The organism is Paenibacillus sp. JCM 10914, assembly GCF_001315105.1.
GTDB lineage: Bacteria > Bacillota > Bacilli > Paenibacillales > Paenibacillaceae > Paenibacillus_AQ.
In genome coordinates this window covers 1-57,671 of sequence record NZ_BAZR01000020.1, presented here as the reverse complement: position 1 = coordinate 57,671, position 57,671 = coordinate 1, and the positions used below count along the sequence as shown (strand labels likewise).

The 57,671-nt window shown below is 50.0% G+C and carries 48 protein-coding genes and 4 pseudogenes; 9 read left to right on the top strand and 43 right to left on the bottom strand.

The features are described 5' to 3' along the window. Positions 1 to 64: 64 nt before the first annotated feature. The 10 genes and pseudogenes from JCM10914_RS19445 to JCM10914_RS19400 form a co-directional block, all read right to left on the bottom strand. On the bottom strand, positions 65 to 1,384 hold the full coding sequence (locus tag JCM10914_RS19445; protein WP_023963831.1) for a response regulator: 1,320 nt from the start codon (positions 1,382 to 1,384) through the stop codon (positions 65 to 67). Beyond that, positions 1,384 to 3,219 (bottom strand): sensor histidine kinase, encoded by a 1,836-nt coding sequence (locus JCM10914_RS19440; RefSeq protein WP_023963829.1) that lies wholly within the window; start codon positions 3,217 to 3,219, stop codon positions 1,384 to 1,386. Before JCM10914_RS19440 ends, JCM10914_RS19445 begins: the two co-directional genes overlap by 1 nt. A gap of 604 nt (positions 3,220 to 3,823) precedes the next feature. Beyond that, on the bottom strand, positions 3,824 to 5,689 hold the full coding sequence (locus JCM10914_RS19435; RefSeq protein ID WP_023963827.1) for an SLC13 family permease: 1,866 nt from the start codon (positions 5,687 to 5,689) through the stop codon (positions 3,824 to 3,826). A 169-nt stretch (positions 5,690 to 5,858) separates the two neighbouring features. After that, complete coding sequence (locus JCM10914_RS19430; RefSeq protein WP_023963825.1) at positions 5,859 to 7,127, bottom strand: stalk domain-containing protein; 1,269 nt, start codon at positions 7,125 to 7,127, stop codon at positions 5,859 to 5,861. Between the two features lie 179 nt (positions 7,128 to 7,306). Further along, positions 7,307 to 7,567, bottom strand: coding sequence for a hypothetical protein (locus tag JCM10914_RS19425; protein WP_023963823.1), 261 nt, complete (start codon positions 7,565 to 7,567; stop codon positions 7,307 to 7,309). Between the two features lie 45 nt (positions 7,568 to 7,612). Beyond that, complete coding sequence (locus JCM10914_RS19420) at positions 7,613 to 8,473, bottom strand: inositol monophosphatase family protein (RefSeq protein ID WP_036719107.1); 861 nt, start codon at positions 8,471 to 8,473, stop codon at positions 7,613 to 7,615. 304 nt (positions 8,474 to 8,777) lie between these two features. Then, complete coding sequence (gene uvsE, locus JCM10914_RS19415; protein ID WP_036719104.1) at positions 8,778 to 9,779, bottom strand: UV DNA damage repair endonuclease UvsE; 1,002 nt, start codon at positions 9,777 to 9,779, stop codon at positions 8,778 to 8,780. Beyond that, a pseudogene (locus JCM10914_RS19410) lies at positions 9,776 to 10,092 on the bottom strand (hypothetical protein). The gene uvsE and the pseudogene JCM10914_RS19410 overlap by 4 nt, the downstream one beginning before the upstream one ends. Before the next feature lie 104 nt (positions 10,093 to 10,196). Continuing rightward, the gene (locus tag JCM10914_RS19405; RefSeq protein WP_036719100.1) at positions 10,197 to 11,291 is read right to left on the bottom strand and encodes a D-alanine--D-alanine ligase; all 1,095 of its coding nucleotides are present in this window, start codon (positions 11,289 to 11,291) and stop codon (positions 10,197 to 10,199) included. 45 nt (positions 11,292 to 11,336) lie between these two features. Continuing rightward, on the bottom strand, positions 11,337 to 12,359 hold the full coding sequence (locus JCM10914_RS19400) for an amidase domain-containing protein (protein ID WP_023963813.1): 1,023 nt from the start codon (positions 12,357 to 12,359) through the stop codon (positions 11,337 to 11,339). A gap of 295 nt (positions 12,360 to 12,654) precedes the next feature. Here JCM10914_RS19400 and acnA point away from each other — a divergent pair, with 295 nt between their 5' ends. Together acnA and JCM10914_RS29345 are read left to right on the top strand one after the other, a co-directional pair. Beyond that, positions 12,655 to 15,372, top strand: coding sequence for an aconitate hydratase AcnA (gene acnA / locus JCM10914_RS19395; RefSeq protein ID WP_023963811.1), 2,718 nt, complete (start codon positions 12,655 to 12,657; stop codon positions 15,370 to 15,372). A gap of 182 nt (positions 15,373 to 15,554) precedes the next feature. Next, positions 15,555 to 15,710, top strand: a complete 156-nt coding sequence (locus tag JCM10914_RS29345) for a hypothetical protein (RefSeq protein WP_023963809.1) — start codon at positions 15,555 to 15,557, stop codon at positions 15,708 to 15,710. A 135-nt stretch (positions 15,711 to 15,845) separates the two neighbouring features. Here the strand turns inward: JCM10914_RS29345 and JCM10914_RS19385 are convergent, their stop codons facing one another. After that, the gene (locus JCM10914_RS19385; RefSeq protein ID WP_023963807.1) at positions 15,846 to 16,586 is read right to left on the bottom strand and encodes an IclR family transcriptional regulator; all 741 of its coding nucleotides are present in this window, start codon (positions 16,584 to 16,586) and stop codon (positions 15,846 to 15,848) included. Between the two features lie 214 nt (positions 16,587 to 16,800). On the opposite strand from JCM10914_RS19385, the gene JCM10914_RS19380 reads away from it, so the two are divergent. From JCM10914_RS19380 to JCM10914_RS19360, 5 genes are all read left to right on the top strand, one after another. Continuing rightward, positions 16,801 to 17,799, top strand: coding sequence for an alpha/beta hydrolase (locus JCM10914_RS19380; RefSeq protein ID WP_023963805.1), 999 nt, complete (start codon positions 16,801 to 16,803; stop codon positions 17,797 to 17,799). 133 nt (positions 17,800 to 17,932) lie between these two features. Then, positions 17,933 to 19,081: a Fe-Mn family superoxide dismutase gene (locus JCM10914_RS19375; RefSeq protein WP_023963803.1), complete on the top strand. Its 1,149-nt coding sequence runs from the start codon at positions 17,933 to 17,935 to the stop codon at positions 19,079 to 19,081. A gap of 338 nt (positions 19,082 to 19,419) precedes the next feature. Further along, positions 19,420 to 19,701, top strand: a complete 282-nt coding sequence (locus JCM10914_RS19370; protein WP_023963801.1) for a hypothetical protein — start codon at positions 19,420 to 19,422, stop codon at positions 19,699 to 19,701. 99 nt (positions 19,702 to 19,800) lie between these two features. Further along, positions 19,801 to 21,039, top strand: a complete 1,239-nt coding sequence (locus tag JCM10914_RS19365) for a hypothetical protein (RefSeq protein ID WP_370570266.1) — start codon at positions 19,801 to 19,803, stop codon at positions 21,037 to 21,039. A 33-nt stretch (positions 21,040 to 21,072) separates the two neighbouring features. Beyond that, positions 21,073 to 21,345 carry a hypothetical protein gene (locus JCM10914_RS19360; protein WP_023963797.1) on the top strand — a complete coding sequence of 91 codons (273 nt, stop codon included), beginning with the start codon at positions 21,073 to 21,075 and terminating at the stop codon, positions 21,343 to 21,345. Between the two features lie 90 nt (positions 21,346 to 21,435). On the opposite strand, the gene folE is transcribed toward JCM10914_RS19360, so the two are convergent. From folE to JCM10914_RS30670, 11 genes are all read right to left on the bottom strand, one after another. Further along, positions 21,436 to 22,029, bottom strand: coding sequence for a GTP cyclohydrolase I FolE (folE, locus tag JCM10914_RS19355; protein WP_023963795.1), 594 nt, complete (start codon positions 22,027 to 22,029; stop codon positions 21,436 to 21,438). A gap of 64 nt (positions 22,030 to 22,093) precedes the next feature. After that, positions 22,094 to 22,330 (bottom strand): YneF family protein, encoded by a 237-nt coding sequence (locus tag JCM10914_RS19350; RefSeq protein WP_036719128.1) that lies wholly within the window; start codon positions 22,328 to 22,330, stop codon positions 22,094 to 22,096. Positions 22,331 to 22,488: 158 nt separating this feature from the next. Then, on the bottom strand, positions 22,489 to 24,291 hold the full coding sequence (queG, locus tag JCM10914_RS19345) for a tRNA epoxyqueuosine(34) reductase QueG (protein WP_023963791.1): 1,803 nt from the start codon (positions 24,289 to 24,291) through the stop codon (positions 22,489 to 22,491). 43 nt (positions 24,292 to 24,334) lie between these two features. After that, complete coding sequence (gene lepB, locus JCM10914_RS19340) at positions 24,335 to 24,934, bottom strand: signal peptidase I (RefSeq protein WP_023963789.1); 600 nt, start codon at positions 24,932 to 24,934, stop codon at positions 24,335 to 24,337. 202 nt (positions 24,935 to 25,136) lie between these two features. After that, positions 25,137 to 25,559, bottom strand: a complete 423-nt coding sequence (locus JCM10914_RS19335) for a GNAT family N-acetyltransferase (RefSeq protein WP_023963787.1) — start codon at positions 25,557 to 25,559, stop codon at positions 25,137 to 25,139. 388 nt (positions 25,560 to 25,947) lie between these two features. Then, positions 25,948 to 27,003 (bottom strand): efflux RND transporter periplasmic adaptor subunit, encoded by a 1,056-nt coding sequence (locus tag JCM10914_RS19330; RefSeq protein ID WP_023963785.1) that lies wholly within the window; start codon positions 27,001 to 27,003, stop codon positions 25,948 to 25,950. A 36-nt stretch (positions 27,004 to 27,039) separates the two neighbouring features. Next, a complete protein-coding gene (locus tag JCM10914_RS19325; protein ID WP_231638710.1) occupies positions 27,040 to 28,386 on the bottom strand; it encodes an ABC transporter permease in 1,347 nt (448 codons plus the stop codon). Continuing rightward, positions 28,383 to 29,129 carry an ABC transporter ATP-binding protein gene (locus JCM10914_RS19320; RefSeq protein WP_023963781.1) on the bottom strand — a complete coding sequence of 249 codons (747 nt, stop codon included), beginning with the start codon at positions 29,127 to 29,129 and terminating at the stop codon, positions 28,383 to 28,385. Before JCM10914_RS19320 ends, JCM10914_RS19325 begins: the two co-directional genes overlap by 4 nt. Positions 29,130 to 29,157: 28 nt before the next feature. Then, positions 29,158 to 30,177 (bottom strand): hypothetical protein, encoded by a 1,020-nt coding sequence (locus tag JCM10914_RS30680; RefSeq protein WP_231638709.1) that lies wholly within the window; start codon positions 30,175 to 30,177, stop codon positions 29,158 to 29,160. Positions 30,178 to 30,197: 20 nt separating this feature from the next. Continuing rightward, positions 30,198 to 30,983 carry a hypothetical protein gene (locus tag JCM10914_RS30675; protein WP_023963779.1) on the bottom strand — a complete coding sequence of 262 codons (786 nt, stop codon included), beginning with the start codon at positions 30,981 to 30,983 and terminating at the stop codon, positions 30,198 to 30,200. After that, the gene (locus tag JCM10914_RS30670; protein ID WP_023963778.1) at positions 30,953 to 31,720 is read right to left on the bottom strand and encodes a hypothetical protein; all 768 of its coding nucleotides are present in this window, start codon (positions 31,718 to 31,720) and stop codon (positions 30,953 to 30,955) included. Before JCM10914_RS30670 ends, JCM10914_RS30675 begins: the two co-directional genes overlap by 31 nt. Positions 31,721 to 31,979: 259 nt before the next feature. On the opposite strand from JCM10914_RS30670, the gene JCM10914_RS19310 reads away from it, so the two are divergent. Further along, the gene (locus JCM10914_RS19310) at positions 31,980 to 32,588 is read left to right on the top strand and encodes a superoxide dismutase (protein WP_023963777.1); all 609 of its coding nucleotides are present in this window, start codon (positions 31,980 to 31,982) and stop codon (positions 32,586 to 32,588) included. Positions 32,589 to 32,679: 91 nt separating this feature from the next. On the opposite strand, the gene JCM10914_RS19305 is transcribed toward JCM10914_RS19310, so the two are convergent. The 8 genes and pseudogenes from JCM10914_RS19305 to JCM10914_RS30655 all read right to left on the bottom strand — a co-directional run bounded on the left by JCM10914_RS19305 (position 32,680) and on the right by JCM10914_RS30655 (position 39,137). Next, positions 32,680 to 33,906 carry an MFS transporter gene (locus tag JCM10914_RS19305; protein ID WP_023963776.1) on the bottom strand — a complete coding sequence of 409 codons (1,227 nt, stop codon included), beginning with the start codon at positions 33,904 to 33,906 and terminating at the stop codon, positions 32,680 to 32,682. A 49-nt stretch (positions 33,907 to 33,955) separates the two neighbouring features. Further along, a complete protein-coding gene (gene mutY / locus JCM10914_RS19300; RefSeq protein ID WP_023963775.1) occupies positions 33,956 to 35,101 on the bottom strand; it encodes an A/G-specific adenine glycosylase in 1,146 nt (381 codons plus the stop codon). A gap of 25 nt (positions 35,102 to 35,126) precedes the next feature. Next, positions 35,127 to 35,519, bottom strand: coding sequence for a holo-ACP synthase (gene acpS / locus JCM10914_RS19295; protein ID WP_023963774.1), 393 nt, complete (start codon positions 35,517 to 35,519; stop codon positions 35,127 to 35,129). Between the two features lie 218 nt (positions 35,520 to 35,737). Further along, positions 35,738 to 36,546, bottom strand: a pseudogene (gene nadE, locus JCM10914_RS19290) (ammonia-dependent NAD(+) synthetase). 109 nt (positions 36,547 to 36,655) lie between these two features. Further along, a complete protein-coding gene (locus JCM10914_RS19285) occupies positions 36,656 to 37,090 on the bottom strand; it encodes a BrxA/BrxB family bacilliredoxin (RefSeq protein ID WP_023963772.1) in 435 nt (144 codons plus the stop codon). Positions 37,091 to 37,414: 324 nt separating this feature from the next. Next, positions 37,415 to 37,852: an ATP-binding protein gene (locus JCM10914_RS30665; RefSeq protein ID WP_231638708.1), complete on the bottom strand. Its 438-nt coding sequence runs from the start codon at positions 37,850 to 37,852 to the stop codon at positions 37,415 to 37,417. Then, positions 37,825 to 38,685 carry a histidine kinase dimerization/phospho-acceptor domain-containing protein gene (locus JCM10914_RS30660; RefSeq protein ID WP_023963770.1) on the bottom strand — a complete coding sequence of 287 codons (861 nt, stop codon included), beginning with the start codon at positions 38,683 to 38,685 and terminating at the stop codon, positions 37,825 to 37,827. Before JCM10914_RS30660 ends, JCM10914_RS30665 begins: the two co-directional genes overlap by 28 nt. A gap of 8 nt (positions 38,686 to 38,693) precedes the next feature. Next, positions 38,694 to 39,137, bottom strand: a complete 444-nt coding sequence (locus JCM10914_RS30655; protein WP_023963769.1) for a hypothetical protein — start codon at positions 39,135 to 39,137, stop codon at positions 38,694 to 38,696. A 211-nt stretch (positions 39,138 to 39,348) separates the two neighbouring features. On the opposite strand from JCM10914_RS30655, the gene JCM10914_RS19275 reads away from it, so the two are divergent. Next, the gene (locus JCM10914_RS19275) at positions 39,349 to 40,635 is read left to right on the top strand and encodes an NAD(P)/FAD-dependent oxidoreductase (protein WP_023963768.1); all 1,287 of its coding nucleotides are present in this window, start codon (positions 39,349 to 39,351) and stop codon (positions 40,633 to 40,635) included. Between the two features lie 93 nt (positions 40,636 to 40,728). Here the strand turns inward: JCM10914_RS19275 and JCM10914_RS19270 are convergent, their stop codons facing one another. From JCM10914_RS19270 to JCM10914_RS19215, 13 genes and pseudogenes are all read right to left on the bottom strand, one after another. Further along, positions 40,729 to 41,994 (bottom strand): ABC transporter permease, encoded by a 1,266-nt coding sequence (locus JCM10914_RS19270; RefSeq protein ID WP_023963767.1) that lies wholly within the window; start codon positions 41,992 to 41,994, stop codon positions 40,729 to 40,731. 12 nt (positions 41,995 to 42,006) lie between these two features. Next, the gene (locus JCM10914_RS19265; protein WP_231638711.1) at positions 42,007 to 42,759 is read right to left on the bottom strand and encodes an ABC transporter ATP-binding protein; all 753 of its coding nucleotides are present in this window, start codon (positions 42,757 to 42,759) and stop codon (positions 42,007 to 42,009) included. A gap of 90 nt (positions 42,760 to 42,849) precedes the next feature. Further along, entirely contained in the window at positions 42,850 to 43,686 is an 837-nt protein-coding gene (locus tag JCM10914_RS31460; protein WP_023963765.1) for an MFS transporter, read from the bottom strand. A gap of 11 nt (positions 43,687 to 43,697) precedes the next feature. Continuing rightward, positions 43,698 to 44,192, bottom strand: coding sequence for an MFS transporter (locus tag JCM10914_RS31455; RefSeq protein WP_023963764.1), 495 nt, complete (start codon positions 44,190 to 44,192; stop codon positions 43,698 to 43,700). Positions 44,193 to 44,358: 166 nt separating this feature from the next. Beyond that, positions 44,359 to 45,381: a glycosyl hydrolase 53 family protein gene (locus tag JCM10914_RS19255; protein WP_036719117.1), complete on the bottom strand. Its 1,023-nt coding sequence runs from the start codon at positions 45,379 to 45,381 to the stop codon at positions 44,359 to 44,361. Positions 45,382 to 45,535: 154 nt separating this feature from the next. Continuing rightward, positions 45,536 to 47,617, bottom strand: coding sequence for a beta-galactosidase (locus tag JCM10914_RS19250; protein ID WP_023963762.1), 2,082 nt, complete (start codon positions 47,615 to 47,617; stop codon positions 45,536 to 45,538). Positions 47,618 to 47,657: 40 nt separating this feature from the next. Further along, positions 47,658 to 48,536 carry a carbohydrate ABC transporter permease gene (locus JCM10914_RS19245; protein ID WP_023963761.1) on the bottom strand — a complete coding sequence of 293 codons (879 nt, stop codon included), beginning with the start codon at positions 48,534 to 48,536 and terminating at the stop codon, positions 47,658 to 47,660. A 17-nt stretch (positions 48,537 to 48,553) separates the two neighbouring features. Further along, positions 48,554 to 49,443, bottom strand: a pseudogene (locus JCM10914_RS19240) (ABC transporter permease). A 171-nt stretch (positions 49,444 to 49,614) separates the two neighbouring features. Next, a pseudogene (locus JCM10914_RS19235) lies at positions 49,615 to 51,299 on the bottom strand (sugar ABC transporter). 93 nt (positions 51,300 to 51,392) lie between these two features. Continuing rightward, positions 51,393 to 53,030, bottom strand: coding sequence for a response regulator (locus JCM10914_RS19230; protein WP_023963757.1), 1,638 nt, complete (start codon positions 53,028 to 53,030; stop codon positions 51,393 to 51,395). Continuing rightward, positions 53,027 to 54,799: a sensor histidine kinase gene (locus tag JCM10914_RS19225; RefSeq protein ID WP_023963756.1), complete on the bottom strand. Its 1,773-nt coding sequence runs from the start codon at positions 54,797 to 54,799 to the stop codon at positions 53,027 to 53,029. The genes JCM10914_RS19230 and JCM10914_RS19225 overlap by 4 nt, the downstream gene beginning before the upstream one ends. Before the next feature lie 498 nt (positions 54,800 to 55,297). Then, the gene (locus JCM10914_RS19220) at positions 55,298 to 56,812 is read right to left on the bottom strand and encodes an MDR family MFS transporter (RefSeq protein ID WP_023963755.1); all 1,515 of its coding nucleotides are present in this window, start codon (positions 56,810 to 56,812) and stop codon (positions 55,298 to 55,300) included. A 147-nt stretch (positions 56,813 to 56,959) separates the two neighbouring features. After that, positions 56,960 to 57,671 (bottom strand): ABC transporter ATP-binding protein (locus JCM10914_RS19215; protein WP_036719088.1); only part of this gene is annotated, 712 nt, incomplete at its 5' end.

Below are 57,671 nucleotides of genomic sequence, written 5' to 3'. Positions count from 1 at the left end.
CTTCTATATTAAAAAGTTGGGGAGCCTTCGAACATGTCTAAAACTATGTGAAGTATAACCGTTCTTACTTCTTTAACTCGCTGGGACTTACGCCAAAGTATTTTTTGAATATTTTGCTGAAATGCTCCGGGGATTCATATCCAACCTGCTCGGCAATCTCATATCGCCGCAGATCGGTGTTGAGGATTAAGGCTCTGCTCTCCTCCATCCGCAGCTTCACCACGTACTCCCATAGACTGCTGCCGGTATATTTCTTGAACAGATAACTCAAATAGTTCGGGCTGACATGGTTATTCCTGGCCACTTCATGAATCGTCAATCCCTTCTGGCGGTAATGATGCTCGATATATTGTCTGGTGTTCTCCACAATGCGGTTACTCTGGTTGGAGAGCACTTCCTGCGACGTCTCCTGGGCGTAGTTGTGCCAATTGAAATCGCCATAATAAAACACATGAAAATCATGAAGCTGCTCTCGCCACAGCATCGCCTTATCGGCCTGGCGGCTGAGCACACTCAGAAATTCCGGTCCACGCAAAATCTGACTGATCCCAACAGTGCAGTTGCGCTTCAGATGCTGTGCCACATGATGGTGCAGACTGCGTCCGATCATCTCCAGGTGATTGATCTTGCCGCCCACATTCTCCTCCATCTCCTGCTCGCTCCATTGCACAATAATGTTAATATTCCGTTCCGGTGAATAGAACGCCAATGTGTGAGGCTCCTGCTCCAGCAATTCCTTCGCTATATTAAGAGCCGCGTATTGGATTAGACGATTGTCATGTACTGTATACGATTGATCTCCATCATCCGTATATTCCAGCTTCATTTTGATCACGGCGAAATAGGGACCGATCAAGCCAAGTTCCTGTTCTCTCATCCCGGACCAACCGCTCTGCTCAGGTTCCGCGCACAATCGCTGGTTCAATTGCTCCGTTCGCCCGGAAGGCGGTTCTTCCATTCGAAAATGCTCATGATCGCCCTTCAGGAATTCCAGCGCCTGTGGCACAGGCTTATCCATCTTAAGCAGCACGCTGCGGACGGAATCGAGAAACTGCTCGCTGTTCAAGGGTTTGATCAAATAATCCCTGGCCCCGAGTTGGAGCGCACGTTGCGCGTACTGAAACGTCTCATGAGCTGAAATAATTATCGTCTGCACCCACGGCTTAACGATCTTGGCTTGCTGCATCAGTTCAATTCCGTTCATTTCTCCCATTTGGATATCGGTGACAAGCAGGTCGATATCCCCCATACGAATATAATCAAGCGCTTCTTGGCCGCTGTAGGCTGTAATAATACCTTCAATGGCGAGTCCAGACGTGGTCAGCAGTCCGGCTAACCCTTTGCAAATCAGGGGCTCATCATCTACTACCAATATGTTATACATTAAGAAACCTCCTGTTCCGTTGCGGCTCGCGCTGTAGGATGAACGTGCGGAATGGTGATGATCACACGGGTGCCTCCATCTTCTCCCGGTTCATATTGAAGCCCATATTCGCGCCCAAAATGCAGTTGCAACCGTTCGTGGATATTGCGAATACCGTACCCGAGGGAATGATCGGCAACCTCGTCATACAACAGCCTGCGAATGGATTCATAATTCACGGGACGAAAGCCGTTATCTTCAATAATGATCCGGCAAGTCTCTTCTTCATCCCGCCGACCAGTAACGCAGATGATACCGTCATCTCCCATATTCTTAATGCCGTGAATGATCGCGTTCTCCAGCAGCGGCTGCAGTGTGATTTTTGGAATCAGATGGGTGAACAGCACGTCCGGGATATCCCACTGCACCGAGAACTGATAATCATATCGGTTCAACTGCAAATTAATATAAGCGCGAGCATGCTCCATCTCCTCTTCCAGGGTGATCAGATCACGTCCTCTACTCAAACTGATCTTCATCAGCTTCGATAAGTCCTTGATCATCTCAGCCGATTCGGTGTTCCCTTCCATCGTGCTCTTCCAATAAATGCTCTCCAGGGTGTTATAGAGTAAATGGGGGTTAATCTGCTGATAGAGCAGTTGCAGCTGCGCTTCCTTCTGCTTCAAGTCCATATTGTACTTATAATGAATCATGTCGTTAAGTCGCCGGGCCATATCATAAATCGTGGAGATCAGCACGCTAACCTCGTCTTTTCGACGACGGTAAGGCGTCTGTGGCACAATATTGCCCGGCTCGTATCTCCGTACGAAAGTTACCAGCTTCTGCAGCGGCGTCATGAGCGACTGCCAGAAATAGAAGACCAGAATAAGGCCCACCACAAAATAAGCGATGGAGATGACTTGTATGACGCGCTTGATCTCATTTTGCTGAGCGAGAAGGGCTTTGATCGGAACCTTATAGATCAACTTCTGCTGAATCACATAGTTGTAATCGATAACGTAAATGAAATCAGACGCAATTACGTCCATCACACCGATGCTGGACGTGACGTTCTCAGCCTCTGGCGGCAGTTCCAAGATACCAGTCAGCTCTTTATTGGACGAGGTCAAGATATTGTTGTTCCAGTCCGTCAAATACAGTTCCCCGTCCGGAATCGATACGGTCGACAAGGATTCCCCGATTCTTGCATCCAGATTGGTCACCACAAGTACGCCGATGGTGCCGCCTTGGTATATATTGTTGATCGCGCGCACATAACTGAGGGTCTGTTGATCGCGCTGGCCTTTGACAGGAGGGGAAAGGTAATCCATCCGTTTCAGATAGCCATTGCCCTTCAAGGCGACGGCTTCGTCGAACCACACCGGCTTCTCGTCTTCATCGGAGAAGAAATAGACGCCTGCCTTTCTGCGATCAGGGTAATAAGGTGCGAAAAAATAACGATTATCCGGGTCATATACATACAGCGAGTAATACACCGGCTCGCGTTCATCCGTCTCCTGCGAGTAGGAGAACAGCATTTTCTCAAGCCGTTCGTAGTTCTTGACGCGTGAAAGTACACTCTCGTCCGCGATCGTGTTGAACTGCTGGATCAACGCGTTCTGTATGACCGTCGACGTTACCTTGTTAACGGTTTCAATATCACGATTAATAAGTTTGAAATTCTGCTTGTTGAGCTCGACATAAGCATTGGTGACGTGGCGCTTCAGAATCCGGTCGGCCATAGAATTACCATAGAAGTTCAATACGACGAGCGGAATCACGAGCACCAGAAACAGCAGAATCATCTGCTGTTTGATCGTCATGCGACTCAGCGGATTTTTGAAGCGGTTCTTCATCCTGTTCTTGCACCTCCGGCTTTTTCAAGCATAACAACAATCATGCGCTATCAGCGTAGTCATTCCTACGAAAATCATGCGCATATTTACGAATTGATGTTAGGAATCGTTATAATGAAATATTAGCCTTGCCCGCGGTGATTTCCTGCCGTGTAGGGATATGGAGCGGCAAATCTTTATTTATTGTATATGGGAATGACGAGAGGAATTGATCGTTTGCTCGAAAAGACTTAGGGAGCGCTTTGCTTGCCTACAAGTCCCTCTGAGGGATCTGTTGCCCCTTTTTCGGCGCTTTGCTTGCCTACAAGTCCTTCTAGGGGACTTGTTGCCTCTCTTTCGGAGCTTTGCTCGCTTACAAGTCCCTCTGAGGGACTTGTTGCTCCTTTTTCGGCGCTTTGCTTGCCTACAAGTCCTTCTGAGGGACTTGTTTCCCTTTTTTCGGCGCTTTTGCTCGCCTACAAATCCCTCTGAGGGATCTGCCGCCTCTTTTTCGGCGCTATAACTGCCTCTCTTACCTGAGTCCTTCAAACGTAAATAATCCCGACCACGTCCTGTCGGACATGATCGGGAGTGTACACCCTTGCTGCGTTCTTACCCTATCTGCTTAGAAAGGGAAAAACAACGGCAGCACCGCCATCATCACGATCCCGATGATCAACTGCAGCGGCAGCCCTACCTTGACGTAGTGACTAAACTTATACCGCCCGGCCGACATCACGAGTGCGTTCGGCGGGGTCGAGAATGGCGAAGCAAAGCACATGCTCGCTGCGATCGATACGGCAAACAGGAACGGATACGGGCTGGCTCCCATCTGCACAGCGGCAGACATCGCGATCGGAGCAAACAAAACCGCACAAGCGGTATTGCTGATGAACAAAGTCAACAGCGAGGTCGTGAAATAAACCCCTGCAAGCAGTGCAATGGATCCGTAGCTGCCTAAGGAATGGACCAGCATATCCGAGATCAGTGTGGCCGCGCCCGTCTTTTCTATCGCGATCGACATCGGGATCATACCGCCGATCAGCACGATGCTCTCCCAATTGATGGTCTTATACGCTTCTTCCATATTACGCACACAGCCCAGTACGACCATCAGCACCGCGGCGATCATTACGGAAGCGACAGCCGGAATCCATTCCGTAATAAGCAGGATAACCATGAGCAGCATAATTCCGGCAGCGATCGGTGCCTTCTGGTCCATCGTTACCTTGCGCGATTCCTCGGCTGGCTGACCGACCACGACGACATCGGTCTGTTCGGATGCGAGCAGCGCAATGTCCTTCCACGTCCCTTGCACGAGCAAGGCGTCGCCAAATCGCATTCGCTCCTCCTTCAGGTTATGGAGCAGATACTGCTCCTTGCGCTGAATTCCGAGAATATTCACTCTGTATTTTTCCCGAAAGCCGGAGTGCTTAACAAGCTGATCAATCAAGCGTGACGAGGGCGTGAGCATAACTTCGGCAATCCCTACGTCGCTTGTAGCGTATGGCTTAGACTCACTCGCGTTTGCGTGCTGCTCTTGCGCATGCTGATCCAGTATCTCCAGTCCGTACTCGTCTGCAAACCGCTGTGCATGCTCATACGAACCGTTCACATACAGAATATCGTCTGCCTCAATCACGGTCTGCGGCCCGGCAATTTCTTGATTGATCGTCTTGAAAAATTGATTCTTCGCTGACATCTTACGGCGAATCTCGATCACGTGAATACCGAATGTTGCCGGAATATCCAGCTCGCGCAGCGTCTTGGATCGGATCAAGGAATCCGTACCGACTTGGATTCTATACAGATTTTGCGTCAGCTGATATTGCTTGGCAAGCTCCTTAATTGAGCGTGCCGCCCGATTGCCCTCTACCGCTTCATCGGCCGGAAGGAACCGACGCAGAAACAGCAGGGCAATGATCCCCGTCGCCAGACAGACCAGTCCAATCGGCAGGAATGAGAAGAACGACAGACCCTCTTCCCCGGCATTGACCAGCGTCTCTTGAATAACGAGGTTGGGCGGTGTACCGATTAGCGTCAGCATCCCGCCAAGGCTGCTGGCGAACGCAAGCGGCATCAGCAGACGGCCCGGGTTAATCTGTGCGCTGTATGCCAAGCTGACCACGATCGGCAACATCACGGCCACGGTTCCCGTATTGCTCACGAAACCGCCAATGAGCGCGGTGACCAGCATGATCATGATCAGCAAGCGAGTTTCGCTTCCACCACCAAGCTGCAGCAGCTTTTTGCTAGCCATCTTGGCCAAGCCGGTCTGGAAGATCCCCCCGCCGACCACGAACAAGCCAATCATCATGATGACAACCGAATTCGAGAAGCCTGATAACGCTTCTGCAGGTGTCAAGATGTCAGCCAGCATTAATACCATTAATACACCAATTGCGACTAGATCTGAACGTACTCTGCCTGACATGAACAACACGGATGCCACTGCCAGGACAGACAACGTCATGATCATCGGTCCATTCATTGCTCGTCTCCCCCCACTATCTATATCTCTTCTTTGTTGTTACACAAGCTTCGACGCGATCAATGCCTGATCCTGCCCTGTCACATCTCTGCCACTTTCTTCCCATGGGAGTCATGAAACAAGCCGCAACGGCGAAATGCCGCTGCGGCTAATTCCTTTCCTATGCAGCTTACAGATTGATGAATGCGGTACGCTGTTTAGAGACATATTGAACATCAAAGCCTAAACCTGAAGCAATCACGGCCAATGGAACATAGGTTTTATCTTCTTTGCCTACCTTATGCAGGAATGCTGGTGTATCAATTGGTACAGCCGTTCCGTTCACCATCACGGTCTTGGCACCAATCGTCACGACCACAGTCTGATCTCCGAACGTGATGGTTGCACTGGACGTTTTATTCTCCCACTTGGTGGTGGCACCAACGGCGTTAACGATGTCCTGGATGGCAACATAATTCAGGTTATCGCGTAGAATTGGTTTGTACGGCGTGTTCAATTCCTTGCCCTTCACCACGATGCGCATCGGTTGACCCTGTGCAGGAACGACCGGTGCCTTGTAGCTGCCCCAGATGGTTTCGGCGAAGATGATGGCCATCGTCTCATACCCATACTGGTTCGGGTGAATATCCTTCTTCAGGATATGCGTCATCGTAATTTCCGAGCCGACGAATTTCTGAGCTACATGGGCAACCTTTATGTCCACTCCTTGACTCGCGAACTCTGCCGCTAAGCCATCCACCAGCTTGGTGAATTCGCCGGCAGCGGCCACCAACTTGGCGTAAGCGATTTCATCCGCGATCTTAGGCATCGGGTTATACTGATCCGCCAATACGATGGCCGCGCCAGGGTTCAGTAACTGCAGGTTCGTCATAACGGACGTGACATTATCAGTATACTGTTCAAACAATTGGGCGATATTGGCTTTTAACTGTTCATCGTTCATTTCACTAATCGTGTTCACCAAGCTCATCATATCGTTACCGCCGATGGTTACGGTAATCAAATCGGCGTTAGCCACAACCGACTTCGCCTTGGCCGCCGCTGCTCCGATCTGTTTCGTTCTTGGATCTATGCCGCTCAGACCCGGTTGCAGCTCATCTGCCGTGATCGCACGCTCGTCCACGATCGCCTGAATATAGTTCTTGAGGCCTTCTGTCTTCAGTCCGCCAATGCCGAGATTCGTAACTTCGGTACGACCATAGTGTAAAGCTTGCTCGTTCAAGCGCTCCACAAATCCGTAATATGGCTTAACCGCCGGGTCTATGTCCGGCTCGTATCCAACGGTCAACGAATCCCCCAGCGTCACGATACGGTATGTATGATCCTTCGCAGCTGTTTCGGCGGCATAAGCTGGTGCTATGCCGGGTCCCAGCAACGTCACTGCCAGCATCAAAGTACCGGTTATGGCAGCCAGACCCTTTTTCCAAAATTTGACCATGTCATCACTCCCCATTACTTGATCATCATTTTATGAGTACAGTCTTATTTTACCACCTTCGTCCCCGCCTGGGTACTCAAGACCTGAATGCTGCACATAATCTAAAAAAATGGACAGCGCCTTGATGTGCTGTCCATTCCCGTTGTCTTATTTGGGTTAAACCGTAAGCGCTACCGAAATTATGCGTCTTGATTGTCTGGCTTTGCTTTCTTATCAGCCTGTTCCATGTACTTATCATAGCGATCATCGAGTTCCTTCGCCATGCTGCGATATTGCTTGGTCTCCTCGACGATGGGATCGAGCTGGGTCTGAATGCGGATCTCGTATTTCGGATTAAGGAGCCGCCGCTGCTCCTGCTCCCGATCCTTCTGCTGCATCTCGCCTTCGGTCAGCATGTCGCTGAGCTGACGCTCCAAATCCTGATCGTGCTTCTCATTCATTGTACGCTGCCACTCCTTATGGTGAGGTGTTCGACGTGCTCTAGTCTAGCGAGCCGAATCGCTCGCTTCTTTCAACGTATCCAGCAATCCTTGATGAATCAAGCCATTCGTAGCCGCAATGTTCCGTACCGCCAAGTCATATGGACGCCCTTCCGTATCAGAAACTCTGCCTCCAGATTCCTGAACCAGCAATGCGCCGGCAGCTGCATCCCATGCGCTGAGCCCCCGCTCCCAGTAACCGCTTAAGCGACCAGTTGCCACATATGCGAGATGAAGCGCCGCCGAACCGCCGGCTCTGATATTGCGTACCTTGGGCAGCAGCATCTGCAGCTCGGCCATATTCTGAGGCAGGTTGACTGCGGCGTCGAGCGGAAAGCCCGAAGCGAACAAACTATCCGATAACTGCTCCTCACCGGACACATGCATCGGACTGCCATGTACGTAGGCGCCTTTGCCCTTCTCAGCAACAAACAATTCATCTCTGGAAGGATCGTATATGACACCTACAATGACTTGACCGCGATGAGCCAGTGCGATCGACACCGAATAGAACGGGAATCCGTGCACATAATTCGTTGTGCCATCAATCGGATCGATAATCCACAAGTATTCTTCGTCCTGTGCCGCTTGCAGCGCCCTTGCAGCCGCCTCTGCCCCTGGCTCCACCCCTTCTTCCCCAAGAATTGCGTGATCAGGGAAGTGCGTCAGGATCAGCTTGCGGATCATCTGCTCCGCTCCCTTATCAACCTCGGTCACGATATCCTGCGCAGATACCTTGGTGCTGAGCCTTTCTACTGTTCCCAGTCTGCTCTTGATCCATTCCCCCGCTTTGGAAGCGCAATTGATAGCCACGGCTGTATAACTCTTACTGCTAACAACATAAGGTACCTTATCATTTTCGTTCAAAGCACTCACACTACTTTCTATATCAATCTATTGATTTCTTTGCATACCCCTACATTCTATTCAAGTAATACGAGGTAAGAGAGGGCAACCTCTCATGAATTTCCGCCCTATTTCAACAAAAGTCCGTCCCTTAAAGCACGTCGGTATGCTTGGCGGAAACGAACTTTGACATAATACCTGTATGTTACTTCCAGTAATTCCAACGTACCTTAAATCTTGATAACTTGCAAGACCTATCCTCAGGGAGCATGAAGAATTTGCTAGGTACAATCCAGTTAAACATATTATGGAAAGCAAGCTTGTCCTATGGTTTAATCTCGATCGAGGCACCATCGCGTATGGTTACTCCCTCTTCTGTATACAAAGCCAGGTCCCGCATGAGGTCAAACAGGGCACCGTCTTTCATCTTCGCTTCGATCATCACGTCTACCTTCGGGGTCACCTTGGCAATGTTGCGTAAAAATGCGAGCAGCGGAACGACATCCACACCGTCAGCATGGCTGCGAATATCCGTTGGACTCTTCGGGCTGGAGACGTGAATCTTCGGCGGCAAGGGATTGGCAAGCTCCGACCCTGCCTGTGCAAGAGGAGACTCCCATGTTCTGAGGATATCCGGCCACAGCTCCCAAGGAGCTTCGCCGTCATTGTTGACCCATTGGTGATGAATATCGATCACCATTGGCAGTCCTGTAGATTGGCATACCGCCAGCGTTTCGGGAGCATTGAAGGTTTTGTCGTCGTTTTCCAGTGTCAGCCGCTCTTTAATGCTCTGATCGAGCAGATGAAAGTGCTCGATGAATCGGGATGAGGCGGACGGCTTGTCTCCGTAAGCCCCACCGATATGGATATTGTTTTTCATGGCGGACGACAATCCCATCGCCTCCAGCATCCGAACGTGGGCTTCCAAATCCCGAATCGAATTCGTCAACACTTCCGGTCTGGGTGTACTTAACACCGTAAAGTGGTCGGGATGAAAGGAAACTCTCATCTCATGTTTCTTCACGAACTCACCGATCGCTTGAAATCCTTCCCGTAACGCGGGAAACGGATTCCAATCCCGCATATCCTGGTGAGTAGCCAGGGGAATCAACTTTGAGGAGAAACGGTATACTTGAATATCGTGCGCAAGATTATGCCTAAGCAATCTCAGCGTGTTATGTAGATTCTCATTCGCTATTCGCTCCAATTTGTGTATGCCGGCCTCATGGTCCGCCAGTTTCAGAAAGCTCTTCATGGTCATGGTCTTGGATGGGGAAGCATTCTGCACGACCGTAGACATGGCTACATAACCGAAACGTACAATCATGCACGGTCTCCAAAAAACATTTCGTGGGCGAGAGCGTCTGCACTCTGGATTCCTCATCAGTCAATTTGCGGATCAATTGCAGCTCAACCGAAGTCACTTCACGGCTCTGAAAATTAATCTCCGAAACGCAGGCCGTAATCAGCACAATCGCTACCGCCTGGTTATCCGGCGAATAAGCAATGACCTTCTGTCCGGTCGGAAACACACGAAGACCATCTTTTAACATCTTGCCACGCCCGTATTCCAACAGCTCGTACAACTCCTGCTCGCTCTTGAACTTGCATACAGAATTAAATTCAGTTTGGAATCCCATAAAAGTAGACCATCCTTTCATTACAGATTGTTAGACTCAAGGGGAGCCGATTATTGATGCGGACTCCCCTTGGCATTCATATATATGGTGCTATATACAGTGTGCTACACTTGGTTCTCATAGAGTAGAGCATGTTTGCGGTTGTAACGCTCAAGGCCGAGTTCAATCATTCGGTCAAGCAGCTCTCGGTAGGAGACCCCAGTCTCTCTCCACAGAAGCGGGTACATACTGAACGGAGTAAAGCCCGGCATCGTGTTCACTTCGTTAATCAGGATCTTGCCGTCCGAACGACGGAAGAAAAAATCCGCGCGGGTAATTCCGTCGCCTTCAATAGCCCTGAAGGCCGTAATGGCAAGTTCACGCAACTGATCGGCCGTATCCGGGTCGATATCGGCCGGAATCTGCATTTGCGATTGACCGTCCGTGTATTTAGCGGCATAGTCGTAGTATTCACTAGAAGAAACGATTTCACCCGGAACCGATGCCATCGGTTCATCACTGCCAAGCACGCTCACTTCCACCTCGCGGGCGTCCACGAACTCCTCGACGATGATTTTATCATCGAAGCGAAGCGCGGTTTGGATCGCTTCCCGTAACTGTCCTCGGTTCTTGGCCTTGGATATCCCGACGCTGGAGCCCAGATTAGCCGGCTTGACGAAGCTCGGATATCCAAGCTTATGCTCAATCTGTTGGAGCAACTCATGTTCGCTCCGGTTCCACTGCGATCTGTTGAAATAACTATACTCGCACTGTGGCAGCCCCGCCTCCGCGAACAGCTTTTTCATGACGACTTTATCCATGCCTGCAGCTGAGGTTAATACTCCGGTGCCTACATAAGGTATATCGGCCATCTCGAACAGCCCTTGGATCGTTCCATCCTCACCATACGTACCGTGCAGCAACGGAAACATAATATCGACGGTCGGCTTCTCCTGCCCGTACAGTCGGCTGAATACGGCATTAAGCGCAGACTGTGTGTCCTCTCCATCAACCAGCTTTAGATCTTCTTGCTGCGTAAATGGAGCATTTAGCGTGCTGCCGATCCTCCAAGATCCCTGTTTCGAAATATAGAACGGGATTAATTCATATTTATCAAAATCAAATGCGTTCATGACCGCAAATGCCGTGGATAACGACACTTCATGCTCGCCTGACTTACCCCCGTATACCAAGCCAACCTTTAATTTGTCCTGTCCCATGTTAACCTCTCTTTTGTCCGTATTGCAGCATGACATGCTGTCATCCTAAAAATAATCGGGTATATGGTATAAACGGTACTTCGTGTTCTCATTCCAGGCGTATGAATCCCGGTAATCCCAGAAGCGGTGACGACTGGATACGGTGTGCGCATTCACCAGAGGCATGCCTTCCGCATCAAACGCCGTTACGACGGTGCTGTGCTGAAACGCCCCGTCACCATCCCAATCGTAAACGATGACATCGCCGAGCATCAGTTGTTCCGGCCGTTCCACCTGCTCTGCTCTCAGCCCTGACGAGCTGTTGTTTAAATAGTGCGCAAAGCTGTTGGAAACCGCCCAACTGAAGCTCCACCATTCCCGCTTGTTCACATAGCCCTTATACCACCATCCCGCTTCTCTCCTACCAGTATAGTGGATTGGAGCTTTACCTGCAAAGAGGCACTGGGAGATATAATTCGTGCAGTCTACGTCGAATTCTTCGAACTCCGGATTGGCCGTTTCCCAGTAGCGATCAGCATAAGCAGCAGCGGCTTCGCGCTCATAACGGCCCGAGCGCGGACTGCCTCCGCCGGAATACACCCGCCCATTCATGAATGGAAGAGACGGCTCTCGATTCACGCCATGATGGTCCGCAGGCAAGTGGATATTGTTCAGCTTCGGATGGCGCTCATCCTGGATTCGTTCAATCCCGACGATAACCCAAGCATCCCCGTCCCGGATCAGCGTCAATCGTTCCCATGAGATGGTGTCCTCGCGATGTGTCATGCCCCGCTTGTCATAGTAAAATACGCTATGCAGCCTTACATCTGCTACAACATCGTCCTCTGTCTCCCTTAATATCCGCTGTAACCGGGCACGGGTCTCACATTTCAGAGGTACAGCTTCCCGCTCCTTGTACCACGATTGCAATCTGAACTGTCTCTCGCCCCTGGCTACCAAGTAGTCCAGATCCGCTATGATTTGCTCTTTGAGGCCTGAAGAATAGTCCACACGATTTTGGTTATATTGATTGACGTAAATATATATTGCTTGCCTCCATGGTTTCTCTGCCTGCTTCAGACTGTGCATAACCTCTCTCCTCCTCTGGCCTGACCTTGCCACGCACTTCCCTAATTCAAATATATGAAGAGACCCGGCAGGCTATGAACTTTGGTCTAGAGATTACGCTTAACCCTGGACTTCAGTGCTTTTGTTACGAGTAAAAATCGGGCTTGTTTACGCTCTTTTCAATTTTTTTCTTCTATAAAAAATGCTTTACGTAGCTAACTGAAAACGTTATACTTAAAGTAAGTCAATTTATGAAATAAGGTTTCATCTAGCGAAACAACAAACTCGCATTGAAAAGACTCAAGGAGGTTCATGTATGTCAGTTAAAGATCAATTCTCCATCTCACGTAACCTTGAGGTGGCTGGAAAGAACTACCGTTACTTCAGCCTGCAGGCGCTCGAAGAGCAAGGTTACGGCGACGTATCCAAGCTCCCATTCTCGATTCGCGTGCTGCTTGAAGCTGCCGTTCGCCAGTTCGATGGACGTGCCATTACAGAAGATCACGTTAAATTGTTATCCAAGTGGAATGAAGCCCGTGACAACAACAAAGAGATTCCGTTCATTCCTGCTCGTATCGTCCTGCAGGATTTCACCGGCGTTCCAGTCGTTGTCGATCTCGCTGCTATGCGCGACACCGTTAAGAAGTCCGGCGGTGACCCGAAGCAGATCAATCCGCTCGTTCCGGTCGATCTTGTTATTGACCACTCCGTGATGGTTGATGCTTTCGGTACCGATCAAGCACTCGAATACAACATGAAAGTGGAATTCGAGCGTAACGAAGAGCGCTACCGCTTCCTTCGCTGGGCTCAGACAGCGTTCAACAACTTCCGTGCGGTTCCTCCTGGAACGGGTATCGTTCACCAAGTTAACCTCGAGTACCTTGCTTCCGTAGCGGCTACGAAGACGGTTGACGGTGAGACCGTTGTATTCCCTGACTCCCTCGTAGGTACGGACTCCCATACGACCATGATCAACGGTCTTGGCGTTGTAGGTTGGGGTGTTGGCGGTATCGAGGCGGAAGCAGGCATGCTTGGCCAACCACTGTACTTCGTAACACCTGAGGTTATCGGCTTCAAACTGACAGGCAGCCTCGCAGAAGGTTCAACTGCAACTGACCTTGCCTTGACGGTAACTGAACTTCTCCGTAAAAAAGGCGTAGTCGGCAAGTTCGTGGAATTCTATGGTCCCGGTCTTGCTAACATCAGTCTGGCTGACCGTGCAACGGTTGCCAACATGGCTCCAGAATACGGCGCGACCGTCGGCTTCTTCCCGGTTGACAGCGAGACGCTGGAATACCTTCGCAACACGGGTCGTACTGATGAGCAGGTTGAGCTCGTAGAAAGCTACTATAAAGCACAGAATATGTTCCGTACAGCGGATACACCAGATCCTGATTTCTCTGATGTCATCGAACTTGATCTTGCATCGGTTGTACCGAGCTTGGCTGGTCCGAAGCGTCCGCAAGACCGTATTGAACTTACTGATATGAAGCAGAACTTCAATGATATTATTCGCACACCGATCGACAAAGGCGGATATGGACTTAGCGACGAGAAGATCGCAGAGACCGTTAAGGTTGAGCATAAAGACGGCTCTACTAGCGAAATGGGCACCGGTGCCGTTGTTATCGCAGCCATCACAAGCTGTACCAACACTTCCAACCCAAGCGTTATGCTCGGCGCAGGACTTCTGGCTAAGAAGGCTGTGGAACGCGGCCTTACCAAACCAGGCTACGTGAAGAGCAGCTTGACACCAGGCTCCCTAGTCGTAACCGACTATCTGGAGAAAGCCGGTCTGCTCAACTATCTGGAATCCCTTGGATTCTACGTTGCTGGTTATGGCTGTGCAACTTGCATCGGTAACTCCGGTCCGTTGCCTGACGAAGTGAGTGAAGCGATTGCCGACAACGACATGACCGTTGCTGCCGTCCTCTCCGGTAACCGTAACTTCGAAGGCCGCGTGCATGCTCAGGTTAAAGCCAATTATCTGGCTTCACCGCCACTAGTTGTTGCATACGCTCTTGCAGGAACCGTGAATATCGACCTGCAGAACGATCCGATCGGTTACGATCCAAACAACGAGCCGGTATACCTGAAAGATATCTGGCCTTCCAGTACCGAGATTCGCGAAGCGATCAGCCAAGCGGTTAGCGCGGCATCGTTCCGTGAGAAATACGAGAATGTGTTTACCGCGAACGAGCGTTGGAACAAGATCCCTGTTCCAGAGGGCGAATTGTACGAGTGGGACGATCTGTCCACTTACATTCAGAATCCACCGTTCTTCGAAAGCCTCGGTAACGGCCTGAACGACATTCAAGACATTAAGGAATCTCGTGTATTGGCTCTCTTGGGCGATTCGGTCACAACCGACCATATTTCGCCAGCAGGTAATATTGCCACCAACAGCCCTGCAGGCAAATACTTGAGCGATCGCAACGTTGAGCGCAAAGATTTCAACTCCTACGGCTCCCGCCGTGGTAACCACGAAGTCATGATGCGCGGTACGTTCGCGAACATCCGTATCCGCAACCAAGTAGCACCAGGTACCGAAGGCGGTGTTACGACGTATCTGCCAACCGATGAAGTGATGTCCATCTACGATGCTTCGATGAACTATCAAGCAGGCGGACAGAACCTGGTCGTTATTGCAGGTAAAGAATACGGTACAGGAAGCTCCCGTGACTGGGCAGCCAAAGGTACGTATCTCCTCGGCGTCAAGGCTGTACTGGCTGAAAGCTTTGAACGTATCCACCGCTCCAACCTTGTGGGCATGGGCGTTCTCCCGCTCCAGTTCCAAGAAGGCCATGGCTGGAAGAGCCTTGGACTGAACGGCCGCGAGACATTTGATATCTTAGGTCTCAGCAACGATGTGAAACCAGGTCAAGAGTTGACGGTTATCGCTACACGCGAAGACGGAACGCAATTCGAGTTCCAAGCTACCGCTCGTCTGGACAGCATGGTGGACGTGGACTACTACCATAACGGAGGTATCCTCCAAACGGTACTGCGTCAAATGATCGCATCGAACCAATAAAGCAACACCGATAGGCGCTTTAGCCTTAGGAATAAATCCCCAACATCCACTTGTCGGATGTTGGGGATTTCTATTTTTCCGGTACTTTCCTCCTGAATATTGGAAATTCCGTTTCGAATGCGTCTGAGGCGGTTAAAGGGTACAAACCATGTTGAAAATCCATTGTTCAGGAGGATGGCCCCATGATTAAAATACATACGATGGCTCCCTTTCATCATCAGTACCAACGTCCACAACCGGTTGTGGCATCCCCTAAGAATGAGTCTAATAATAAGCCGGCCACCTTCCAGGAAATTCTGCATCAGAAAATGACGGAAAACATGAAGAAGCGGCCCTAGAAAAGTTTTACGAAGAACACCACATGACACCTTGATACTGAATATGATTAAAGAGCGCGAGTTAGCGGGCCTTGCTCCCCGTAACTCGCGCTCTTTAAGTACATGCTCGTTAACTCCGTACTTGCATGACACAATCTATATCATCATACCCATCTCTCGCGCTGCTTCCTTGAGTACAGGAGCGTATTCCCTTAATGTATCGGCTGAAAGCCGTGTAACCGGCCCCGACATCGATAATGCCGCTGCCGCCTTGCCGTAACGATCAAAGATCGGGACCGATACCGCCGCCGCTCCTGGCTCCCGCTCCTCCATACTAATCGCATAGCCGACCTTCAAAATCTCGGCGAGCTGTTGTCGGTATACCTCACGATCCACAGACTCCGGCCAGTCCTGAGAGTTCAGCAGTTCATCTTGATCCACCTGCGGTGCAAAGGCCACTAGCACCTTGCTGGAAGCCCCGACGTACAGCGGTAATCTTACGCCTACCTGGGCCACCCGCCGGATGGCTTGATTACTCTGAACGGCCTGAATACGCAGCCGCTCAGCCTCGTCTCGTAAATAAAGACTTACCGTCTCTCCAAGGCGATCCCTCAGTGCTTCCATTGCAGGTAATAACCGGATCGCGGGATCGTCGCTCTGCGATAGATGCATCGACAACTCCCATATTTTCAGACCGAGCCGGTATTTCTCCGTCTCTTTGTTCCGTACCACAAAACCTCTGTCTTCCAGCGTTGTTAGCAGTCGATGAACCGTACTCTTGTGAAGTCCGATAAGGGCGGAAATTTCCGTCAAGGCTAGTTCGCTGTTCTTCGTAAAACACATTAATATATCCAGTGCCCGTTCTACAGCACGTACGGTTAATTTACGGTCTTCCATTCCCGACCTGCTCCTCTCCTGTTTCATTACATGAAACCTGGTTACAAGAATTATATGAGAATTCTTATCAAAAGTAAACCATATGGGACGGAGTTTACATTTGTCTTACAATCTCCTTATATCCATTGACTTTATAGGCATGCCAGCATACGATTATGTTAACTTCTGAATTTTCATATTGACGAAAATATTACATGGTTAGGAGGGGCCAATCATGAGCACAACGACTGGTAGCAACGCCCCACTCTCCCAAACGAATGATACGCCAGCTGAGCTTTCCCCTGGACTGGTACGTTTTAAACATATTATATTAGCTCTCGTGTTATCCGTCGTATTCTTTCTGATCTTTTGTTTCATTGCTCTTCACGCCTATATCGCATGGGTCTTGTCGAATCCGACGGTAGCGCCGCTATATTCCAACCCGAAGTTGGCCAAGGACATGAATTATGAGAGCGTCACGTTTCACTCTATTGACGGTAAACGGGATATAAACGGGTGGTATATCCCTGCGGAACGATCTAACAAAACGATTGTGCTTAGCCACGGATATGGAGCAAACCGGGAAGAAACATGGGTGCCCATGTACGATATCGCTCATTACGCGCATAACATGAACTTTAATGTGCTTATGTTTGATTACGGCTTCGCCTCTCAGACAAGTAAAGAAGTGGCTACCGGCGGCAAGGAGGAGAAACGCCAATTGCTGGGTGCCATCGAGCATGTGAAACAGCGCGGTGCCAAACAGATTGTTGTATGGGGATTCTCCATGGGCGCAGGTACCGCCCTTCAAGCCGGACTTGAGACGAAAGATGTGGATGCTATGATTCTGGACAGCTCGTTCCTGCTCGAGCCGGATACGCTTTACCATAACATTCACAACCAAATCAATCTGCCGCGACATCCATCGCTAGAGATTCTGGAACTGCTCTTCCCAGTTCTTAACGGCACCAGCTTGGATCAGATTCCTTATAATGAAGTGAAGAAAAATGATTATCCGTTCCCAACGCTATTCATTCACGGGACGAGAGACGATAAAGCGCCATATCCGATTGCCGAGAAGATCGCATCGAATCAAACCCATCCCGATTCCGACTCCTGGATCGTCGAAAATGCGCATCATGAACTTATTTTCCGTGAGCATCCGCGAGAGTATTTACGCAGAGTCTCCACCTTCCTCGGCAAATTGCAATCCCCGGACAATGCCGGCATGTAATCATGTCCATAGAACTGCCCTACGATCATCATGAGATGAACTGTAGGGCAGTTCTTTTTTATTTCCCTCTTCATAATACAGGCTTCTGCATGAATATAGTGTGCATAGTGAACTTAATATGGGAGGGACGGACATGTTATTCATTTATGGGGCTAAACTCCCCGTACGGTTACTGGAAGAAATACGAGATTGGAAGCATCAGGAACGCAAGCATATCACATTGATCAAAGCCATCCTGCCTGACCTGGAGCCAACCTATATCAAGGTTCTGGATGAGTGGTCCACCGTATTTGCCGATACGGAACGGGCGGCGGACGAATTACTGCGTCATATTCTTCGCTACGATAATGCCGGTTCCCCACAAGTGCTCACACAGATTGAATTGCTGCTCACTGCAGCCTGCGATCAATCAAGAGAGTTCGTTCGCCAATTAAAAGGACTTAAGGATAACAGCACCGCTGTTCAGAAGGTTCCGCTTGCCAGCACGGTACTCCACCATCTCATCCGTGAATCCGAACATTTCCTCAACCAATTGGAAACCTTGAATTCCCCAGGCGCGCTGGAGCAGTTCATGCAGGAATCCAAGTCCAACCAGACGGTCGTGCTGGAACCTAATCCTACGCTTGCGGTTCAAGGGACTGGTTCTCCAGGTACGGCCGTGCCAATCGGCGGCCATCGTCTGCCTCCCCTCCCGTATAACTACAATGCACTTGAGCCTTATATCGATGAGAAGACGATGCGTATTCATCATGATATCCATCATCAAAGCTATGTCGACGGTTTGAACAAGGCGGAGAAGAAGCTTGAGGAAGCCCGAAAAAGCGGCGACTTCGACCTTGTGAAGCACTGGGAGCGGGAGCTGGCATTCAACGGAGCCGGCCATTATCTGCACACCCTATTCTGGACGATTATGAATCCGAAGGGTGGCGGAGACCCCAGCGGGGAACTTGCCAAACAAATCAAGCGGGATTTCGGGAGCTATGATCAATTCAAACAGCAATTTACCGAAGCAGCCGATAAGGTAGAAGGTGGAGGCTGGGCCATCCTCGTCTGGAGTCCACGCAGTCATCGACTTCAGATTCTGCAAGCCGAGAAGCATCAAAATCTATCTCAGTGGGATGTCGTCCCCCTGCTCGCTCTGGATGTATGGGAACATGCTTACTATCTCAAGCATCAGAATAAACGGAAAGCTTATATTCAAGACTGGTGGAACGTGGTTTACTGGCCGGAAGTTGCGGAACGCTTTCAACAAGCTAGCAAGCTGCAATGGCAGCCTTTTTGATCATCAAATTATATGTATCGCTTCAATATGGTTAATTTTGGTTAATAACTCTATAGGCCTCCTCCCTTGCTTACTTCGAGAGGATGAGGCTTTTTATATTTCGGGACAAGTGTAAGCTATAACCTCCGCTTCCTTGGGCCTTTATTACTACATATCTGGTTATTTGTTCGGTTGTTTCAGCCCCGAATTCCAGATTATGATATGACAATGAGACTGCATGTAACTTCGCGGCACCATGACTTTTGAAGGGAAGGATCAGCGTGAACAATCGATTCATCGTACGCGGCTTCATATCGGCTTGTATACTTACCATACTCATTATTGGAGGTTGTCAGGACATGAATGGCGATCAAACGACCAACACCCCGTCGGGTTCCGAAATCAAGATCACGGCCGCCAAACAGGCCGCAATCGACTATCTCAAGCAAAAATATGAGCTTGACGTGGAGATTACAAACGAAGAAATGATGCCTTCCATCGTAGCCAACAAAGTAAATTTCGAAGGACATGTTGTTGGCCATCCCGAGCAGACCTTCAAAATATCGGTTGACTACAATACGGAAGAAACCTCAAATGTAGTGATGAGTCCAGAGTTAAAGCAAGCCATCGAAGCGGACTAACTGGAAGCTTACCAGGGTAAACGTGGATCTTCTTGGATTGTGTAGGGGAGGGAGAATATTTTGAGTTCAAAACCGATCGATGATGAGACATACCGCCTCATGTCGGAGGCAGCTTATCTTAATCTGAAGAAGGGCGAGACCTTAGAGGACCTTCCCGGATGGGAGGTCCTGGAGAACACGAAGAGTAGTCCGTTCTCCGGCTTTGATGCCGTCACCTTCTACAACGAGGGCACCAACCAAGCGGTTATCGCTTATCGTGGTACCGAAGCTGATAAGGGCATGGCTCGCGCGGTTCCAGACTTTGTTGCTGATGCAGGCATCGGCATTGAAGAGATCAAGCGCAAGCTGGAACTGCCACAGCTTCCCTGGTCAGGACGTCTGGATACCGTTAAAGACATTACCGGGATCAGTAAAGTGGAAGATTGGTATGGCGAAGTCACGCGCAAGGTGGACAAGAGCAAGGATATTATCGGCACCAATCAATTATATCAGGCTGAAGACTACGCCCTGGAAATGCAGAAGAGATACACGGGTGTCGATTTCAGCTCAACGGGGCACTCCCTTGGGGGAGCTAACGCTCAGTACGCAGCCGCTTATACCGGAATGTCTGCCGTCACCTTCAGTGCACCCTCGATTATCGGTAGCTTATCACCCGAGGCAAGAAGAAAAGCAGAAAACGGCGAGTTTGACAGTCAGATCATCAATTTCGCCCATCCCGGCGATATCATCGCCAGTGGAGCGTTCGGAGGTTATGACGGTCATGTCGGTTCTACTTACTACATAGACTCCAGTTACAAGAACGCCAATGACGGTGTAAGCATATTAACCAAAATCAATAATTCGCTTGGCGGACCGAATTATCATCAGTTAGACCGTTATAAGTTCAAGGATGGCTATATTTCCAATCCGCTGTATGATGGCGCAACGGATAAGAGAGTCTCCTCACCCAGAGTACCCTCCAGTCCATCCCTGCTGTCCGGGCTTGGTGGCAACAAGATCGGTTTACACGGGAATGCCGGCATCATGACGGGTCTTGCAGGAGGTGCCTCCGCTAGTCGAGGCGCAGGCACGATTCAGGTGACACCAGCGGAGCTCCGTAGCGTCGCGGAAAAATGGAAAGCCCATGCCCATCAGAGCCATTCTCAAATCGAGGGAATACGACAACGACTGGGCAAGTATATGTACTCCAGCCACAGTCGTCGGTTGCAGCCGATCGTAGCACAACTGGACGCTTCCGTTATGTCCATGAGCCAATGGCACTTACAACATACAACCGATATCGTACAGTACATTAAATTCAAGGCTGACTTATTCGAACGGACAGACCACAGTATTTAATGGCACACCTTCACACGCAGGGAGGAAATGAACATGAGACAGGAGATTTTGCTGGAGCTGGATGATCTGCTGCTGGCAGAGCGGGAGCTATCCGGGCTGCTTGCAGCCATTCATGCTGATGAACAGGAAGCCAGGGTCATGTACGCCAGGCTGCAAGACTGGAAGGGACAGTCCGCCAACGTATTAAGGGATCAAATCGAGGTCTTCTTCATGGAGATCTCCCGCCGCATCCGAGAGATTGAAGAACAGAAGAGCTCCTTGTTAGCCTACGTTCAATATATGAAACAGGTGGATGGCGCATCTTGAGTGACGGTGTAGCTTCCATGTAGATGATATTTATACAAAATAAGAGGCTCTGCCATCAGATGGCGGAGCCTCTTGTATCTTAGCGGTTGCTTAGCCCTTGATCAAGGACAAGAATTCAGAACGCTGTGCAGCATCACTGCGGAAGCTGCCGCGCACGGCCGAAGTTACCGTCTTGCTGCCCGGCTTCTTCACCCCCCGTGCACACATGCACAGATGCTCTCCTTCCACTACAACCATAACACCGTTAGGCTGCAGTGCTTCAACCATAATATCCGCGATCTGCGAAGTGATGCGCTCTTGTACTTGAAGACGGCGGGTGACCGCCTCCACCAGGCGGGCTAACTTGCTAAGCCCTGCAATCTTCCCGCTTGGAACGTAACCGATATGAACTTTGCCAAAGAATGGAGCCATATGATGCTCGCATTGGCTGTAGTAAACAATGTCCTTCACGATAACGAGTTCCTCATGGTTCTCATCAAACGTGACGCCGAGCACATCCTTCGGGTCCACTTCATATCCGGCAAATATCTCCTCGTACATTCGTGTTACACGAGCTGGCGTCTCCAGCAACCCTTCACGCTTCGTGTCTTCACCAATCAGCTTCAATATTTCCGATACATGGTACTCTATTTGCTCACGGTTCTCGCCAACCTTTTGATTGACATAATCTTTCAAACCCGCCACAGTACATCCCCCTTCCACTTCTATCCATAGGTACGCGTCGCCATTGGCACGCACCGAACATTTTTTATCTGCGCTTGCGGCCGCCTTGACCTTTACCGGACATCGGCTGATTCTTCATCATTTGCTGCGCGCGCTGCATTTGCTTACCGTTCAGATTATAACCCATCTGTTTAGCCATTTTCTGCAAAGCTTCGGGATCGCTCTGCATCTTCTCAAGCTGCTTACGCAAATAGTATGCACCAATGAAGAAGCCGGCAACCAGACCCACAATCAAAGTAATAATCGGAATGACGATTTGCATCATGTCAAGTGACCACCTTTAACTATACTAATATTTACCATTTAATGGCGTTTATACGAACCTATCATAGCATGTCCACTTCATCACGGCAAATGAAAAAAACGGTACGCTATTAGCCTGCCAGCGGCCCTTATATCATCCGATTCGATGTGGTGTTGTTACTTACCCACCGCAGCATCCTCAAGCTTCAACAGCGCCCGCTTGAGCTCAGGACCGCCCGCATAACCGATAAGCGATCCATCCGTACCTACCACACGATGACAAGGCACCACAATCGGCACCGGGTTTTTGTTATTGGCTCCACCGACGGCTCGAACCGCCTTGGGACGTCCGATCATCTCGGCAACATCCTTATAGGAAGAGAGCTTACCGTAAGGGATTGACTTCAATGCATCCCATACTTGCATCTGGAAGGACGTTCCTCGCATATCGAGCTGAAGATCGAAGACTTTACGTTCGCCTGCAAAGTATTGCTTCAACTGTTCAGTCACCAAGGCCAGTCGCTCTTCATCACGTTGGTAACCGCCATTGCCTGCCCATGTCCGTGACCATTGCTGGATAACGGCTTCTTTCACTTGAAAGCTGCCGAACTCAATCAGACATAGCCCTTTATCGGTCGTGCATACCGTTAATGGGCCGATGGGCGATTGTACTTCATCATAATATAGAACCTCAGGTCCTCCTTCAGGAACAGCCATCGGTTCGGCGCCCTGGATCCCAGGGCTTGCTTGGGCTGCCGGTTTCTCCTGTTCAGGAGTAGCGGCGGTAGAACGATCATCTGGTTGATCTGATTCTGGTTTAAGTTTGTTTAAGGCTTGCTGCAGCATATTTCGTACTTGGGAATCCCCTTCCGACTTCATGCTTTTCTCTAAGTTGTTCAAAGCTTCTTCGCCTCCAATACGGCCCAGAGCCCATGCGGCTGTTCCCCGCAACTCTGGGCGCGGGTCTTTCAGCAATACCTCGCTAAGCTTCGGTACCGCCGAGATATCTTTAAAATTACCAAGCGCAATTACCGCATTGCGCTGTATCGGCTTTCTGCCGCGCCAAGCAGCGGAAGTGTCGCCGAATGCTTCTTTGAATTCACGGTTGCTCATGTCGAGAATCGGCAAGAGCAGCGGCTTGGCTTTTTCAGGGTCAGGTTTAAAGTCGGCTTGATGCGTCCAACTCTTGCCCTTATTCTTCGGACAGACGATCTGGCATGTATCACAGCCGTAAAGTCGGTTGCCGATCTTACGCATAACATCCTCTTCCAGAAACCCTTTAGTCTGGGTCAGAAATGAAATGCACTTCTGCGCATTAAGCTGTCCGGGACCGACTAACGCACCGGTCGGGCAGGCATCGATGCACTTCGTGCATTCCCCGCAGTCCTCCGTGACTGGCGAGTCCGGTGGAAAAGGAATATTCGTCACCAGTTCCCCTAAGAAAATCCAAGAACCGAATTTGGGCGAGATGATGGCACAGTTCTTCGCACTGAAACCAATGCCCGCACGCTGAGATACCGCTCGATCGACCAGCGCGCCTGTATCTACCATGCTCTCTAATATCGCATCCGGAACCCGCTCCTTAATGAACTCCGCAAGGCGGTCCATCGCCTTGCGCAAGACATGGTGATAATCCTTCCCCCAAGCCGAGCGCGCCATAATGCCACGGTATTTGCCAGGCTCTGATTTAGGCGGATTGTCCATCTTCGAGTGGTAGGTAATCGCAATCGCGATCAGCGATGCCGGCTCCGTCCCCGGGAGCATAGGCGTTACTCGTTTGTGCAAATCCGGCTCTTCGAAGCCTGATTCATGGCCTCGCTCACGATGGGTTTGCAGAATGCCTTTCAATGATTGGAACGGCTCCGCCGAAGCGAAGCCGATATCGTCAATGCCAAGCTCTGGCGCAGCGTCTTTAAGCTCTTGCTTCAATTGCTCCCAAACCGAAGGCGGCGGAGCGTAGGAACCAAGGGTGTAAGCCATTCTTCTCCAGCGCCTCCTTTCCTGGGATTATGATCATGAGCTATTATAGCTTTTTGATCTCGGACAATGGCCAGAAGATGAACTCGGCTCTGCCCACGATATCAGACTCTTTCACGCTGCCGAACATTCGGCTATCCTTACTCTTGCCAAGGTGGCGATTGTCGCCCATAACGAAGTATCGCCCTTCCTCCAGCTTGACAGGCTCGAATCCCGGATCTTCAATGGGAACGTTCGTGTAGTCTTCCTCGACAGCCGTACCGTTGACGTACAGCTTCTGATCCTTCACTTCAACCGTATCGCCCGGCAAGCCGACAATACGCTTCACAAGGAAGTCCTTTCTGTCCGGTCCGTCGCTTGGGTCCTTCAGCACGATAACGTCCCCATGCTTCGGCTCACCGAACCGATACACCACTTTATTAATAAACAGCCGCTCCGAAGCCACTAGTGTCGGCTGCATAGACTCTCCCTTTACCATCGAAAGATTGAACACAAACATATTAAGAAGCACCATGATAACAAATGCGATGGCAATCGTCTTGACCCAGTCCCACAACTCAGCTGCCCAGCCGTTCTTCCCTGAAGACTTTCGAGCCTCATTGTCCTCGCCGCTCTCGGTGGAATCCGGAGGAATTACTTGTCCCATACCACACCTACTTTACATCGATTTCACCTTCATAACGAAGGCGGTACCTTGGTAAGAAAGGTACATTAATAGAAAAGCATATCTACTCGCCATTTGCAACGGCTGAGAGATATGCCTCATATAGAAAAGATGTCAATTCTTGTCTCTGTCAAAACTCACGCATCTTTACCCGGCCTGTTTCGTTATGTACACAAGGCACTAGTTATTGACCCAAAATGCTGAGTTTCTGGAACGACCGCAGGATTTGGCTCGCGCCATAGCCCATGGCTTCGTAAAACGGCATGGACGCAGCGTTATGCTCGTCTCCGGCCACCATGATCCGGCTAACCTTTCGTGATTGAAAGCGTTGTTCCATCGCGGATACCAAAGCCTTGCCAATCCCTCTTCTTCGATAATCGGGATGAATGGCAATCCGGAAATAGCATCCATGATTACGCTCAATTGTGCCGATGAGGGCACCGACAATTTCACCGTTGTCTTCAGCCACCATAATCAGATCGGAGTCCCAAGCGAGCTGCCTGGAGAAGGGCTCCATCGTGTTTTCGTAGCATTCTTCCGATAAAGCAATCTGTAATAGCTCAGTTACGGGGTTACAGTCACTCAACTGAAAGGAACGAACATGCATCTCAAAATCTCCCTTTTCGTTAGCATGATGCGGTTTAACCGGTTTACAAAAATCCAGTATTCCGTTAACGCAAACCTGACATAAATGTTTACTACAAAAAACGCGAAAATCCTGTTTCCTTGTCCATTAAAACACATCTTTCTCGTAAATTCACGAGTTTTCTTGTGTAAGCGCTTTATATGAAGCGGTTACAATTTTATTGATGGATAAAATACCATATATTTGTATATTGTTGATCGTTTTTTGGCTTCGCCATTGTAAACCACCTGTTAAAATTCATCTGCCATTGTATAAAAAAACAGCATCCTCTTCGCCATATCGCTCGAAGGACGCTGTTATTATTTCCCTATGATCCTGATTTACTGAATCACCACGGTATCACCCGGCTTCAATCCCGATAGAACTTCAAGTTTATCCAGCGCCTGCATCCCGGTCTGAATATCCTGCCGTTCGATCTGTCCTCCTCCCTTATCCACCATGACATAAGAAGTACCACCTTCCGTGAGGACCGCCAACTTGGGAACACAACGGCCTTGGGCTTATGCTCGGTGACGATGTCACCGCTAAGTGTCAGCCCGCCGATCAAGCGCTCATCTTTCGGCAGCGAAATGATCACCTTGAATTGCGGCGTCTGGGTCGTTTGTTTCTCCTGTGCGGTGGTTTCGGCGAATTTAGCCACATCCACCACCTTTCCCTTTAACCGCAGGTCCTTGATCGACGGCAGCTTCACTTCAACTGCCATGTCCGGCTTGATACTGAATATTTCATTCTCCCCGACATAGGCCACAAAACGCAGAGAATCTAAATCAACGATTTTGCCGATGTATTGGTTCGCCGTCACCGTTTGCGGCAGTTGTTGCGAGTTATCGAGTAAAAAGATGCCCGCATCCGGAGACCGATAAGCTGATCCTTGTAATTTCTCATTCAATTCAGCTATAGTCGCACGTTCAATTTGATCGTTCACCTCTACCAGTTGGCTACTTAGTCTTGCATTCTCCTGATCAGCCAGCAGCTTCAGACGTTCGGCTTCGGTAGCTCCGATAGGTGCTTGATCCAGATCCTGATTCTGTGTAAACTCCTTCAATTCCTGCTCCAGCTTCCGCTTCTGGAGTTCCGCTTGCTTCTGTTGCAATTGTTGTCGAATCGCTTTTTGCTCTAGTTCAAAGAGAACGTCTCCTTGCTTGATCTGTTGACCGTTCTCCACATTCCAAGACTCCACCTTCGCCTCGAAGGGGGCGTAGACATTCGTTTCCCGCCCATATTCGGAGGTTCCCTTCACCTGAATAGACGACGCCATAGGTTCCTCCGTTACAGGGAATGTGATCATCTGCGGCTGTTCCATCATGGGGACTTCAGATTCCTGTGGCTTCACCTGATCGTACCCCCAATAACCCACAACGGCCAAGGCAGCTACGATAACCGTCCATTTAATAATCTTCTTCATACCGTTTAACTTCCTTTCCAAGGCTTGTCCTTGATCCTAGTCCCGCTTAATGGCAAGTAACGCATTCGTTCTGGCAGCGCTGATCGCCGGATAGATTCCGGAGAAGATTCCGGTCATCACAGCAAAGGCAATTCCGATAGGCAGCGTTCCGACCGTCACTGCGATATGTAGTCCCGACATCCCCGCCGAAGCTGTAATGAATGAATTCAATCCCTTAATGAGCAAATATGAAAATACGATACCGAGTAAACCCCCAAGCAAGCCGAGCAAGCTCGCTTCCATGATGAACATACTGCGGATTTGTGGCATATCTGCGCCAAGCACCTTCATAATGCCAATTTGCCTACGTCTCTGGTAGGTAGACATCGTCATCGCTACGATGATTGAGATTGAGGCCAATAACAGAATGAATATCCCCACGCCAAGCGCAATCGCCTTGAATGTATCCAATTGAGTCGAGATCTGATCACGCATCGCCAGATTGTCGCTGGCGTTCAGCGCAAGCTTAGCAATTAACGCTTCCAGTGGCTTGATATGTTGTAGATCATCTACTTTGATCGTTACATTATCGTAGGTTCGCTGCTGAGAAGCAGCGCCTTTATGCAGATTCAAGCTATCCATGAGCCATTCTGCCGTTTCGAAGGAAACGTATATTCTGCGGTCATACATCGCAAATTGAGCATCCTGTCCCGCAGGCACGTCCAACACGCCTCCGACATACAGCTGCGGACTAAGTATTTTTCCGTTATTATCCATCTGTTCGAGCTGAATGCTCTTGCCAATCATGTCCGTAACCATGCCCTCGTACATCTGATATTCTTCCCAAACCTTTGGGTTATTCGGATCAGAACTCATCATGTTCATCAATCGCTCACTTGTCTGTGCATCCTTCCAACCAGTTGTCGCTCCATAATTAAGAACCAGTGCGCCGATTTGCTCAAGCGTCCCCCCTTGCTTGAACCGGTTCCCCTGCTCTACAAGTTGTGACAGATCAACCGCCATTATACTAATGCCGTCATTCATCAGATTATCCGACGAGATCGATCTGAAATACCCAAGCTGCTTGGTTGCGATAACGGATTGGATATGATCAAACCCCTGTATCACGCGCACCTTATCATCCGTTAATAAGCCTCGCTCCTCTGCAGCAGTGCCGTTTCCCTCTCCAGGCCCATTTGAGACTTGAGGAGTTACAATAATTTCATCCAGTTTCATACCGCCAATGATTTCCGTTTCCAGATAATTTTGAGCGGCGTTTCCGATACTGATTGCAACGATAATCGCTGCACACCCGATGGAAATCCCGGTCATACACAGAGCCGTCACCACTTTACGGCGCTTAACCTGGCCCCATGCCAGCCGCATGCTGTCTATAAGCCTCAACTGACATCACCTGCCCCCAGTGATACGGAAGCTGATGTGGGCATATCAGGTACCGCTGCACGAGCTTCAGCTTCACCTGGTCGAACCAAATATCCATCTCGAAGCATGATCGTTTTTTTCATTTGGGCTGCAACTTCCATCTCATGCGTTACAATGACGAACGTGGTGTTCATCGACTGATTCAGGGCCATTAAGATTCGGATGATCTCTTCTTCCGTCTTTGTATCCAGGTTCCCCGTCGGCTCATCGGCAAAAATGACGGAAGGCTCGGTAATCAGAGAGCGTGCGATACTAACTCGCTGCTGTTGTCCACCGGACAATTGAGACGGATATAAGGCAGCTTTGTCGCCAATCGCGGTCATCTCCAGCAGTTCCATGGCTTTCTTGCGCCGCTTGGATGCTGCTACGGACTGAAAGACGAGCGGAAGCTCCACGTTCTCCCGTACAGTAAGTGTCGGGATAAGTTCATAGGCCTGAAAAATAAATCCGATATGCTTGCGCCGGAAGACAGCAAGCTTGTTCTCTCCATACTTAACGATATCTTGGTCAGCAATGAAAATCTGGCCTTCGGTCGGCTTCATCAGCCCGGCCATCAGATTGAGCAGGGTAGATTTACCTGAGCCGGAACTTCCCAGCAAAGCAATCATCTCCCCTTCCTTGACTTCGAACTGAATGTTATGAAGTACCTTCAGCACCTCGTTGCCGTTCTTAAAACTATGCGATACATTCTCCAGACGCAGCATGTCCGTTTGTCCTTTCTCATGCTTAGTTTTACCACTCTACATTCGGATCCTGAATCGACCGAAACGTCAGATTATAGCTTTGACTGCCGAGTGTGATCCGCTCACCCTGGAACTCATCCAACAGCGTCAGGTTAAACCATCCGCCGCGAAGCTTCTTGTATTGTTCATCCGTCAATTCAAACGAGACCGTCCGCGTGCCTGGTACCTGGATGTCCGTGCCTGGTACGAGCGTGCGCTCATGCGCCTGTCCAAGACTGTCTTTAACCACCATGACTAGCTTGTGGCCTGCGTCAGCGGCCGTAATGCTCTCCATCCACTTCACATCAATCGTAATATTCAGTAAAATCGACGGACTGCCTTCTTGAAGACTGCCTGAAGCTTTCGTGACAGAGATGCTGTAAGGATACCACTCCAACTGCGCTAACGAGGAACTGGCGCTTGGCCTTACTGGATTCACTCTCAGTTTCTTCACACCAAGAACACCGCTGACTTCCTGGCCTGGCTCCGCAAGCTTACCTCCGGACAAAGCCGTGCCTAGCGCAAGCCCCCATTCACCTGTAATCCCTTTCGGGACCCTTGCCCAAAATACAACCGACTGCTTGGCTCCCGGCTGAAGCAGGACCTCTGGCTGGATCGTGTCCGCCTCATAAATCTGTCCATCCGCGCTCTGGAAATATCCTTTAAGCAAAGCGGCTTGTACACGGCGCTGCTCATGGCTGGCGAGCGTCAGCTCGGAGTAGATGATATCAGAGTCGATTCCCTCATACATGATCGTTCGCCGTTCCAGGGCATCCGCACGTTTACCGACCGTTTGAACCGAATATGGCTGACCATTCTCTACAGTCTGGATCGAGTGCATCGTTCCCGACGTCGTAAATGTTAGGAAGGATGCTGCCGCCTTCTCCTCTTGTGCAAGCAATTCAAAGCGGAGCGAGCGAATAGGCTTCGTATATGGAATGCGTGCCATAACATACACCTCTGTCGTAGCTCCGGGTGCGATCAAAGCTCCCTGATCCTCCGCCATAACCTCAGGACTTGCCAATAACACGGATTCGTCCGCTGTAAGCTTCAATTTAAGTTCAGGCAGCGGCAGGGAATTGGCGTCCCCCGTATTACGCAGACGCAGCTTGGCAACAATGAGATCTGTATCCTGCCAAGGCAGACGCTGGATCGATTCGACCTGTAAGCAAACCCCTTGGACGTCTGTGGATCGTATTCAACGCCAATCGATGCTCTGCGTTCCGATTGATAAGGGATTCCGAAATAAGCGATCGGGTATGTTAATCGGTTCCGAAGTTCCACATCCGAACCACCGCCCTCGGCTGAACCGACAGGCGTCTTGGAAGGATCCAAGAAGACGGGCGCTTCGACCATCTGCAGCTTCAACTGATCCTGTTGGAGCTTGAGAGGCAGCGATATTTGCATCAATCTCGTCTTCTCTTCTCCGGGACGAAGGGATAGAAGCACCTGTTCTTCCGAATTGTAAGGGTAAACCGAACCGTCTGCGGCCTTAATCGCCAAGTCATAACCTGGGACGTTCACCAGCTTGTTCCCTTTGTTCTTAAAGGCCATTTCAATGCTCCAAATCGCTTGATCACCCGAAGCCCGGAGCGAGGCTTGCCGGATTCTTGCTTCCACCGGATTGCCCTGAATGGACAATTTCTTCACTGCTCCTACGGCGACATCCCAATTCGGGGTTGTAGCTTTAGGCATGTAGAAGGATGCGACAGGCAAGGTCAATTTCAATGCCTCATCCGCCTCCGTCCATAAGAAGCGTAGGTTGGTTGTTTGGAGAGATCCGGGAATTTCCGTTATGTAATAAATCAGTTTCTTCTCTCTCGGCTGGATCGGCACGCCTGCTGCTCCCGCTTCATGTTCAAGGGATATGAACTACCGCTCCCACTTGCCAAATACGGTGCGAAACCAAGATCCGTCCACGTCGTACTACTATGGTTCGTAATGTACATCCCTACCCTGGCTATGACCTTACCGTCATACTTAATCCTCTCAAGCGATGCCGTCTGAACTGTAACAGGGGTCCCGCTCAGATATAATTTGCTGTTCGTGCCAGCTGATACGCCTGCCGAATAATCGGCTGGCAACCGGTGGGATCCAACACGCTGCAGGTAACCTTTGACGTTCGGATTCCATACATCCATGGCAAGCTTCATGCCAGCCAGAGAGTTCTTATCGATCTGCACATAATAGGTAACATTCAAGCTTTGGCCGGGCTCAACCTTTTTCTTCCCAAGGTCTCTGGAGATCGGATTAGCTGCACGCACGGAACCGCCGGAGAGTACCACCTTGGGAAAATAGGACAGCAACCTGACTGCATCCTTGCCTGCATTCTTATAGTTCAAGGTAAATACAGCCGTGGATTGACCACCTTGCTGCCATACGTCGGCATACTCAAGCGTCGCAGTGACGTTGTTGCCAATATTCACCTTCCAAGCCGGGGTTGCTTTGGGCGAAGCGACATCCTTCTCAGATTTCGTTTTCCCATTGTTAGATGCATCCACATCTAAACCTGGTACGGCAACCAACATGGCAGCTAAAAGAATGGCGCTCGTTCTTAACTTTTTACTATACATGTTATGAAACTACTCCTTTCTACCTCGGTTTATCTGAAGTTATATGTATAACGATGGATTTCACCGGAAAGTTTCCATCATATTTTTCCGCGCTGTATCAGCATTCCTAGACTTTTCAAACATAAAAGTTGATTTAATCCCCCCGAACGGTTTAATATAAGTAATGTAGCCGGGATTACATATCGCATTATTCCGGGATGATCAGGATGAGAAACTTCTGATCATAACCAAAAAACTAAATTTACGGGAGGTTTTTATTATGGCATTTCAATTACCAGCACTTCCTTACGCTAACGACGCGCTCGAGCCTCACATCGACGCAAAAACGATGGAGATTCACCACGATCGCCACCATAATACCTATGTAACCAACTTGAACGCCGCGCTTGAGAACGCTCCTGAGCTTCAAGGCAAATCCCTTGAAGATCTGATTGCTAACCTTGACGCTGTTCCTGAGAGCATCCGTACAGCTGTTCGCAACAATGGCGGTGGACACGCGAACCACACACTGTTCTGGGAAGTTATTGGTCCCAACGGTGGCGGACAACCAACAGGTGCTTTGGCTGACGCAATCAACAATGAGCTTGGCGGATTTGATAAATTCAAGGAAGATTTCGCTAAAGCTGCAACTACTCGTTTCGGCAGCGGCTGGGCATGGCTCGTCGTTAAAGACGGCAAGCTGGCTGTAACAAGCACGCCTAACCAAGACAGCCCGATCATGGAAGGCCAGACACCAGTCCTTGGTCTTGACGTTTGGGAGCATGCTTACTACCTGAACTACCAGAACAAACGCCCTGACTACATCTCCGCATTCTGGAATGTTGTGAACTGGGAAGAAGTTGGCAAGCGTTACGATAACGCGAAGTAATATCGCGTAATCGCGGGCCAATCCTTATCATAAAGGCTGCCTCGACTGTAGATACAATCTGCAGACGAGGCAGCCTTTTTTGGGCTTTTATTTATGCGTTTGTCGCTTGTGCCGAATCATAATAACGGGATTTGGATGGCATGTAGATCGCTGCCATCAATGCGATGGAGACCAGTACGGCCACACCTGCCCCGATCAGACATACAACCTGAAGCGACCAGATGTCAGCAGCAAATCCAAGCAATAGCGTACATGCAATCTGTAACACTCCTTCCAGTAGACGCGTGACACTTGTGAAGCGCCCCATCAGTTGAAGCGGAACATGATTTTGAAAGAAGGTCATGTATCCCGCATTCGCATAGGAAGAGAAAAATCCAAATATAATGAACGATATTGCCGCTAGCAGGAAGCCATTCGAAGCATAGAACATCATATAGCCGACACTTGACAGCAGTACGCCCGCTCCAATAAACATCCGGAGGGATAACCACCTAACCGAAAGAGCCGCTGCCGCTGATCCAGCCAAATACCCCGCGCCGGCGACACTGATCAGCAGACCATAATCCTCATCACCGAGCAGCAATACTTGTTTAATGAAGGTGGCTTCCTGAGAATCGAGGGTAAAGCCGATCAAGATAGCGGTTTGAAACAGTATGTATACGAGCATAAAATATCTGGCTGCTTTCCCGAAATTAATCACGGCCTTCCAATCCTGAATGAGCATCTTGAGCGTAACAGGATTCCGCTGATTCCCTTCAAGCTCCCCACGATCAACATCCGGTAGGAAATAAATAACGAACGCACAGACGAGGAATGATATCGCATTGATGAAAATACTGATCCGAATGTCCGTATAAACAATTAATAGGCCTGATATGGCCGGTCCTAACAATACGGCCCCAGAGGTGGTGAAGCTGGACCACGCGTTGAATCGCTTTCGCTTTTGTGCCGGTACCAGCTTGGTTACGTACGTCACGGAAGTCGGGCCGAAGAAGGCTCCAACTACATTAATCAGGAACATGATTGCATAGATGCCCCATACCGAAGACATAAATGGAATGATGGCAATCAATACACCTCGGACCACGTCCGTTGTCATCATAAGTTTGCGCTTATTCGACCGGTCAATGATGCTGCCTGCCCAAGAGTTGGTAAGCAGCGTAGCAAGCGGACGGATAATGAATAACCCCGCTACGGCTGCGGGAGAACCCGTCATATGCAGTACGAGCAAATTGATGGCTACCAGATAGATCCAGTTCCCCAGATTGGATACCCCGACACCAAATATATAGAGTAGCGCAATCTTCCAGCTATACAATACCTATCTCCCCTTACGTACCCCATTCTCATTTAGCTGTGAGTTTTAGTTATAACGAGAAATAGGCGTTCAGAATCCGAATGAACACATTCGGAAACGCGTAGCGTTCCATGTCCTCCACTTCGATCCAGCGGAAATGCTCGATGCCGGTCTCATACGCTGCCGCACTCTCCGCCGCTTGCAGCCCAGTTATCGGCGCATCCTGCCATGTACATCGGTAAACCCCCATATGCCAGTGAATATGACTAAAGATATGCTCCGTATTCATGACGTAGCTGTTCGGTGTAACCGGAACGCCTTCTATTAACAGCGCTTCGGATAAATGGTTCATCGCTTCTGACTCTGATAGAGAGCCGGGCGGAACCTCCCCGGAATCGACCAGCACATGGGGCAGTTCCCACATTCCTGCCAGGAGTCCGGTGGATGGACGCTTACGAATGAGAATTTTCCCTGCATGCACACCAGTACCTTCCACTATCGCCGTAAGACGATCTTCTCGCCGAGGCGGCTTAGCCTTTGTCTTAATCGGCAGAGACTCCTCTTTCCCTTCCAGACGCGCCGAGCAATGCTCCATTACGGGGCACACGAGACATTTAGGCGACTTCGGCGTACAGATTAATGCCCCCAGCTCCATCAGCCCCTGCGTGAAATCCGAGGCTCGTCCCTCCGGAACCAAGGTTAGAACCAGATCTTCCATCTTGGTACGCGTCTTCACTTTCATGATATCTTCTTCTATTAGAAAGAAACGGGACAGCACCCGCATCACATTGCCGTCAACCGCCGCTGCCGGAATATTAAATGCAATACTGCGGATCGCGCCGGATGTATAAGGTCCTATCCCCTTCAGTCCGGATACTTCCTCCTTACCGCTGGGCATAACACCTTCGTACAACTCTGTCACTTGTCTTGCTGCAGCCTGAAGATTACGAGCACGGGAATAGTAGCCAAGTCCCTCCCAGCACTTCAGCACATCATCCTCCGGCGCATCGGCAAGCGCTTGAATCGTGGGGAAGTGCTCAATGAACCGATGAAAATACGGGATCACCGTATCCACACGGGTCTGCTGCAGCATAATCTCCGACACCCATATATAATAAGGATCGCGATGCCTGCGCCATGGCAGATCCCTTTTATTGATTTCATACCAACGGAGCAGCTCTTCACTGAAATACGGTTTGTGTTCTGTGTTGTACATCGATAAATCTCCTTCTTGAACCTTACTATAATTTCTCTACAACCGCGAAGGCCGAGGCCAACTCCGTCTGATGTGAGATCGTTAGATGAATCGTATAATGAGTGGAGTCCGGAATACCCAGACGAGCCCAGGCTTCCTTGGATAAAGTGGCGACCGGCCTGCCTAGGCTATCGGGCAGCACTTCCATGTCCCGGAATCCGATCAGACATCCGATTCCACAACCGAAAGCCTTGGAAATCGCCTCCTTGGCAGCAAAACGCCCTGCAACGAACTCCGTCCGTCTTGCTCCCTTACGGGCAGCGAGTACTCGTTCTCCCTCGGTCAACACACGTTCCAAGAATTTTTTTTCATGCGGGCCTGTCATCAACATATCCATTCGTTTCATTTCCAGCACATCATGTCCGATTCCATAAATCACGTCGTCCGCTCTCCTTCACTTGGACCTGGCATCCGTTACCTATCACTCACTTCTATATATTGTACCAGTCGATCCGTATCAACGCGAGACGACGGTGTTACAACAACATGAATTAATCCATTGCTACCGATGGAGCAAACACCAAAAAAAGGTCGAAGACCGTAGCTCGATAGAGCCTGCCTTCGACCTTCACCGGGTCATATCACGTGACCTCTATATTAGATGCCCGGGATGGTGTTGCGTTTGTGGGCCGTCTTCACATAATAAGCCTCCAGCTTCTCCTGAACCTCAGGCTTGATCGCCTTGCCCTCCAGGTAGTCGCTGTTATCCTCATAAGAGATGCCCAACTCCGTTTCATCCGTCTGCCCTTCCCAGAGACCGGCGGATGGTGCTTTATCCAGAATCGATTGCGGCACGCCCAAATACGAAGCCAGCATCCGAACTTGACGTTTGCTCAGTGAGGAGAGCGGCGTTACGTCAACAGCTCCATCCCCCCATTTCGTATAGAAGCCTGTTATGGCTTCAGAGGCATGATCAGTACCAACAACCAAAAGATTCTGCTCAAATGCGAGAGCATATTGAACCACCATGCGTACTCTCGCCTTCACATTCCCTTTGCCCGGGATGCTAATATGCTTGTGTACGTCAATATTCTTCAGGCCGTGCTCCACTTCGAGCGCAATCTCGTTCACAGCCTCCTCGATATTCGTCTCCACCGTATGCTGAAGGTCGAACGCCTTGGCTGTCGCATAGCTATCCGAAATGTCGGCTTGTTCGCCGAATGGCTGAAATACCCCGAGCGTCTTGTATTCCTTGCCCGTCTCCTTCGCCAATTCATCTGTCGCACGCTTGCATAGCCCTGCCGTTACAGCGGAATCAATACCGCCGCTGATGGCGATGAGAAGCCCGGAAGTACCCGAGTTCTTAACATAGGTTTTCAGGAATTCCACCCGCTTGCGTACCTCTTCTTCCACATTAATCGTCGCTTCACGCCCAATTCTGCAATGATCTGTTCTTGTAGACTCATGTATAAGGCTCCCTTCAGTATGGTTTATTTCTAAATGTAAGTACAAATATAATAAAGCCCCGCGGCTTCGGAATAGGCCGAATGCTTCGGGGCTTATGTAACTGCCAGATTACTGGCAGTAACGATTGAAGGCGTCGGTCAAATCAGCCGCAATTTCTTCCGCTGAACGATTCTCTACCTGATGACGCTCAATAAAGTGCACCAATTCCCCGTCCTTGAGCAGAGCAATCGATGGCGAGGATGGTGGGTATGGAGCAAAATATTCACGTGCTTTCGCCGTGGCTTCCTTATCCTGTCCTGCGAACACGGTAAACAGTTGATCTGGCTTCACCTGGTTCTCAAGCGCAATGGCTACGCCTGGACGAGCTTGCCCTGCAGCGCATCCGCATACCGAGTTCACCACAACCAGTGTTGTTCCTTGCGCTGTCGGCAGCACTTCCTCCACCTCTTCAGGTGTCGTAAGTTCCCGAATCCCCAGGCTAGTCAATTCATCCCGCATCGGTTGAACCATATCACGCATATATCGGTCAAAAGACATACCCATAATAGCTTTCACTCCTTATATAAACAAGATTGTTTGGAATATAACAGCTTATCGCTATCTTATATTATACAACCCTAAGGTGTGAAAGCAAGAACATACAAAGCGTTAAGCATTAAAAAATCAACTGCATTTCGCCTAGTCTCGCCGTTATGCTTATGTGGCAGGATAGTTCTCCCCATCCGTTTTTTTATCCAAGATGGGTTCCTTGCGCTGATCTTTATTTTGACGCTGCTGCTGTTGCTGCTGTTTGGAATCATTCTTACTCATTTGAAGTCCCTCCTTATCGCATCGGTTCTGCTATAGGATGGCTGTTGATCTCCGCATTTATTCGGACGTTGCAGCGCTCTGAGATTCAATGGTACCCTGCGCGAGCCCGCCCAATGGCAGAGAAACGATAAATACGGTTCCCTTACCTACCTTCGACTCTACACGGATACTGCCGTAATGGCGCTGTACAATACTCATACATAGTGCCAGCCCAAGCCCCGTCCCCTTCACCTTCGTCGTAAAAAATGGTTCAAACAACCGCTCAAGCTCGACTTCTGAGATCCCGCTGCCTGTATCGGCAACATACAGCTCAACGCTGTCATGATGAACCTGCGTCTCAATAATCAAAGTGCCCTTCTCATCCATAGCCTCCATGCCATTGCGACAGAGATTCAATATAAGCTGCTTCATTTCCTTGATATTGAGCATTAACCTCGGTACGTCATTCCCAAGTTTAAGCTCGATGCTCAGACCCCGCAGATTGGCATCAGCCATAACAGCGGGCTAAGCTCCTGAATAATATCATGCAGATGACATTCTTCTTTCTCTACGGAGCGGTTCTGAGCTAATGACAGAAAGTCATTGATAATGCCATTCGCCCGATCAAGCTCTTCCATCACAATTCGGTAATAGTGATCCAGCGTATCAGGACTCTTCTCCCGCATAAGTTGAAGAAATCCGCGCACAACCGCCATAGGATTGCGTATTTCATGCGTGATGCTGGCCGCCATCTGGCCGACCATGCTTAATCTCTCTGCATTAATAAACTCCGAGCGAAGCTTCTCGAGCTCCGTGATATCTTCCATCACACCGATGGCGCCTACAATCTCGCCGTTCTCGTTATGTACTAACGGGTAAATTCCAGTCGTGTATACCTGAGAAGGGCTGCGCATGATCTCGCCCCGGCTTTCGATGCCTTGCAGCGCCAGTTGAAATCGATTGCGCAAATGCTCCTTCTGAATCATATTCTCCAGCAGGTCGAACAGCGGTCTGCCGATAACATCCTTCGTACTCAAATTTGGAAACACGTTCTTGAAGCTTCGAAGAAGCGATTGGTTGAAGGCAATGATGTTCCCGCTATGATCCACGGCTACCATGCCTAAAGGGATCATCTCCATAATCCGGGACAAGTACTGGGAATTAACCTTCATCTTGTTACCCGACTCGTCTGCAAGCCGCTCATTCGTCAACTCGATCCAGTAGATAATGAATGCCGAATGGACAATACCGATCAACATATAGAGCATCATGATAAGCAACGTGTTCGGGTTCAGATGCAGATTATTCACCATCCCATCGATTGCATGGGAAGCCACTGTAATTAGCATGGAAGGAATCAGGCACTCCAGAGCCAGCCTATCTTCTCCATGATCGTGCCTTTGTTGAAATTCATTGAAATCCAAGGCAACAAAGAATAACAGATCCCTAAAGCAATGAAGATTAAACTCACCGTTGATCCGCCACTAACCAGTACGTGGCAAAGCATATAAAGTACAGCTAAGCCGAATCCTGCTCTCCGACTACCATACAGAATACCGATGAACAGTGGAATGACGCCCAAATTAATCGGAACATAGTGGTCGTTCCATGCTGAGATAAATACACACAACCCCATGGCCAGGCCACTGGAGATTACAATATGCTTGCGAAATCGCAGCAATTTATCCGGGGTTCTTCTGCTCAGGAATCCAAGATGCTTGTCAAGAAGAAGCGGCAGATGAAAGATAAGTGTACCAGACAGTAAAACTTGCAGAAGAATATCTTTCCATAGGTTTAGCACAATAACCCATCACCTCAATTGGACAACGCTTCTAATATTTCTGATTAAAGCACAGCAGACATCATATTACAATATCTTGTAACTTCATGTTGAAGCAACCGATAACTCCGTCTTATGTCCTATTCGAGAGGTTTGGGATATTTCGCGAAAATCCTATATAATAGGATTAGTCTATATTATGGATATACCCTCAAAGGAGTTATGAACAAACATGCAAGATTACGATATTATTATCGTTGGCGGCGGGCCTTCCGGATTAATGGCAAGCGTCGCGGCTGGAGAAGCCGGAGCCTCCGTGCTGCTCGTCGATAAAGGAGATAAACTCGGGCGCAAGCTTGGTATTTCCGGCGGCGGCAGATGCAACGTCACCAACGCCAAAGAACAGGACGAGCTTATCGCCAACATTCCTGGCAACGGCAAATTTTTATATAGTCCCTTTCAACATTGGAATAACAAGGACATCATGGCTTTCTTCGAAGGACTCGGTATTCGGCTGAAGGAAGAAGATAACGGCCGGATGTTTCCTGTCTCGGACAAAGCGGCTAGTGTCGTGAATGCGCTAATCGGCAAAATCAGAGATTTAGGTACCGCAATTCGGACGAACAGTCCGGTCAAGCAAGTACTCTACAAGAGTGACCAAATCGCCGGGATTGAACTTAAATCCGGAGAGATTATTACATCTAAGTGCGTCATCATTGCAACCGGAGGACAATCGGTGCCACAGACGGGATCGACCGGCGATGGTTATCCTTGGGCCGTAGCCGCGGGACATACGATCACAGAGCTTTATCCCACTGAAGTACCCATCGTGTCAACCGAAGCTTTTATAGCCTCTAAGGAGCTTCAAGGTTTATCCCTGCGCGATGTGGAACTTTCCGTCTGGAATCCGAAGGATAAGAAGGTTATCGCACATCAGGGCGACATGCTCTTTACCCATTTCGGTGTATCCGGACCGATCGCGTTACGCTGCAGCCAGTTCATCCGCCAGGTCCAACGCAAATTCGATATCGTCAACGTCGACATGGCGATCGATCTGTTCCCTGGTCGCTCGAATGCCGAGGTGGAATCAGAACTGCGAAGGCGCCTTGAGGACGAGCCGCGTAAGAGTATTAAAAATGTGCTCAAGGGTATGCTGCCCGAGCGTATGATCCCACTGCTTCTCTCCAAGGCAGGGATAGATAGTGAAGTGGTCGGTAGCGGAGTCTCCAACGCAGCCTTGACGACATTGACCGCTACCATCAAGAAATTCAGATTTCGTGCCTCCGGCACACGTTCCCTTAAGGAAGCCTTCGTAACCGGAGGTGGCGTTAGCCTCAAGGAAATCCAGCCGAAGAGCATGGAATCCAAGCTCATGTCCGGCCTCTTCTTCTGCGGCGAAGTGCTCGACATCCATGGATATACCGGCGGTTATAATATTACGGCCGCGTTCTCTACAGGATACACCGCTGGCAAGCATGCCGCTGAAGCAGCCAAACCGTATAGTCTCAAAAGATCCTAGTTGTTAGACGCAAAGAAACCGTTCTTTGATAAATGGAGGTTTGCCCCAAGCCATTTATGAAAAGAACGGTTTCTTTGTACATTCAATACGTTCTTACCGATCTCTGTTAAGATAATCTTCCTTGTACATGGGCCGGGCAGCGATCGAAGAAAAACCATAGACTGCAATAATGGTGCCTCCCACAGCAATCAGCCATCCTGTCGCACCTGCAAACAGTGTCAGCCCTGCTACCAGAGAGTACAGCAAGGCTGGCAGCACCATCAGGGTTCTGATGGTGAGCTTACCTGCGAGATGATATTGCTCGTTCGTAAAGGGAAGAACATTCATAAATTCCGCTCTGGCGAAGGCCGTCCAGCGGGTATTAAGCCAGTAGGATATCAGAATAATCATTGCAATATATACCATGATCTTAATGACGAGCGGCGGTATCCATATGGCCGGGATGCCGACCAACGTAATCTGGATGTAGAGCATTAGGCTCTCCGGATTGCGCAGGATAGCCTTGATGCCCGCATCCGCAAGTCGTTTCTCCGGGCTGCCCTTGTAAATACGACCAGACCTACGGAATATCCACGACTTGCTGCGAACGCTAGGTGGCTTACCAACAGCTTGTATCAGCATTTTCTCCGTAAGCTGCATACGGGTATTGGCATCTTCCCGTACATCCATCATGAAGGTACCCTGCATGGAGATACGATATTGGCTTAGCTGCACCAGCAGGAATAGCAATAAAACTACACTTAGCCATATAAGCCATTGGATCTCCAGCCATAACGTCACCATCACACTTAACAACGCAAAGGTTAGCACTCGAGAGAAAAAAGTTATGACATGCCTGCGCCAGCCTTTGCTCCTAGCTCGGATAATCCTGGCCAACATGTTCCCGCACCATGCCAGCGCAGCGGTGAGCGCCAGCATGGAGAGAAGTGTGCTCCCGGATATACCGTGCCCCCGGACAACAATGGGCAGCACCAAGATCAACGCTAGCAGTCCCTTAATCACCGAGACCACATAACTGTACAATATGCCGCGAATCATTAACGTCTTGACCCATCGCGGTTGCTGGCGCAGAAACAAGACATCCGCTTCCTCGAGAAACAACAGAACTCTTCCGGAGAACATAAACAACAGAAAAGCAGACACTAATGGCAATGGCAGAAGGTGCATCCATTCAGGGAGGGGTCTTGTCCAGAACTCCCTATATATTCCTCCCCCCAACAGCAATCCCGGAACAATGATATAGAGCATTACGGTCCAGTCCGCTACCGATGCAAGATTATCCCGCTGATATTTGAGATGGGCTCGCCATCTTCTCCAAAACAGAGACCTGGGGCTTTTAAAATGATTCGATCGATTCATAATCTCTCCCCCTTACGTCAACACATCGAAACAATCAAACAACGATGCACCGGGGAGATTTGCAGCTTCCTGAACATCCTGAAGCGTACCTCTTGAAGCGACCCGACCATGGGATATCAATACAAACGTATCGCAAATTTTCTCCGCTGTATCCAAGACGTGCGTGGACATCAGCACACCGGCCCCACGCCGCCTTTCCTCAAGCAGAAGATCAAGAAAGTCTCGGGTAGCTCTCGGATCAAGACCAATAAATGGCTCATCTACAATATAGATATCGGGCTTGGATAGAAAGCCAATCATCAGCATCATCTTCTGCTTCATTCCTTTGGAGAATCCTCCTGGCAGATCATTGCGCACGGACTCCATTCCGAATTGCTGAAGGAGCAGCTCGGCCTGTTCTTCAAACGAATGGTCATCCATTCCAAAAGCAGCCGCAGCCAAATCTAAGTGCTCCCATAACGTCAAATCCTCGTAGAATACGGGCTGTTCCGGCACATACGCGTATCTCGGAGGATCACCCGCTATCCGGACCTCCGCTTTACAATCTTTCAGCAGGCCCAGCACCGCCTTGATCGTAGTACTCTTCCCCGCACCGTTCGGACCAATAAGACCCATTAATTCACCGGGTACAACCTGAAACGATATATCGTGTATACGGGGCCGGCCCGGTTCATACCCAGCCTCCTGGATGTTCACTTCCAGTACAGGCTCCGTTGAATATACATGAACTGACATATCCGCCATTCGATCGTTAGCACTATTCATACCTGACATAATAAGCTCCCATCACTTTAACTTAAGTTCCCATTAATACGCAGCAGGATGGAAATCGTTGCATATACATTCGAACTTGGCTTACATCGCAGCGGTTTCCGAAGTCAACGCAATGGAAGCAGGCTTGGAATCAAGTTCGTCCTTCTTAACGATATTCTTCTTAAGACATAGCAGCACAGCTCCAACCGTGGCGGTTCCAAGCCCTGCAATGATATAGGTCGGTACTGCACCCATTCCGGTTATCATCAGTCCACCGATCGTAGGTCCAACAATAACAGCAGCGCTGGTCAGGCTGTTGACCGTACCGAATACGCGGCTTGTCATATGCTCCGGTGTTCTCTTCATCAGCAGCATCTGAAATGGAACCAATACGAAACCTACACCGATGCCTGCAAGGAAGAACGAGCCGAACAGGGCAACGCCCTGTACTAAATGCGGCAGCTTCGCAACGACAACAACAGCACATACGGCAAATACCAAGCCGGTTGCCACAGCACCCAATCCCATCTTGGTCAGTGTGCCCCATTTCAGTTTACGTACGAACATGGCTGCCAGTAAAGTACCCACACCGCTGGCCGAGATGCAATAACCCAATAAATCCTCGGATACGTCCGGGATCATTCGAAACAGCGTTACGATCTGGGAATCGGCCATTTGCAGTACCAGCAGCACCATGCATATCGTTACTACGCCGCCTAGCAAGAGCGGTATACTATAGATCATTTGTAACCCTTCGCCAATCTCCTTGAAAAAAGACTTCTTCACGGGTGTTTGACGCTCTGCCTCTATGTGAAGGGGGGATGCTTCTACATTCGGTTGCTTGCGTATTTTGCCGGGAACGCCAAGCAGAAGCAGGGCCGATACAACAAAGGCACCCGCATCGATAATAAAGCAAAGTTGAATACCGAATAGGGCCAACAACAAACCCCCTAGCGATGGCCGATGATCTTCGATGTCTGTTCAATCGTCGAACTGATTGTAACTGCTTGATCCATATATTTCGGATCCACAATTTCCTTTATTTTACCGCTTTTGGCGGGTGAGAAGAGTACGTCCATCAAACCTTTGGCAACCAGTAATATATAGATTTGAATTAGATTTCCTGCGAATATCATGCCGACAAGGAGCGCTGCCCTGACCACATCTGACACGATCATGATCTTCTTGCGTTCATACCGATCGCCGAGCATGCCGGCTATAGGTCCACCGATCATGATGGGGATCGCCATACATAACGTCATCGCCGTAATTTCCCATGGCGTGGCCTGCCATTTCAATCCAACCAGCGTTAATAAGGCTATAAAATAGAGCCATTCGCCCATGTTGGATACCAACTGCGCTGCTACAAGCAGTAAGTATTTGCGGTTGCGAAGAAGTGGCTTGAAGCCTCCTTCCGCTGCTGAAGCCGTTTGCACCTGATCCATAATCGCCCACCCTTTTCCATCGGATATAGAATAATCTCATTATAGGAGCAGTTATAACGAATCGTATCCGGCTGGAGATGGAGATCGTACTTGTGCTGAAGGAGGAAAATAATCGGAGCCTAATGAAAGAAGGAGGGCTGCCCATGCGGGACAGCCCTCCTCTTATTCAATCCTTGAAGCCTTCGAGTGCAATTGTTGGTTTGCCGTCCGCTTGCCAGGCCCCTTTATTGTAACCGCCGTTATACCCTGGCGTTGCCTCAGGCTCCCAATAGAAGACTCCGACTCCCTTGCCACCGGCCATGCTGCGGATCTTGGTCTTGATGCTCTGAATAAAGCTCTTGGAAGCTGCGGCTTGATTATAATCCATGCCGATTTCCGAAATCATAATGCTCTTGCCGTATCGGGCCACCATGTCATTGGCATTAGCAACGGTTTGATCCACCTTGGCTGACCAATCGCCAGCTTCGGGGTATAATGACATTCCGATCATGTCGAAATTAGCACCATTACTAATCAGTCCGCCGATATTCCACTTGAACAGCTCATTATCATAACCATTGGATAGATGAACGATTGTCTTGGTGGAACTGCTGATGGACTTAACGGCATTGTGACCCGTGTTAACGAGCCAGGCATAATTCTTCATATTGACGGATGCCTTCCCGTCCTCCCAGAGCATGCCATTGTTCGTTTCATTGCCGATCTGCACCCAGTCTGGCGTAACCCCTTTGTTCTTCATTGTGTTCATCACGTAAACCGTATGTGAATACACGGCGTCCATAAGTTGCTGAAATGTGAAATTCCTCCAGGCATAGGGTTTGTTCTGCTTGCCGGGATCGGCCCAGGAGTCGCTGTAATGCAGGGTCAACATGACACTCATGCCTTTATTCTTGGCTCTTAATGCCAACTCGGCCGCCTTCTCGGCGTTCATGTAGCCGTTCATGAAGTCGTTCATATTCGGATTGACCCACACCCGAATCCGCACCGAGTTCATCTGATAATCGGTTTTGAGAATATCCAGAATATCGCGCTGAACACCGTTCTTATCTTTCCATTTGTAGCCGCTGGCCTCCATTCCGCTTACCCAACTGATGTCAGCCCCTTTGGCAAAGGAAGGCGCAGCATATGCGGCTCCTCCCCCACCATTGTAGCCAAACGACAATGCAAGCAACGACAAACAGAGAAACATCTTAAACCATACTCCTTTCGCAACGCTCAATGACATAGGGTACCTCCTCGTGGATCTTTCGTTCACTGCGCAAGTGACACCCTAATTGTAAGCGCTATCCTATTCATGACACAGGGCATAATCCCAATATTTCAGTTCCTTTTCCAAGTGAAAGTTAGCGCACTGCTTCGAGCACATCGAGCTTCAATACCCTAGTTCCGTAAGGCTGTAACTCCATCGTAGCTGTAACTGGGTTCCCGGAGATCACATCCGTATAGGTTCTGCCATCGAGCTTCACTTGTCGATTTTCCTTGCTGAAATTCATAACAAATATATACTCGTGCTCCCCGTCGGTCCGGACCGATGCGTTGATGCCGTATGGCAGCTTCACGGGCAGCGCCCGTTTAACGCCAATATCCTCAACCAGACGTTGATAGAAGTCGGCATGGAAGGAATGCTGGTTGCGTGAAGCGATATAATAGGCTCTCCCGGAGCCCAGCTCATTCACCGTCAACGCCGGCCGTCCCGCATAGAAGTCGGAACGATAAACGGCCAGCGGCTTCGCCGTCTCCAGATGGACCAAATCACACAACTCCGTGGCTTCGTATTCACCCTGAAACTGCAAATCATTTCCCTCCTGCATGATCACCCCGTTCACGTCATGATCATGCAGTGCGTCGATTTCCTCCGACCAGATGCCAAGCGTCTTGCGTAGCGGTCCCGGGAACCCTCCCAGAAAGCATAGGTCATGCTCGTCCGCGATGCCTGACCAATACGTAGCAACAAAGACGCCGCCAGCCTCAACAAAGCGCTGGATCCGTTCGCCGACTCCTGATCGGACCATGTACAGCATGGGGGCAATGAGAAGCTTATATCGTGAGAAATCCTGTTCCATATCGATTACGTCCACCGCTACCCCTTGGTCCCACAGTGCACGATAATGCGCTTGTACCGTCTCCTCGTATTTAATGCCCATATTTCGCGGGCCTTGGGCATCGCGGATCGCCCATCGGTTCTCCCAGTCAAAAATAATAGCCGTTTCAGCCGGAACTCTCGTGCCGACGATCTCGTCCATACCCTTCAGCCAGTCTCCGACTTCGGTCACATCAGCAAATACACGGGTGAATTCATGACCTGCATGATCAATAACCGCACCGTGCAGCTTCTCGCTCGACCCTCTGCTCTTGCGCCACTGAAAGTATTGAACCGTGTCCGATCCATGGGCAACGGCCTGCATGGAAGAGAGCAGATGCATGCCTGGACGCTTCAACTTGCTCACCGGCTGCCAATTCGTTAAGCTCGGCGTGCTCTCCATCAGCATCCATGGCTGTCCACCTTTGATCGAGCGAACGATATCATGCATCATGGCTACCCGAGCGGCCTGGGCTGCTTCATCACCCTCGTGATCATGCCAGGTTGGATAGCTGTCCCACGAGACCACGTCCAGCAGGTCCGCAAACTTCCAATAATTCAACCCTTCGTAGTACTCCATAAGATTAGTCGTAATCGGAAGGGACACTCCCGTTTTTCGAAGCGGTCCGATCTCATGCGACATGAAATCCCCCGTCTGATCCGTTACGAATCGTCTCCAGTCCAGATTCATGCCATGAACCTGCGTCTCGCCATGCGGAGCGGGAGATTCAATCTGGCTCCAGCTTGTGATCGTATGGCTCCAGAAGGATGTCCACCAGGCGTGGTTTAACTGCTCCAGATTGCCGTATTTCCGTTGAAGCCACGTCCGAAACGCATCCTGACAGTAATCGCAATGGCAATCCCCGCCGAATTCGTTGGAGATATGCCACCCGATAACCGCCGGATGATGAGCGTAGCGCTCAGCCAGCTTCGTGTTGATGATACGAACTTTCTCGCGGTATACGGGCGAGGTGTAGCAATGATTATGGCGGAAGCCATGCAGATTTCGGACGCGATTATCGTTCACACGCAACACCTCCGGATACGTCTGCGACATCCACGCCGGCCTCGCGCCACTTGGTGTAGCCAGGAATGCATAGATCCCGTTCGCGGCGAATCGATCTAACACTCCATCGAGCCAATCGAACGTGAATACCCCCTCTTCCGGCTCCAAGGACACCCAAGAGAAAATGCCCACGGACATTACATTGCAGCTCGCCAGCCGCATCAGCCGGATGTCTTCCTCTAACGTTTCAGGGTAACGGAGCCATTGCTCCGGGTTATAATCGGCACCATGCAGCATGTGCGGAACGCGGGTGCTAATCGGATTAAATTTGTGCAACATATCGAAAGATCCTCCCATGATTGTATTTAGCAGTCCAAACTTATTCTTTTACAGAACCGAGTGTCATCCCTTTCACAAAAAACCGCTGCAAAAACGGGTATACAAGCAGAATCGGCGCAGCACCGATAAATATTTGCGCGGCATTAACCGTCGTCTGCGACAACAGTTCCATCTCCCTTGGGCTCATGCTCATCGAACTCATATCTTGCTGGATGATAACCGTCTGTAAGAAGGTGGCAAGCGGAAAGTCCTTGGCGTTATTCAAATACAACAATCCGTCAAACCACGAGTTCCAGTGAAACACCATACTGAACAGCGCAATGGTTGCGATCGAGGGCAAGGATATCGGCAGATATATGCGAAATAGGGTTTTAAAATGTCCTGCACCGTCGATTAACGCCGCCTCCTCCAGTTCTTTGGGAATCCCGCGAAAGAAATTAAGCATCAGAATAACCAGAAAGGTATTGACCGTACTTGGAAGCACCAGCACCCAAAACGAGTTGATGAGACCCAGCTTCTGAATCACGATATAGAACGGAACCAGACCGCCGTTAAAAATCATGCTGAACACGAACAGCCAGGAATAGAAGCTGCGGCTGCGGAACACGCGATTCTCTTTGGACAGCGGATAGGCCGCTAGAAAAGTCACCGCCAGCGTGATGGCCGTGCCAATTACGGTACGAGCGATTGAAATCCAAATCGAGTGCAGAAAGGTGGGATTGTTAATCGTCTTCTTGTACGCTTCCAGCGAGAATTCAACCGGCCACAGTCCTACCAGGCTGGCATCAGCCGCCGCTTTGGAGCTAAAGGAAATGGCGAGCACATGAATGAGCGGAATGATGCAGAGCACGGCGAGCACGGTGAGCACGCCAATATTAAATACATTAAATACCCGATAACCTATCGTTCTATGGTACATGGTGACTCCTCCTTCTTCTAAAATATGCGGTAGCCCGCCCATCGATAGGCCATCCGATAGGATACGAGAATCAGCACCATGCTGATGACCGATTTAAACAATCCAATGGCTGTACCGAATCCCATCTCTCCGTTCAAAATCGCGGTGCGATATACAAATGTATCGATAATGTCCCTTTCTCGTACACGAGCGGGTTGTACAGATTGAAGATTTGATCAAAACCAGCGTTGAGAATGTTACCCAGCGCAAGCGTGCCGACTACGACGGTGATCGGAAGCATGGACGGAATCGTTACGTACAGCGTCTGCTTGAAGCGGCTCGCCCCATCCATCTCTGCTGCTTCATACAGTGTCGGGCTTACTCCCGCTAGTGCCGCCAGAAATACAATCGTATTGTAGCCGAACTCCTTCCACACATCGGACACAATAACCGTGAACCGGAACCAGTCATTGTCCCCAAGGAAAAAAATCGGCTCCACGCCCATCGCGACCAAAATACGATTAACGAAACCATCCATGGCCAGCATCTCGATCAAAATGCCGCCGAGGATGACCCAGGACAGGAAATGGGGCAGGTACACCATCGTCTGGATCGTGCGCTGAAGCACGACTTTACGGACTTCATTCAGCAAAATCGCAAATATAAATGGAATCAACAGGTTAAACACGATCTTCAATACCGCAATGACGAACGTGTTCCATATCACCTGCACACTGTCCTGTCTTTCAAATAAATAGCGGAAGTTATCCAGTCCGACCCAAGCAGACCCACCAACACCCTGCCATGGCTTGAAATCCTGAAAGGCCATGATAATACCGCCCATAGGCAAATAACTGAACAAAAACAGACAGATCAGGGCTGGCAACAGCATAACGTGGAATGGCCATGTTTTCTTTATCCTCTTCATCCAAGATCCTCCCGTATAATCATCTACCTCTTGATTATAGAAGCTGGCGACGATACCAAAACAGCCCACAAAACCAACATAAATGGCACGATCCCAATCAATCTGGACCCTTCCTTGCAACATGCAAAAGAGAGCAGCCACATGGGCCGCTCTCCGCTACGTACACATACTTTATTTCACGCTTTGGTACCAGTCGTTAACCTCTTTCGTGATTTGGTCGCCGCCGCCTTCTTTCCACGTCTGCACGAACTTATCAAATGCTTCAACCGGTTGCTTGCCATAGATCACTTCGTTCAGAAGCTGATTCTCAATCTTGGTCAGATAATCCCACTTCGATTTCATCGTCGCGGTTACCGGTCCTGTAAACATATCCATCTTGGAGATCTCCTCCTGGCTCAACAGCACCTCGGCAGCCGCAGGCGTATCTTTGCCATAGTTCACAGCCACGTCTTTCTCCAGACGCGTCTGTGGTTTATCCCCTTTGGCCAGCCTCAGCAGCGCTTCATCTGCTCATCCGGAATTCGCGCACCATCGCGCACGAGCAGATAACGAACAACATTGACGTATCCACCCTCGATCTGATCGTTAGGTACCATCTCGCCACCGGCATCCAACTCGTAGTCGTAACCCTCGAACAGACCGTTCGCAAATTCGCCGCCTTCCTTCGATACGGCAAAGTTATCAAACAAATAATTCTGATAAGTGAAGAACGCTTCCGGATGCTCCATGTCCTTGTTGATCAGCGTAACGCCGTTCGTGTATTGCGTACCGTGCCGCATCGCGATTCCATCTGGACCCGCTGGGATCTGTACCGGCTTCCATACGGCCTCGGGCGCATTCTTTACCGTATCCAGCAGCGGCCAGCCGCTCATCCAGTAAGGACCCGGGATGATGCCGGCGGTTCCAGCCACGGCAGGTTCAGAGGTCTTGTTCTCATCCCAAAGCGCTGCTTCCTTCGGGATATATCCCTTGTCCATCCATTCGTTCAATTTCACCAAGCCTTGCTTCATGCTGGCATTCACCGAGCCATACTCCAGCGTGCCGTCTTCCGCTACGTTCCATTGCTGCGGCAAGGTCCCGTAAGCGCCAAACACCCATGACGGATCCCCCATCCACGTCCGCATCGAGGTTTTGAAGCCAATACTGAGCGGCGTTACCTTATCCGGGGCAAGCCCGGAGGGATTCCGGTTCTTGAAGGCATCCATGACGAGTTCGAGCTCATCCATCGTCTTCGGTGCGCTCATACCGAGTTTGTCGAGCCAATCCTGGCGAATCCATAATACATAATCATGATTATATGCAAAATCCAGTACTGGAATCCCCATGCGCTTGCCCTCACGGCTGTATTGATTCCACACGCCCGAATCCAGATCCATCGCTCGTTTCCATGTATCGGATGCATATTGGTCAAACAACGCTCCCGCGTCGGTGAACATGCCCGAATCAATCAGGTCTTGAGCCAGTTGATTATTCTCTGTTCCAAGGGTGACGATATCGGGCATTTCCTGGCCTGAGGACATTGCCAAGCGCAGCTTGGTTGCAAACGCACCGTTCGTATCGGTAATCGACCACAGCGACTTTATGTTAATTCCGAGCTGCTCCTTCGCCCATTTCGTGGCGACATTATTCTCAATGGTCTCTCCATTTTTAAATTGCAGCGTCGGATCGACGCCCCACACGGTCGTAATCGTTACTTCTGGATCATACTTTTCTTTGTAGACGTTTTCACTTTTGGGCTCAACAGGCTTCGCTGCTTCTTGCGGCTGACTATCTCCACCCGAGCATGCCGCCAAACTACCAACCAGCAAGAGTGATGCCGCAAGGGTCGACAGTAGCCGTCTTTGACTTCCTTTCATACCAAATCCCCCTTCAACCATATGGAATACATATATAATTATAGAGGGATGCCGTGCAGCATCCTATGTCACGAATCGAAGATTTCCGCACCTTTAGCAACATCCTTGATCACGATACTCGTTGGGCGTCATGCCATAATACTTCCTGAACATTTTGCTGAAGTACTGCGGGTTCTGGTATCCGAGTTCGGCTGTAATCTCATAAATCTTCTTGTTCGTGAATTTCAATAGATAAAGTGCGCGCTCCATTCTCTTCCGGATAATGTAATCCCCCAAGCCTTCTCCAGTTTCGTTCTTATATATCTTGGACAAATACACAGGATGTAAGAATACCCGATCCGCGATCGTCTTGACCGACAGATCATACCCCGAATCCGCTGTTACCATCTCCTGAACCTGCTTGATGATATGGCTCTTGCTTGTGGTCTCCTGGGTCGAGGCGATATCCGATAGTTTCTTCAACATTTCGAAGGACCAATTACTCAGTTTAGAGACGGACTGCACAACCTGCTGAATGTAGAGCGGATCAAAACCGGCTTGATCCAGTTGATGGATGTAATAGCCCTGTTTGTGAGCGATGTACATGAATGCGCTCGTGACCGACAAGAATGCCTCATGAATCGAGGCCTGGCCTATATGTTCAGCCTCCATTGCGGTGAAGGCTTTCTCCAATTTCTCGTGAGCGGTCTCCCATTGCCTTGTCTCCAACAGATGCAGCAGACTCGGCGGCCGATTCAGCAAATCGATGGCTTGCACGGAAGAATCCCGCTGCTGTACGCGATCATCATCAGCGAATCGCAGATTATGGCCAGGTTCCTGCTCCCATCTATAGAGATCACCTAGCCCGGAACGATACACTGCTGAGATCTCGGAAGGGAATCGGAATGAGGATGTGACGTATACGGCGATCTCCCCACGAAGGTAGTTTTTGACCTCTTGTTGGAACTGCAACACGAGGCCCTGCAGCAATTCCCGATCGATCGCTTGTGCCCGTCCCCCTTCATGTCCTGTCGTCTTCCTCTGTACTAGCAGCACCATGCAATGATGAGGTGTCTTGCCAGGCCATACATGGAACGATTCCATCAACACTTCTTCAGCGATGTTGCCGATGGCATATTCCATCAAGCCCAATGAATGATCATCCATGCCGCGGAAGCGCGGACCAAGCTGAATGAGCAGCATCAACGCAGATTTGTTAACCTCAAGCGGAATTTCGTATTCATTAAGCTTCGTCTGAATGTAGTGCTGCGCTACCTCTTGTCCGAGCACCAAGTCGCGCAGCAGAGTCGTTCTTAATATCCCAAAATCGGATTTACGGCTGTACAACAAATGGTAATAATGCCCCAACTCCTCGCGTTCGGCTTGAATGGATGTCACTGTCGCATGGACGCTCTGGATAAATTCACCGTCGTCTACCGGCTTTAATATATAATCCGAAGCCTGTAGACGGATCGCTTGCTTGGCATACTCAAAATCGGAATATCCGCTCAGCAATATGCAGCGCACCTGCGGCCAACGATCTGCCAGTGTCTCCATTAATTCCAGACCGGTCATTGCGGGCATCCGTACATCCGTCACCACGATATCGATCTCATGCGCCTCGAGCAGATCGATCGCCTCCAGCGCCGAAGCAGCTTGGTATACCTCACGAACGCTAAGCTCATTCCAAGGAATCGTCTGATATAAACTTTCGGTCACATAACTCTCATCATCCACCAATAGGATATTCATCCTTGCCCGCCTCCCTGATCCTGATCCAGCGCTTGCTGCATGTCTTCCGATATCGGCCAGTAAAGAACAGCACGAATACCACCCTGCGGAGATGGCGCATACCGCAGACCGGCTGTCTCCCCATATCGCAACCGCATCCGCTGATACACGTTCCATACACCGCAGCCCATCTCCTCATCCATCGGCTTGTTCATTCGATCTTCCAACTCCATCCGTTTATCCTCACTCATCCCGATCCCGTTATCATCGACCTGGATACACGCAACATCTCCGTTAATCCGAAAAGATATGAGGATCCCTCCCTCGCCTGATTTCGGCTCGATACCATGGATAACCGCGTTCTCTACCAGTGGCTGTATGACGAGCGGAGGCAGTTCAATCCGCTCAGCCCCCGGCGCCAGCTCCACCTGATAGTGAAGCCGCTTCATGCGCATCTGTTGAATCTCCAAATAATGCGTAACGAATTCGATCTCTTCGGATAAAGAGACAAGCTCTCGCTCCTGTCTTGTCGTATAGCGGAAATAACGGGACAAACTGTGGGACATCGCCACCACGGCTTCGTATTTCCTGAGCTTGGCCATGCTGGTTATGAAGGAAAAGCAATTATAGAAAAAATGCGGGTTAATCTGGGATTGAAGCTGTTTGAGCTTCGCTTCCCTGACATGAATCTTCTCCAGGTACACATGCTCAAACAGTTCCTGGATCTGCTCGACCATCGAGTTAAACCTCGTCGCAAGAAAGCTGAATTCTGTTCTGCCCGTGACCTTCATTCGCGCCGAGTAATCTCCCGCCTGAAGCCTCCTAAACACATGTACCAGTTGTTTGATCGGTACCTGGACGTGGGAGTAGAGCAAATATGCCGCCAGACAGCTCATTAATAACAATGCGCTCATCGAGATGTAAAAGAGGCGGTTGGACGTATGGATCGGCTCCATAATATCCGTCAGCGGAATATAGTCGATCAGATACCAGCCCGTTGTATCGGATAATACGATACTGACCGAGTAGGTTTTGCCTCCTACGTCCTTTACCCGGCTTTCCACCGCTTCGAGCGGTTCAAGCTCCAGCTTCGCGATCATCTCGTTAATCATGTCCTGATCAGCCGTTCGATTATAGATGACGCCCATGCCCGGTTTATAGTAGAACGGATCCCGCCTGCCGTCGCTCTTGAATCGATCCAGCATGTCCTGAAAGTTCGTACTGTCAAACTCCACCTTAATCACAGTGTTTGACTTACCCGTCTGATTCGCACTGGAATACGGCGCAACCGAATACCACACAAAAAGAAATCGCTGCTCATTTCCCTCATGGTATGGAACGACCTGCCATCCAGGCCGCACATTCCGCTCGAGTTCCTCTGGCGAATAGAAGCCCGCCTCACTCTCCGTAACCACTCGCCCGAGCGACGGAGAATAAATCGCCAGATGGCTGCGCCAATTCGAGGAACTCTCCTGAATGCTCAACTTGGTCTGAATCTGCTTCACCAAATTAATCGCGTCCAAATTCAAATATTCATCCCGGAGGTAGATGTCGCGAAAGCTGGCGATGTCCGGATCATGCAAGAGCAGGTTCGGCCAGGAAGCCAGGATGTCAATGTTAGTGTTCACCTGATTCTGAAAGAACACGAGCTGATTCGTATTGGATTGGCTGAGTTCCTGGCTTAGCACGTCCGTAGTCGTCTTGTTCGAATAGAAGTAGAGACCGACGATCGGGATGAGCATGAGAAAAATAAACAATACCATTTTGCGAAACAAGTTGAATTTGGTCATTGATGTTTCCCCTTTAGTGTGATGAGCGCTCCCACAAAAACAAATATGTTTATTATATCGGAGTTCGCCCATTCACCGATAGGGCATTTACCCAACAATCAGGGGATTATCGCAAGATCGGGACAAGCTTCGGATACGTTCGGATAATACAAAGAAGCGGTATCCAAGCTTGGGTCTGCATGACCTCTTGGATACCGCCTCGATCGTGGGCAGATGATGCGGCGCAAAGTCCCTCAGAGGGACTTGTTGCGATGGTTTACGCGCTTTCGCGCGGCGCAAGTCCCTCAGAGGGACTTGTTGCGACTGTTTACGCGCTTTCGCGGGGCGCAAGTCCCTCTGGAGGACTTATTGCGATGGTTTCCGCGCTTTCGCGGGGCGCAAGTCCCTCTCAGGGACTTGTTGCGACGGTTTACCCGCTTTCGCGCGGCGCAAGTCCCTCTCAGGGACTTGTTGCGGCGTTTCGCCGCGCTGGATCGCCGCAAAGTCAAAGTCCCTCTATTAGGACGTGCGTTCTTCTCCCGCTACTTCCTCCGGCTGTGGCGGCGCATTACGGAAGGCAGCAACGATGAGCATGGTGATGACCGCCATCGCCGCCATCACGATGAACAAGGAGTTTAAGCTGCCTTCTAAAATGCCGCTTAATAGATTGCCTGAGCCTTCCGGCAATTCCGTCATGCCGTGCGGGGAAAGCAGCTTGTTGATGTCATCGCTCGATATCCCCGGTGCTCCCGGCTCGGCAGCAATGCGCTTGGCAATACCAGCATTGACCCATAGTCCGAATACCGCGACACCCACGGTCTGACCGAAAGTTCGAATGAACGAATTCAGGGCAGTTGACGCTCCTCGTACTTGATAGCCGACAGAAGATTGCGAAATAATCTGAAATAAAGTCGAAATATAGCCGAAGCCCAGTCCGTAAATAAAAGTATACATGAGCAGCAAGCCCAGCGCGGTGTCCTTATGCATGAAGGCTAATCCGACCGCACCCACAATGAGAAAAACAGATCCAATTAATGCCGTTTTGCGAGACCCAGCCTTCACGATTAGCCGTCCGCTAATGACCGAGCCAATCAGCCAGCCGATCGACATCGGCGCGAGTGTCAGTCCCGAAAGCGTGGCATTGCCGCCGCGTACGCCTTGAATCCACAGCGGCAAGTACGTCGTCAGACCAATAATGAGCGCGCTGACCAAGATATTAGCTACGGTGGACACGGAGATATCCCGGATCCTGAACAGCTTGAGCGGGAGCATCGGCTCCTTCACCCGGCTCTCTACGATCAGAAAGGCGGCCAACAGCACAACGGAGCCAATGATCAGACTTAACATGAACGGCGAGCTCCAGGAATAAGCTTCGCCTCCACCAACCGCGAGCGCAAACAGCAAAGCCGTCATACCGATCGTAAACAGTGCCGCCCCGCCGTAATCGATCGAAACTTTACGAGTGACCCGCTCTTCCCGGAAATAACGATATATCAACCATATCGAGAAGATTGCAAACGGAACGTTGAAGACAAAGATCCAATGCCAAGACAGGTAGTCAACAAAATAACCGCCCAATAGCGGACCGATCAAGGAGGATATTCCCCAGACCGAGCTGATCATCCCCTGGATTTTACCCCGTTCCTCCAGATTATAAATATCCCCGACGATCGTGAAGGTGACGGGAATAACGGCACCTGCACCAATCCCCTGAATCGCTCTGAAAATAATGAGCTGGGTCATGGTCTGCGACAGCCCGCACAGTAAAGATCCGACCAGGAATACAATCGATCCAAACAGGAACACGGGCTTGCGTCCGTACAGATCACTGATCTTACCGAATATCGGAGTCGTAACGGCCATCGTCAGCAAATACGCGGTAAATATCCAGCTCATCAGGCTGACGCTGCCCAAGCTGCTGATGATCGCCGGTCCAGCCGGACCGACAACGGTTCCTTCAATGGCTGCCATAAACGTCGAGAGCAAGATGCCCAGCAGTATGTAACTTCGTTTATTATGTTTGATTGTGCTCACATTCTTCGTCCCCTTTACTCTATAAAGCCAACAACGCTGCACGTGTCAGTTCTTAAGCTCATGACTTAGAGCAAGCATAAAACACATAAGAAGCGCCTCCCTAGACAGGAGCGCTTCCACAGCGTGTAACATTACTATTATAAAGGTTTACTCGTAGGATGCACAGTCACTTTTTCCGTTACGCAGATGAATGAAGGCGTTCGCGTAAGGACTCATAAGCTCCGGATCATGCGTAATCATCAGCACGGCCGCGCCTTCCTTCATCACGATACGGCACAGATGAACGACTCGGTCGATGCCTGCATAGTCCATGCCGGAGGTCGGTTCGTCGAGAATATACAATGCACGAGGGAGTATTAGCTGGCAGATGATACTCAGCAGCCGCTTCTCACCATAACTGAGCAAATACGGGGACATCGAGCGCCGATCAGACAATCCGGCCACTTCCAGCAGCATTGCTGCCCGCTCTTGCTGCTCAGCTGTCAAGGCGGCACGCTGCCGTTCCGATATTCCGCCATGCAGGCAATAGATAAGTTCTTCCCACACGTTGGAGGAGGTGAACATGTACTCCGGCTGCTGAAACACATAGCCGATCTGTTCCGCTCGGCGGTAAACCGGCAGTCGCTGCACGTCCTCTCCCTGGAAGTAGATTCGTGCAGCGGGTGCTGGCAGCAAGCCCACAATCAAACGGCTCAGCGTGGTCTTGCCGGAGCCGTTCTCGCCGGTCAGCAGCGTAAGTTGCCCAGGGTACAACGCGGCATCTATGTCGCGAAGCACCTCGCGCCCCCCTGGGTAACGATAGCTGAGCGAGCGCACTTCAAGCAGCGCCGGCGCAGCGGGCGGCTTCGGTGCTGCTGCC

What these genes read in the sequence shown, in the direction of transcription:
- JCM10914_RS19445 (WP_023963831.1), bottom strand. Translation starts at nt 1,384, where the DNA reads ATGTATAACATATTGGTAGTAGATGATGAGCCCCTGATTTGCAAAGGG.
- JCM10914_RS19440 (WP_023963829.1), bottom strand. Translation starts at nt 3,219, where the DNA reads ATGAAGAACCGCTTCAAAAATCCGCTGAGTCGCATGACGATCAAACAG.
- JCM10914_RS19435 (WP_023963827.1), bottom strand. Translation starts at nt 5,689, where the DNA reads ATGAATGGACCGATGATCATGACGTTGTCTGTCCTGGCAGTGGCATCC.
- JCM10914_RS19430 (WP_023963825.1), bottom strand. Translation starts at nt 7,127, where the DNA reads ATGGTCAAATTTTGGAAAAAGGGTCTGGCTGCCATAACCGGTACTTTG.
- JCM10914_RS19425 (WP_023963823.1), bottom strand. Translation starts at nt 7,567, where the DNA reads ATGAATGAGAAGCACGATCAGGATTTGGAGCGTCAGCTCAGCGACATG.
- uvsE (WP_036719104.1), bottom strand. Translation starts at nt 9,779, where the DNA reads ATGATTGTACGTTTCGGTTATGTAGCCATGTCTACGGTCGTGCAGAAT.
- JCM10914_RS19405 (WP_036719100.1), bottom strand. Translation starts at nt 11,291, where the DNA reads ATGGGACAGGACAAATTAAAGGTTGGCTTGGTATACGGGGGTAAGTCA.
- JCM10914_RS19400 (WP_023963813.1), bottom strand. Translation starts at nt 12,359, where the DNA reads ATGCACAGTCTGAAGCAGGCAGAGAAACCATGGAGGCAAGCAATATAT.
- acnA (WP_023963811.1), top strand. Translation starts at nt 12,655, where the DNA reads ATGTCAGTTAAAGATCAATTCTCCATCTCACGTAACCTTGAGGTGGCT.
- JCM10914_RS29345 (WP_023963809.1), top strand. Translation starts at nt 15,555, where the DNA reads ATGATTAAAATACATACGATGGCTCCCTTTCATCATCAGTACCAACGT.
- JCM10914_RS19385 (WP_023963807.1), bottom strand. Translation starts at nt 16,586, where the DNA reads ATGGAAGACCGTAAATTAACCGTACGTGCTGTAGAACGGGCACTGGAT.
- JCM10914_RS19380 (WP_023963805.1), top strand. Translation starts at nt 16,801, where the DNA reads ATGAGCACAACGACTGGTAGCAACGCCCCACTCTCCCAAACGAATGAT.
- JCM10914_RS19375 (WP_023963803.1), top strand. Translation starts at nt 17,933, where the DNA reads ATGTTATTCATTTATGGGGCTAAACTCCCCGTACGGTTACTGGAAGAA.
- JCM10914_RS19370 (WP_023963801.1), top strand. Translation starts at nt 19,420, where the DNA reads ATGAATGGCGATCAAACGACCAACACCCCGTCGGGTTCCGAAATCAAG.
- JCM10914_RS19365 (WP_370570266.1), top strand. Translation starts at nt 19,801, where the DNA reads ATGTCGGAGGCAGCTTATCTTAATCTGAAGAAGGGCGAGACCTTAGAG.
- JCM10914_RS19360 (WP_023963797.1), top strand. Translation starts at nt 21,073, where the DNA reads ATGAGACAGGAGATTTTGCTGGAGCTGGATGATCTGCTGCTGGCAGAG.
- JCM10914_RS19350 (WP_036719128.1), bottom strand. Translation starts at nt 22,330, where the DNA reads ATGCAAATCGTCATTCCGATTATTACTTTGATTGTGGGTCTGGTTGCC.
- queG (WP_023963791.1), bottom strand. Translation starts at nt 24,291, where the DNA reads ATGGCTTACACCCTTGGTTCCTACGCTCCGCCGCCTTCGGTTTGGGAG.
- lepB (WP_023963789.1), bottom strand. Translation starts at nt 24,934, where the DNA reads ATGGGACAAGTAATTCCTCCGGATTCCACCGAGAGCGGCGAGGACAAT.
- JCM10914_RS19335 (WP_023963787.1), bottom strand. Translation starts at nt 25,559, where the DNA reads ATGCATGTTCGTTCCTTTCAGTTGAGTGACTGTAACCCCGTAACTGAG.
- JCM10914_RS19330 (WP_023963785.1), bottom strand. Translation starts at nt 27,003, where the DNA reads ATGAAGAAGATTATTAAATGGACGGTTATCGTAGCTGCCTTGGCCGTT.
- JCM10914_RS19320 (WP_023963781.1), bottom strand. Translation starts at nt 29,129, where the DNA reads ATGCTGCGTCTGGAGAATGTATCGCATAGTTTTAAGAACGGCAACGAG.
- JCM10914_RS30670 (WP_023963778.1), bottom strand. Translation starts at nt 31,720, where the DNA reads ATGTATAGTAAAAAGTTAAGAACGAGCGCCATTCTTTTAGCTGCCATG.
- JCM10914_RS19310 (WP_023963777.1), top strand. Translation starts at nt 31,980, where the DNA reads ATGGCATTTCAATTACCAGCACTTCCTTACGCTAACGACGCGCTCGAG.
- mutY (WP_023963775.1), bottom strand. Translation starts at nt 35,101, where the DNA reads ATGTACAACACAGAACACAAACCGTATTTCAGTGAAGAGCTGCTCCGT.
- JCM10914_RS19285 (WP_023963772.1), bottom strand. Translation starts at nt 37,090, where the DNA reads ATGGGTATGTCTTTTGACCGATATATGCGTGATATGGTTCAACCGATG.
- JCM10914_RS30665 (WP_231638708.1), bottom strand. Translation starts at nt 37,852, where the DNA reads ATGGCTGATGCCAATCTGCGGGGTCTGAGCATCGAGCTTAAACTTGGG.
- JCM10914_RS30660 (WP_023963770.1), bottom strand. Translation starts at nt 38,685, where the DNA reads ATGCTAATTACAGTGGCTTCCCATGCAATCGATGGGATGGTGAATAAT.
- JCM10914_RS19275 (WP_023963768.1), top strand. Translation starts at nt 39,349, where the DNA reads ATGCAAGATTACGATATTATTATCGTTGGCGGCGGGCCTTCCGGATTA.
- JCM10914_RS19270 (WP_023963767.1), bottom strand. Translation starts at nt 41,994, where the DNA reads ATGAATCGATCGAATCATTTTAAAAGCCCCAGGTCTCTGTTTTGGAGA.
- JCM10914_RS19265 (WP_231638711.1), bottom strand. Translation starts at nt 42,759, where the DNA reads ATGAATAGTGCTAACGATCGAATGGCGGATATGTCAGTTCATGTATAT.
- JCM10914_RS31455 (WP_023963764.1), bottom strand. Translation starts at nt 44,192, where the DNA reads ATGGATCAGGTGCAAACGGCTTCAGCAGCGGAAGGAGGCTTCAAGCCA.
- JCM10914_RS19255 (WP_036719117.1), bottom strand. Translation starts at nt 45,381, where the DNA reads ATGTTTCTCTGTTTGTCGTTGCTTGCATTGTCGTTTGGCTACAATGGT.
- JCM10914_RS19250 (WP_023963762.1), bottom strand. Translation starts at nt 47,617, where the DNA reads ATGTTGCACAAATTTAATCCGATTAGCACCCGCGTTCCGCACATGCTG.
- JCM10914_RS19245 (WP_023963761.1), bottom strand. Translation starts at nt 48,536, where the DNA reads ATGTACCATAGAACGATAGGTTATCGGGTATTTAATGTATTTAATATT.
- JCM10914_RS19230 (WP_023963757.1), bottom strand. Translation starts at nt 53,030, where the DNA reads ATGAATATCCTATTGGTGGATGATGAGAGTTATGTGACCGAAAGTTTA.
- JCM10914_RS19225 (WP_023963756.1), bottom strand. Translation starts at nt 54,799, where the DNA reads ATGACCAAATTCAACTTGTTTCGCAAAATGGTATTGTTTATTTTTCTC.